The following is a 57671-nucleotide window of genomic DNA, read 5'->3' on the forward strand; positions in this document are numbered from 1 at the left end:
CTTACAACCGAGCAAATTAATGAAGATTTGGATAAACTGGATTTGGAAGCCAAGTCCTTAGTGATTTCAGGTGAAGATAACAAAATTGGCGTTATGCGTTTCGATGACGTTCTATCAAAAGATAAAATTGAAGATATTAAATCGTATTTCCTTGAAAAGTACAATAATGACCCAAATGTCAGTGTTGTATCCCCAATCGTAGGTGAAGAATTGGTGAAAAATGCGATCTATGCTGTCGCCATTGCTTCAATCTTCATGATTATTTATGTGACACTTAGATTCGAGATGTTCTTTGCAATAACAGCTTTAATTGCGCTATTGCATGATGCATTCTTTGTGCTGGTTGTGTTTAGTTTGACCCGAATTGAATTTGATGTCACCATTGTAGCGGCTGTCCTAACCATTGTCGGGTATTCCATAAACGATACCATTGTTACATTCGACCGGATTAGGGAAAACTTACGCAAGAAGAAACGTGTAAAAACGTTTGCCGAATTGGCACGTGTTGTAAATCGGAGTCTCGTACAGACATTTACTCGAAGTCTTAATACAACTGTGACGACAATGCTAGCGGTTCTTGCTTTCTTGATACTTGGTGCCCAATCGATCACTGGTTTTGCTCTTGCGCTAACAGTTGGTCTTTTGGTTGGTACCTACTCGTCACTCTTCCTTGCCTCCTTGCTATGGCTCGTATGGCGCGGGAAGAACATCAAAGAGAAACCTGTTGTATTCGAAAAGAAAAAACGCGTAGAAGGACCACAAGTTTAACCCATCACCCCTTGCTCTCTAACAAAAGCAAGGGGTGATTTTATTGAGCGTCCCCACAAAAACAATAAGCAATAGACAAAAACATCGAAGAGTAAAAACTTGATTCATATTTTGTTATGTAGAAAGAGATTACAGTTTTTGTCAGAGGGGTACAATAGATTATATGGAGGTGTGTATATTTGAAGAATCAATACGCGGTTATTATTGCCATCATCGTCGTTATACTGGTTGCTATTTTTGCTGTAATTAATGTTGATGCTGTTGAAGTAAACTATCTTTTTGGTACCGGACAGGCACCGCTTGTACTCGTGATTTTAATCTCTGTTCTAATGGGAGGCATATTGACAGCTTCAGCCGGGGCGATAAAAATGTATCAGCTCCAACGTGAAAATAAAAAGCTGAAAACGGAACTTGCACAATTAAAAGGAAAGAGCAATAAAGGTATCTCTGAGTCTAAAGCAAGCACAAATAAGCATCACAAAGAGACCAAAACCCAGCCGAAAAAATGACTCCTAGGAGGCTGGGCAATAACTACTCATTGCACCCCATGGCCGTCTTTTGTATAATAAATAGGTCAGGGGTGAATTTATGCTACAAAGAAAAGCAAAATGGGTGTTTTCAGGTGCTGAGGCAGATCATGTCCACCAGTCAACATCTGCAACTATATCGCCTATTATCACTGATTTACTGGCTCAACGTGGGATTACACAATTAGAAGATATGGAGGCCTTTTTGTCTCCAGATCTTTCAAAACTAAATTCCCCCGCTTTTCTACAAACAATGGAAAAAGCAGTGAACCGTGTACATGAAGCGATTGCCAATCATGAAAAAATATTGATATTCGGAGACTATGACGCGGATGGGGTCAGTTCTACCACCTTGATGCTTAATACTTTGAGTGAACTGGACGCAGTCTGTGATTATTACATACCTAATCGGTTTACAGAGGGATACGGTCCAAACGAACAGGCGTTTAAATGGGCCTATGAAAACGATGTGAAACTTATTATTACAGTTGACACAGGAATTGCAGCGGTCAACGAAATTAAATATGCCAATAGCCTTGGCATTGATGTCATTTTAACGGACCATCATGAAGTGCAGCACGAACTTCCGGATGCTTATGCAATTCTTCATCCCAAGTGTTCACCTGATTATCCCTTTAAAGAATTGGCTGGTGTTGGAGTTGCTTTTAAATTTGCAGAAGCATTACTTGGATATTTCCCAAAACACCTGCTTGATTTAGTTGCGCTTGGCACAATTGCAGATATGGTGCCGCTTATTGATGAAAATAGAATTCTTGCCTACAATGGCTTGAAACAGATACAAACAACAGCACGCCCAGGGTTGAATGCACTCAAAAAAGCATATCAAATTGAAGGCACTGTCAATGAAGAGTCAATAGGCTTCAAATTGGCCCCGGCATTGAATGCTGTTGGACGATTGCAGGAAGCTGACCTTGCAGTAGACCTGTTGTTGGCGCGAACGCAAGAAGAGGCAGAAGTTCTTGCTGAAGAGGTTAAAGGACTTAACGAACATCGGAAATCAATCGTAAAAAAGATTGTACAAGAAGCAGAGGCAAAAACAGACCCTGATGAAGAAGGAGTCATTGTTGTGGCACACCCCGGCTGGAACGCAGGGGTGCTTGGTATTGTTGCCTCAAGACTTGTTCGTAAGTTCAACAGACCGGCTGTTGTCCTGACGATTGCAGAAGATGGTCTGACCGCTAAGGGTTCAGCACGTAGCATTCCTGCATTCGACATATTTAAAAATGGGATGGAAGTCAGGGATCTGTTCACACATTTCGGCGGCCATTCTCAGGCAGCTGGTATGACACTTCCAGCTGAAAACGTCGCGTTGCTGCATGAAAAGTTGAACATTTTGATCAAAGAGCAATTAACAGAAGAAGATTTTAAACCTGTAATTAATGTGAGTTTGTCACTGGATATAGCTGATATTGATGAAAAGATGGTATCAGATATTGCTAAGCTTGCTCCATTTGGGATGCACAATCCAAAACCAATTTTTCGTGTTCAAGCAATTCCAAGTGAGATTCGGCAAATAGGGAGCAGTCAAGCCCATTTAAAAATGCAGTTTCAGAAAGACGGAAGAAGATTGGATGCAATTGGCTTTGGAATGGGTCCATTATATCATGCTATATCGCCTAAAACGGTGGTTTCAGTCGTAGGGGAACTTGGCATAAATGAATGGAACGGACACAAAAAAGTACAAATACTCATGCAGGATCTTGGGATCGATACATGGCAATTATTTGATCATCGTGGCAAACATTTTGAATCTGTGATTGATCAGCTTGAAGGTCGAGCTCAGATCGCAGTGGTTGGACATATTCCTGAGGGTGACCATAAACATATGATGCAGATTCAATATGACGAGGTTGTACCCTCGCACCAAAATATTGATATATTAGTCATTAAGGATCTGCCACCCAGGCTTGAAGCACTGGCACACATAATTAAAAAGACACAACCAAAACAAATCCATGCGACGTATCATGTGCAAGACAGTGCGTATTTAAAAGCATTTCCTTCACGTGAAGAATTTAAGTGGTTTTATGCCCTTATTCATAAACGGACGATTCTTGATTTACACCAGGAACTCAAACCGCTGATGGCGGCGAAATCTTGGTCCAAAGATCATATTATTTTTATGGCACAGGTATTCAGAGAACTTGAATTTGTCCATATTAATAAAGGTGTTATCAAGAAAAATCCGCAACCAATAAAAAAAGATCTGCAAGAATCAACCATTTATCAATCCCGATTGAATGAAAGCGAGATTGAAAAAGTACTGTACTATTCTCAAAATGAAGAACTGAAAGCGTGGTTTGCCGCCTGTATGGAAGACGGACAAACTGCGAGGGAGGCTGTAACAGATGGATTACAAACAACATATTAAAATTGTGGAAGACTGGCCTAAAGAAGGCATTAAATTTAAAGACATCACACCACTGATGCAAAATGGAGAAGCATACAAAAGCGCGGTTGATGAGATTGTGAAATATGCTCGTAATAAAGATGTAGACATAATCGTTGGTCCAGAAGCCAGAGGTTTTATCATCGGATGCCCAGTGTCTTACGCTTTGGAAATTGGGTTTGTTCCTGTCAGGAAAGAAGGTAAGTTACCTCGAGAAGTCATTAAAGTGGATTACGGTCTTGAGTATGGACAAAACGTTTTAACGATTCATGAAGACGCCATTAAACCTGGGCAACGCGTTTTGATCACAGACGATTTACTTGCAACTGGTGGTACAATAGAAGCAACGATTAAATTAGTTGAAGAGCTCGGTGGGGTAGTGGCAGGATGCGCATTTCTTGTAGAACTCTCTTACTTGAACGGGCATGAAAAGCTTCAAGATTACGATGTTCTTACGTTGACAACTTATTAAATAGGTGAGTTTCAGGTCTGACCAGATTGTCAGACCTATTCTTATAATGGTTATTCCTTTACATTGCGTCTGAAATTTTCGATACTGTATAACAACAAGATTTATGGAACTGGGATATGGGTGATGATATGGCAAAAGAAGAAATTCTAACAATCGATGATATATTGAAACAGGCACAGGCATATTTGCCGGCTGCTGATGTGGCTTTTTTGGGTCGGGCTTACGAATTTGCTGCACAGGCACATGATGGTCAGTTCAGAAAATCGGGTGAAGCTTACATCATTCACCCTGTTCAAGTTGCGGGCATTTTGGTTGAACTGGAACTGGATGCTGAAACAGTTGCCGGCGGTTTTCTTCACGATGTGGTTGAAGATACGAATGTAACTCTGGATGAAATTGAAACAGCTTTCTCCGCGGAAGTAGCACTTCTCGTGGACGGGGTTACAAAGCTTGGAAAGATCAAATATAAATCAAAAGAGGCTTTGCAGGCAGAAAATCATCGAAAAATGTTTGTTGCAATGGCGAAAGATATTCGCGTTATATTGATCAAGTTGGCAGATCGGCTGCATAATATGAGAACTCTAAAACATTTGCCGCCCGAAAAACAGCGACGCATTGCAAATGAAACATTGGAGATTTTTGCCCCCCTTGCACATAGACTTGGTATTTCTACGATCAAGTGGGAACTTGAAGATACTGCACTGCGTTATATGAATCCACAACAATACTATCGTATTGTTCATCTGATGAAACAGAAACGGAATGAGCGGGAGTCTTATATTGACGATGTGATCGATGAAGTCAATGAGCAGTTGAAAGAGGTTAATATAACTGCGGATTTATCCGGAAGACCGAAGCACCTTTACAGCATTTACAGGAAAATGACGAAACAGCATAAACAATTTAATGAGATTTATGATTTGCTTGCTGTCAGAATTATTGTGGACAGCATTAAAGATTGTTATGCCGTTCTCGGTATTATTCATACATGCTGGAAGCCGATGCCGGGCCGTTTTAAAGATTACATTGCTATGCCGAAACCTAACTTATATCAATCCCTTCATACAACGGTAATTGGACCAAAAGGCGATCCGTTGGAAGTCCAGATCAGAACAAAGGAAATGCATGAGATTGCAGAATACGGAATTGCTGCACACTGGGCTTATAAGGAAGGCAAACAGACAAAGAATACCAAACGTTCGTTTGAAGAAAAACTGACATGGTTCAGAGAAATTCTGGAGTGGCAAAATGACACCCATGATGCCGAAGAATTTATGGAATCCCTTAAAGTAGATCTGTTTTCTGACATGGTGTATGTGTTTACGCCCAAAGGTGATGTGATTGAACTTCCATCAGGATCAGTGCCGATCGATTTCGCTTACCGGATTCATACGGAAATAGGGAACCAAACAGTGGGTGCCAAAATAAATGGCAAGATGGAACCACTTGATTATGAACTCAAAAATGGAGACATTATTGAGGTGATGACGTCTAAACATTCATATGGACCATCACAGGATTGGCTGAAGATTACACAAACCTCTCAAGCCAAAAACAAAATCCGGCAATTTTTTAAGAAGCAGCGTAAAGAAGAGAACATTACCAAAGGAAAAGAATTAGTAGAAAAAGAAATTCGTGCCCTTGATGTCCAGCCTAAGACCGCATTAACATCGGAGAATCTGCGGAGAGTATGCGAAAAGTTTAATTTTGTGAGTGAAGATGATTTATATGCAGCCGTGGGCTATCAAGGTATTACAGCTGCTCTGGTTGCAACGCGTCTCACTGAGAAAATCCGTGCTTCCCGTAAAGAAGAACAGGACATTGAAAAAACGATAGAAGATGTGATCACGACAACAGATCGGAAATCTCATAGTAAAGGCGATTCAGGCGTACGGGTTGAAGGTGTCGACAACTTATTGATCCGTTTGTCCAAATGCTGCAATCCTGTTCCAGGGGACGAGATCCTTGGGTATATTACAAAAGGCAGAGGTGTTTCTGTACACAGGGCCGACTGCCCTAATGTTAAAACAAAAGAAGCGCAAGAGCGCAGGATAGAAGTTCATTGGGAGAAAGGTCAGCCTGAAAGAAAGCAATACCATGTTGATCTTGAAATATCCGGTTATGACCGTCATGGGCTTTTGAATGAAGTCCTTCAAGCTGTAAACGAAACGAAAACCCTTATCACCCATGTGACGGGGAGGGCTGATCGTAATAAAATGGCGATCATCAATATTACAATATTGATTCATAATACTGATCATCTGCGCAAAATAGTAGAACGTATTAAGCGGATTAAAGATGTTTATACCGTTACAAGAACTGTGCAATAGATAGGAGAGTTGAATATGAGGGCAGTCATACAACGCGCCCGCCAGGCTTCGGTAAAAGTCAGTGGTGAAACTGTTGGTGAAATTGAATCAGGTCTTGTTGTACTGATCGGAGTTACCCATGATGATACGATTGAAGACGTTCAATATCTGGTGAATAAAATTATTAATTTGCGAATTTTTGAAGACGAGAATGGGAAAATGAATATTTCACTCAAAGACGCAGGCGGAGATTTGTTGTCGATCTCACAGTTCACCTTATATGGTGACACAAGAAAAGGACGTCGACCAAGTTTTATAAATGCTGCCCATCCTGATCATGCCAATGAATTATATGAGAGGTTTAATGAGTTGATCAGAAATGAAGGTATTCATGTAGCCACCGGACGATTTGGAGAAATGATGGACGTCGGCTTCACAAACGTCGGTCCTGTCACCCTAATTCTAGACAGCCAAGACAAATAAAAGACCGGGGCAAACAAATGTCCCGGTCTTTTCTATTGGTTCTACAATATATCCAGACTGCCTGTAGCGGCCGTTGGGGGAAAACGCTGCTTTCCATATGCGCTGCTATCATTGTTTACGCTGATTATGGCATTTAGACTCCTTTAGTTATTGAGCGTTACGGAAGTATTTTTGGATACCCAATGTGATGCCTTTGACCAGCTTTTGTTGATATTGTTCGGTTGTGAGTAAGCCTTCGCTCTCAGGATTGGAGATAAAACCTAACTCGAGAAGAACTGCTGGCTTGAATGTTTGTCTGATAACGAAATAATTTTCTTTCAAAACACCTCTGTCTCTTGCTTCGGTTTTTTCAACCAGCCCTTGATGGATATACTCAGCCAAAGACTGATCCTGATCATGATAATAATAGCTGACAATACCTGATGCACTTGGATATTCAGGTGTACTGTTGTAATGAATACTAATGAAAGCATCTGTGTTGGCGTTATTAGCAAGTGCTGATCTGTTGGCTAAAGATTTAAACCGATCTTGTGACCGAGTCATAATGACATTTGCTCCCATATAGCGCAATTCTTTAGCGAGGGCCAGTGTCGTTTTGAGTGTAAAATCTTTCTCATACGAACCACCAGCCCCTATTGCGCCAACATCTCGTCCGCCATGTCCCGCATCAATAACGATTGTCTTGTTCTTGAGTATGCCATATCCAGATTGGTCATCTTTGGCGAGTAAGGCTTTATAAACAAAACCGTTTTTTTCATCGCTAACGATTTCCAGCCAACCCTCTGTTTCAGAGACCACATCAAACGTCTCTCCCTTATCAGCAAAGGCAGTAATGTCGTACTCAATTGAAGGGCCTTTACGGAGATGAACTTTTTCGTTTTGTATGGTAAGGGTCTTTAATGGCTCATTTTCTGATTTGCTTTTTTCTGGTTGATTCGAATTTGAATCCGGCTCATGTTCCGCTGTATCCTGTTTTACCGTTATGTACTCTGAACTGACCCAACCAGATTGCCCGTTATATTGGATCTGGACCCATTCCCCGTCTTCTTTTTCGATGGGAAAGGTGTCAGTCGTGTTAACTTGACCAATTTTTTCATAGTCTGTTCCTGGACCAGATCTAACGTTTAAGTGATCATACTCAACTACCGCTGTATCCGCAAATAAATGAATGGAACAGATAAGCATTATCCCAATAATGGTCGTAACACTCAGCCAGCCCAACTTTTTTCTCATCATCAAACCCCTGCTTTCAATTATATCTTCTGTATCTATTCTAATAAAAATTAGTCAAACTGGCAAAGCTAAACTCAAGTGAGGAGGCAAGATATGAGACACCATGATAAACAATGGCAAACAAATCGAAATCACGATCTATTTGGTGTGGATTTTCATTCTTTTATGGCACTTGAAAGTCAAACAAATTACATGGAGATTGCACAGGAATTCGGTATTTCCATTGGGCAAGTGAAGCAATTGAAGAAACAAATAACACGTACTTGACATTATGATACAATATGATTAATATAGACTACAATATATCGTACCGTTTGAGGAAGAGAGTAGCTGATCAGCGCCTGTTAAGAGAGAAAATGTCGTAGGCTGAGAACATTTTCACAGTGCATATTGGCGAAAGACACTTTCAAGGTTTCTATGCTGAATATAGTAGGCATGGACGTAGCGCAGGCGTTAACTGGTAAAGTCGGATGCGTATGTGAGCATCAATCAGGGTGGCAACGCGGGTAAACTCTCGTCCCTTCATTTTATTATGAATGGGATTGGGAGTTTTTTATGCGTCTAAAGCACCTTTAATTCTGGAACCATTGTATTACAAGAGCCATACATATTGACAAACATGAGGAGGGCCTTAAATGATGATCAAAGCGCCTAGGGGCACCATTGATTTATTACCTGAAGATACTGCTAAGTGGCAACACATTGAAGAGAAAATCAAAAAGATCTGTGACAAGTTTAACTACAAAGAAATCAGAACGCCTTTGTTCGAGCATACTGAACTTTTTCAGAGAGGTGTCGGTGACTCAACTGATATTGTACAAAAGGAAATGTACACATTTGAAGACAGGGGGGGAGGAGTTTGACGCTCCGCCCTGAAGGTACAGCACCTGTTGTAAGGGCATATGTCCAAAATAAAATTTACGGTGCGCCGATTCAACCTGCCAAATTGTTTTATTTCGGGCAAATGTTCAGGTATGAACGTCCTCAACAAGGCCGAATGCGCCAGCTGAATCAATTTGGCGTGGAAGTCTTGGGAAGCGCTGATCCTGCTGTGGATGCAGAAGTGATTGATCTCGCCATGTCCTGTTATCAGGAACTTGGATTAACGTCTCTTAAGCTCGTTATCAATTCTCTGGGTGATACAGAAAGCAGACAAGATTATCGAGAAGCACTAGTGGAGCACTTTAAGCCTCATGTGCATGAACTATGCAAAGATTGCCAGGTCCGGCTTGAGGATAACCCCATGCGCATATTGGATTGTAAAACAGACAGAGACCACCCGGCAATGCAGACGGCACCTTCCATCCTCGATTATTTAAATGAGACTTCAAAAACTTATTTTGAACAGGTTAAAGCTCATTTGGATTTAATGGAGATTCCTTACGTGGTTGATCAAAACCTGGTCAGGGGGCTTGATTATTATAATCACACAGCATTTGAAATAATGAGCGAGGCAGAGGGTTTCGGAGCGATTACAACCTTATCAGGCGGTGGCCGATACAACGGGCTCGTTGAAGATCTCGGAGGGCCCGCAACACCTGGAATGGGGTTTGCGATGGGGCTTGAACGACTGATCATGGCACTTGACGCTGAAAATAAATCAGTCGATCGGACAGAACATCTGGAGTGCCTGGTGGTTTCTGTAGGTGAGAAAGCGGATCAGGCAGGTGTAAAACTTGTCCATGACCTGAGAAAAGCTGGTGTACAAACCGATAAAGACTATCTTGGTCGCAAAATGAAGGGTCAATTTAAAGCTGCTAATCGATTAAATGCCAAATATGTTGTGATTCTTGGTGAAGAAGAAATTGAAAAGGAAATGGTACCTGTTAAGGATATGATAACAGGTGAACAGTCAGATGTGGCTTTGGAGAATGTAATCAAACATCTCAAGAAGATTGTAGGAGTGAGACATAATGGAGCGTAGAACAGAAGCAGGCTTAATAACAGATCAACAACTGGAGCAAACCGTATTACTGAAAGGATGGGTGCATAAGCGTCGTGATCTCGGAGGGCTGATTTTTATTGATCTTCGTGATCGTTCAGGTTTGGTTCAGGTCGTGTTCAATCCAGCAAATTCCGAAAAAGCCTTGAAAACAGCTGAAACGATACGGAGTGAATATGTTGTTCAAGTTAAAGGGAAAGTTGTTAAACGCAGCTCGGAAACAGTGAATCCGGCTATGGCAACTGGAGCTCTGGAAGTCATCGCTTCTGACGTTGTAATAATCAATTCTGCTAAAACACCGCCTTTTCTTATCCAAGATAAGGATGAAGTTTCCGAAGACCTGCGTTTGAAATACAGGTATATTGATTTACGCAGACAGCAGTTGCAGAACACTTTTAAAATGCGTCATCAGATCACACAGGCTTTTAGAGAATATCTAAATGGTGAGGGCTATTTGGAAATGGAGACACCAATTTTAACAAAAAGTACTCCGGAAGGCGCCCGGGATTACCTTGTGCCAAGCCGTGTTCATTCTGGAGAGTTTTATGCCCTGCCACAATCACCGCAACTGTTTAAACAACTTTTAATGATGGGTGGATTTGAGAGGTATTATCAAATTGCGAGATGTTTCCGTGATGAGGATCTGCGGGCAGACAGGCAGCCTGAATTTACACAGGTGGACATCGAGACTTCATTTATGACGAGCGAAGAAATTATGAATATGACTGAGGCAATGATGCAGCATGTCATGCAAACTGTTAAGGACCACGATCTACAGCTGCCGTTAAAAAGGCTCACGTATGATGAAGCAATGCAACGATTTGGCAGTGATAAACCAGATACACGTTTCGGGATGGAACTCATTAATGTATCTTCAACTGTAGCAGATTCTTCTTTTAAAGTATTTCAAAGCGCAGTTGCTTCTGGTGGTCAAGTGTCGCTATTAAATGTAAAAGGAGAAGCAGAGAACTACTCAAGAAAAGACATCGACAAACTTGAGTCGTTTGCCAAAGTGTATGGCGCAAAAGGACTTGCTTGGTTGAAAGTTGAAGGTGGAGCCATCAAGGGTCCGATTGCCAAGTTTCTGGATGGAGGAGAAATCGATCAGATTGTTAGCCAAGCTGAAGCAGAAGATGGGGATTTGCTGCTATTCTGTGCTGATAAATCTTCGGTCGTTTATCAAACACTTGGAGCGCTGCGGTTAAAACTTGGCAAGGAACTTGATCTGATTGATCAGGATCGCTTTGATTTTCTCTGGGTAACGGATTGGCCCCTCTTGGAGTATGATGATGAATCTGACCGTTATACGGCTGCCCACCATCCATTTACAATGCCATTTGAAGAAGATATGGATAAGCTTGAAACAGATCCAGCATCAGTTAGAGCTAACGCATATGATCTTGTTTTGAATGGTTTCGAACTGGGCGGAGGGTCTTTGCGTATATACAAGCGAGACCACCAGGAAACCATGTTCAAAGTGCTTGGCTTTACGAAGGAAGAAGCAGAAGACCAATTTGGATTCTTATTAAATGCTCTTGAATATGGCGCACCACCACATGGCGGAATTGCGCTTGGTCTGGATCGGATTGTCATGTTGCTTTCAGGTCGCACCAATTTACGGGATACCATTTTGTTTCCGAAGACGGCGTCTGCTTCTGACTTGCTTACGGACGCGCCGAGTGAAGTAGCAGAAGCTCAGCTGAAAGAATTGACATTGAAAGTGGATGATGATTCAAAAGCTTAAATGTACACAAAATGTAATATTTGTCATGCATTTTTTACATTCCCGGGTATTGAAAGGGATTCCGATGTGTGGTATTATGAATTTACAATCAAATCTCAATCCTGATGTGTACGTCAATTAAAGCAGTTTTGACCGAACATTTATAGAAAAGGGAGCTCGATGGTGTTTCTGCATTGCGTGCAGGCCTCGCAACTACAGAGGAAGCATAATAAATGCAGAACAGAGCACCCACCTGCCTGGAGCGGGTTCAAAACCATCTCATTGACGGCACTATTGGGATTGAGTTACATAACAAAATTGAGCACACCCTTATCGTGGGGCGTGCTCAATTTTGTTATTGGCTGGAGCTTTGTGCAATTTGTTCGAGATTGCCGTTTTTGTCCATTCTAAATGCAGGTGTTTTCATAGTGCCTTGGTCTTCAAAAACCGTCATTTTCCTGGCACGATCCATAATTTGCATAAACACTTGGTAATCATCTTTAACTGTTGTTAGTTCGTTTTCCGTTTGTTTAAGCTGTTGTGTTAAGTGATCGACTTGTTGCTGTAAATGTTCATTTTCATCTTGCAATCTCGAAATAGAAGCTTTCGATTGATTGGCAGCATTGTAGTCGTTTTTTAAATGCGTTAAAAATTCTATTACTGAATCTATTGTAAGTGGTTCGGACTCGGGTATCTGCCAAGCTGTTGCTTCGTTGGACGTGTCAATGTTATGGGAATCATTTTGTTCTTCCTGATCCTGATGACGCGTTGAGGTTAAAGCAACAGGCTGTGGCTGAGCAGTTGTTCTGTCTGCTTGTTCTTTCGCGAGTCTTCTTTTCTTTTCTTTACGTTGTCTTTTTGCAAGATCGATAGCACTAATATATTTATTTCTGACTTCAGCGTTCCAGCGAAAACCGCAAGCGGCTGATGTCCGATTCAGATGATCGCCAACCTCTTCAAATGCCTTTAGCTGTGTGCTGCCTTCTCTTATATGTCTTAATACCGTTTCTGCAAGCAGCAGATCGTCTTCATGGGACCATGCATCTTGTCTCACTTTTGCCACATGTGTCATCTCCTTTTTCTATCAAAAACTGATTCGCTATTTGTTTAAAATGGCATGTTTATATACAGTTTGGCCGATAGAAAAAGGTTTTATACGTTTAAGATCTTTGTTTCCGTTTTTGAGATTGTATATTGTCATAGACAGACTTCAGGCTTTGCTCAAATTTACCCGTCGTCTTTGGTTGATAATAGTTTTTATCCTTGATAGAGTCAGGTAAATATTGTTGATTGACCCAAGCCTGTTTGGCATTGTGCGGGTATTGGTAGTCAATGCCGCGTCCTAATGATTTAGCTCCCTTATAATGAGAATCTTTCAGATGAGCAGGGATGATACCTGCTTTGCCGCGACGTATATCTGAAAGTGCCATATCTAGGGCTTTATAGGCAGAATTGGATTTCGGAGATAGCGCAAGTTCAACAATCGCAACAGCAAGAGGAATCCGCGCCTCGGGAAATCCGATCCGTTCAGCTGCCTCCACCGCTGCGACAGCGCGAGGACCTGCCTGAGGATTGGCGAGTCCAATATCTTCATAAGCTGTTACAATCATACGCCTTGCAATACTGTCAAGATCCCCGGCTTCAATCAATCTGCCAAGATAGTGCAAAGCTGCGTCAGGATCGCTTCCTCTGATTGATTTTTGAAATGCTGAAAGCACATCGTAATGCGCATCACCGTCTTTATCATGGGAAAAACTTTTTTTCTGCATACACTCTTCGGCAATATCTAAAGTTATATGAATGGTGCCATCATCACTTTCTGGTGTCGAGGCCACGGCTAGATCAAGTCCGTTTAAAGCAGTTCGCATATCACCGTTTGAACGTTCGGCAAACAAGTCAAGGGCATCTGAATCAAGCTGTACGGATTTTGCTCCCAACCCATTGACATCATCGTGTACTGCTCGGTCAATGGCGACTTTTATGTCTTGCGATTCAAGTGGATGCAGTTCAAATAAATGACATCTGCTTCGAATCGCTGGATTAATGGAATGGAATGGGTTACTTGTTGTGCAGCCGATTAATGTAATTAAATTGCGTTCGAGGTGGGGGAGCAGAAAGTCTTGTTTCGCTTTATCAAGACGATGAACTTCATCAAGGACAAGAATGACATTTCCAGTCATTTTTGCTTCTTCTGCCACAATCTCCATGTCTTTCTTTTTGTCCACAACAGCATTCAGCATTTTCACCGGCAAGCCAAGGCTTTTACCGAATGCGACTGCCATTGAAGTTTTGCCTGTGCCGGGTGGGCCATAAAGGATCATGGATGAGAGCTGTTCTGCCTGAACCATACGGCTAAGAATCTTACCAGGTCCAACAAGATGCTCCTGGCCAATGATTTCATCAATGTGCTGAGGGCGCATGCGATAAGGTAAAGGTTGATAAGTCATATACATCGTTCCTTCTATTTAAAAATAAGTCCTTAAGGTCGTTTTCATATAAAATGTCACTATAAATTAATGCACAACATAAGTAAACTGCGAACTAAATAGGCGGTTTTTTGACCGCCATTAAGCACTCTATATGTTTAAACGAGCACCGTGATTTGCGCTGCGGGAAGTCGCTTTCCGCGGGCACGGCCTCAGTCTCCTCGCTCGCAAAGACCGCTCACTGTGGGGTCTTCGGACTCGTGCTGTTTCCGCAGGAGTCGACTTCCCTCCGCTCCAATCACTTTATGTTAATTGAATGCTTGGACGGTCCTGTTTAAGAAAACAAGTAAGAACGTGAACACTCTTAAACAGTTAGTACTAAGTCCATTTATACGTATTATTTCCAATTCAGAGGTAATCTCGGTTTACTTATGAGCATTTCTCCGCTCATGAGTGATTTTCAGCCCCGATATGCGCTTCATCGTTCAACCCAATAAAGCAAGAAGATGAATAACACTCACCCAGCTCGGGGAAAACACGGAGACTCCTGTGGGAGCAAAAGCCTAGATGAGACCCCGGAGCGCGCAGCGCGAGGAGGCTCATCAGCGCCCACTGGACGCGGAGTGTTTTCCCCGAGCGGTTGCCAGAAGCAGTCATAAAGTTTTTTCTAGTTCGCAGTTTGTGTCTACTATGTGCTAAGGGTATTAACGGCAGAAGCAACTATCTTTTAGAATAGAGTCTTGGTTTGGAATGATAAACTGTATAATTAAATCGTATTGGTGTTTATGATAAAATGCAAGAAGAAGCTTATTCATGCTATTATATATGAAGTTATGTTTAACAGAAAGGAACATTCATTATGAATTCTATATATTTGGATCATGCCGCTACAACGCCAATTGATCCCCAAGTTCTGAGTGTGATGAATACTGTGCAAGCGGATGTGTTTGGCAATCCGTCGAGCATTCATTCATTCGGACGACAAGCCCGATTTCATCTGGACGAGGCAAGGCATACTATGGCTCAGACCATCAACGCGCAGGATAAAGAAATTATTTTTACAAGTGGAGGTACAGAAGCTGATAATCTTGCTTTAATTGGCACGGCATTGGCTAACGAGCATAAAGGCCGTCATATTATAACAACTGCCATTGAACATCATGCAACACTTCATACAGCTGAATATCTCGAGAAAAACGGATTCGAAGTGACATATCTTCCGGTTGATGAGCAAGGTCTCGTTCATCTTGATGAAGTTGACAAAGCCCTCAGAGCTGATACAATTCTTGTCTCTGTGATGTATGTCAACAATGAAACAGGGGTTATCCAACCAGTTAAGGAAATAGCCTCAATGTTGGTAGATCATCAAGCTTTCTTTCATACAGATGCTGTACAGGCTTTTGGTTTGATCGATATTGATGTGAAAAAGGATGGCATCGATCTATTGAGTGTATCGGCACATAAAATTAACGGCCCTAAAGGCATCGGATTTTTATATGCCGGTGAAGATGTCCTCTTGGAAACACTTCAGCATGGCGGAGAACAGGAGCGTAAACATCGCGGTGGTACAGAAAACATGGGCGGTGTTGCTGGGTTTAAAACAGCTGTTGAGATTATGGGAAATACAAAACGTGCACGCTCGGATCTTTACGAAGGGTATAAAACGCTATTCTTGGAAGTGCTGGAAGAGGAGAACATTCCTTTTAGGCTGAACGGAAGCGTAAAAACAACAGTTCCGACGATATTGAATATCAGTTTTCCAGGTACTCAAGTGGAGTCGGTGCTTATTAATCTCGATCTTGAAGGTGTTGCAGCTTCAAGCGGAAGCGCATGTACGGCAGGATCCGTTGAGCCTTCACATGTACTCTCTGCCATGTATGGCTCAGACGATAGCCGTACTACAAATTCGATTCGTTTCAGTTTTGGCTTTGCCAATCACGAAAAAAATGTCGCTGACGCCGCCAGACGAACAGCCAAAGTCATGCATCGTTTAATGAAAAAAGGAGGTGCAGGATCATGACTAATCACCAAAACACACGTGTTGTTGTAGGTATGAGTGGGGGTGTTGATTCTTCAGTCACAGCCCTTTTATTAAAAGAGCAAGGATACGACGTTGTCGGTATTTTTATGAAGAACTGGGATGACACCGATGAATCAGGCGTATGCACTGCTACAGATGATTATAATGACGTAGCCCGGGTGTGCAATCAGATTGGTATTCCGTACTATGCTGTGAATTTCGAGAAAGAATACTGGGACAAGGTGTTCACCTATTTTCTAGATGAATATAAAGCAGGACGTACACCAAACCCTGATGTGATGTGCAACAAAGAAATTAAGTTCAAAGCCTTCCTGAACCATGCGCTGACATTGGGGGCAGATTATGTTGCAACAGGCCACTATGCTCGTGTTGAAGAAAAAGATGGGCATGTTCGGCTGTTGAGAGGTGTGGATAACAACAAAGATCAGACCTATTTTCTAAACCAGCTTGATGCTTCTGTGTTGAAGAAAGTAATGTTCCCGCTTGGGCACCTTGATAAAAAAGAAGTCAGAGAGATCGCGGCTAAAAACGATCTTGCTACCGCTCATAAAAAAGACAGCACCGGTATTTGCTTTATTGGTGAGCGCGATTTCAAATCGTTTTTAAGTGACTATCTCCCTGCTCAACCTGGAGACATGCAGACATTGCAAGGAGACGTGATGGGTCGTCATGATGGGCTCATGTACTATACGATTGGACAAAGACAAGGGCTGGGAATTGGAGGAGCCGGTGAACCGTGGTTTGTAGTGGGAAAAAATCTTGAGGCGAACATTTTATATGTGGAACAAGGTTTTGACAATGACAGACTTCAGTCTGATGCTTTGATCGCGACTGATGTCAACTGGATTAACCCGGATCTGCTGCCTGGAGAACAATTTGAATGCACTGCGAAATTCCGCTATAGACAAAAAGACAGTCACGTGACAGTGACCATGAAGAATGCGAACGAAGCCCGGGTTGAGTTTCATAAAACCCAGCGTGCAATAACACCAGGCCAGGCGGTCGTTTTTTATGACGGAGATATTTGCCTCGGCGGGGGAACGATTAACGATGTAATTAGGCAGGAACAAAAATTGGATTATGTCGGGTAATCTGAAAGGTGAAAGATATGAATAAAACGGAAACAGCTATTCAATATATGCAAGTAAAAGATTATGAAAAAGCAGCACAAGTCTTTGGCGAGATCATCCAGGAACATCCGGATGATCCCGTCGGTTATATTAACTTCGGGAATCTGTTGACACATATCAAAGAGTATCAACGGGCTGGTCAATTTTTTGAAGAAGCGATCAGACTTGATCCTCAGGCTGGTGCGGCTTATTATGGTTTTGGCACTATTTTGTTTGAGCAGGAGCAGTATGCAGAAGCAAGAAAGCAATTTCAACAAGCTTTATCTTGTGGACTAGAAGAAGGGGATGTGCATTATTCCCTTGGGATGACATTCTACAAAGAAAATCAGTCGCGTTTGGCAATCCCCTATCTGATGCGAGCATCAGAGCTGTTGCCTGATGACATGGATGTTGCCTTTCAATACGCCCTTGCGCTTGCTCAAAACCAATTTATTGAAGAAGCAAAAGAAGTTTTTGAACGGGTTTTGTCTTTTGACGAAGCACACAGCGATGCGCATTATAATCTCGGGGTAATCGCCATGTACCATGATCAGGTGAAGGCCGCTTATAACCATTTTCAGGCAGCACTAACCAGCCAGCCGGACCATGCTTTAGCATCCAATGGTTTAAAGCAGGCAAAATTGCATTTAAGGCATGACAATGAACAATAAAGCGGGGTAGTCATAATGGATGTGGGAGAGAGGTCTGATCAGGGCTATATCAAGGGTGAGTTGTTACATACAATTTTTATGAATGACAGCAATCAATTTTCTATCGTCAAATTAAAAATCCATGAAACAAATGAATCGTATCCCGATAAGGAGATTGTAGCAAAAGGCTATCTGCCAAGACTGAATGAAGGAACATTATATTATTTTTATGGGGCATTGGAGCAACATGCCAAATTTGGGATGCAATATAATGTGACATCCTACAGAACGTTCATCCCTGACACCAAAACCGGGCTCGTAGCTTACTTGTCGAGTGATTTATTTCACGGAATTGGCAAACGCACGGCTGAGAAAATCGTGGATGCACTTGGCGAACAAGCGATTACTGCCATCATGAATGATCGTAATTCACTGAACAACGTTCCTGGAATGAAGACTGATCAAGCGGATAAACTGTTCTCTGCGTTACAGGAAAATCAGGGATTTGAGCATATTGCCGTCAGCCTGGCTACATATGGCATAGGCATGAAAATGGCACAAAAAATCTACAAACATTATAAAGACACAGCCATGGAAGTTCTGACGGACGACCCTTATCAGTATGTCTATGATATCGAAGGGTTTGGTTTCCAGACTGCTGATGCCATCGCCCGCAAAAACGGGCTTTCAGCTACACACCCGAACCGGATTGGAGCGGGATGTATCTATGTCTTACAAGAACATGTTCAAAGTGGACATGTTTATTTGCCAATGGATATATGTGTCCGCGAAATCAAAAAACTGCTAACCACACCCGAATTGACAGAAGATATGATTATCGATGTTCTGAAGGATTTAAACACTAAAAAAACGGTGATCGTGCAACAAGGAAATGTTTATCTCCCATCACTTTATTATGCAGAAGATGGTTTTGCGGCTAATGTAAAACGGCTGCAGGAACAACAAATAGAAACAGATACGACGATGGCGGAATTATTGAAGATCACTGGAGAAGTTGAAGATGAAGAAATTCTCAGTTATGGGGAAGATCAATTTGAAGCGATTCAAAAAGCTTTGCACTCCAAAATTATGATCTTAACTGGGGGCCCTGGAACAGGGAAAACGACTGTTATCAAGGGCATTCTCCATGCCTATGCAAACATACATAATCTTTCTTTGGACAGAGATGATTACGACCGTAAAGCAGACTATCCTTTTGTTTTAACAGCACCAACTGGACGTGCAGCCAAAAGGCTTAATGAATCAACTGGCTTAAGAGCAGTCACGATTCATCGATTGCTTGGCTGGGATGGGCAGGACAGCTTTGAGAAGGATGACCATGAGCAGTTGGATGGACAGTTTTTAATCGTGGACGAATTTTCCATGGTGGATATTTGGCTTGCCAATCAATTGTTCAAAGCTATTCCGGATAACATGCAAGTCCTGCTCGTTGGTGATGAAGATCAGCTTCCTTCCGTAGGCCCAGGGCAAGTTTTGTCAGACCTCTTAAAAAGCGGTCTGATCCCATCTGTGCAGCTGAATGAAGTCTACCGTCAAAAAGAAGGCTCAAAAATTATCAAGCTCGCTCACCAAATTAAAAACGATACATGTACTGAAGCGGATCTGCATAACGACTATGATTTTAGTTTCATCCCTTGTCACGGGCCACAGATCATTGATGTATTAACAGGGGTTTTTAAGAAAGCTATAGAAAAAGGCATTGAGATCTCAGATATCCAGGTTCTTGCACCGATGTACCGGACACAGGCAGGTATTCATACCATCAACCGTCATTTACAGGCTCTTATTAACCCGAAAACACGTCAAAAGCGAGAGATTCGTGTGTATGATGTTGCTTACAGAGTCGGGGATCGAATGATCCAGCTTGTTAATCAGCCGGAAGACGGGGTATACAATGGTGACATCGGTGAGATTGTAGCGATTTTCAGAGAAGAAGAGAATACAGAAAACGAAGAACAAGTTGTTTTGTCATTTGATGGAAAAGAAGTTGTGTACAGCAAGAAAGATTATGGGAACATCATGCATGCGTATTGCATTTCGATTCATAAAGCGCAAGGAAGCGAATTTCCGATAGTTGTGTTACCGGTAGTTCATGGATACAGTCGAATGCTGCGTAAGAATCTCTTGTATACTGCTATTACACGAAGTAAACAGTCCTTAATTCTTACTGGTGAAAAACCCGCATTCTTAAAAGGTATTGCAACACCAGATACAAATAGGCGCTATACCACACTGATCAATCAACTTACAAACCGTTTAAACACTGAAAAACAAGACGAGACGACTGAAGATATCGATGATAACCATGAGGAAGAAGAAATTAGTCCGTATGATTTCATGTAATGCATGTATAAATAAAACCAATCAAGGATAGCATAGTGTCAGAATCAATGTTGTAAAGGAGTTTTAGACACTATGCAATGCCCGAACTGTCAGGAGAAAAACATAGGAAAAATAGGAGAAAAACAATTTTATTGCTGGAATTGTTTTATTGAAATGACGGTTGTTAATAATGTGCTTGCTGTACACCAAGTAGAGTCAGACGGTTCATTAAGTCCACTCAATGATCTGTTTTCCGAGGAAGAATTGTTAATTGAATAATCACGCTGCTGCATCCAATGTCATTATAAACAATTGGGGTGTTGACTAATGCGTGATCAGAAAACGTCGCTCATACGTTTGATTTATTGGGGAATTGGCATGATCATTTTTTTGGTCGTGTTATTTTTCTTTGTTAAACTCACACCGGTCTACGGGGCTGTATTCTCCTTTTTGCTAAAGTTGCTTTCTCCGTTTGTGGCGTCATGCCTGATCGCTTATTTGCTTTACCCGATTATTGAGAAACTGAGTGACTGGCATATACCTAAATGGCTAGCCATTCTTTTAATTTATTTATTGTTTTTTGGCAGTGTATCATACCTGATCTATCTAGGTTATCCGATGATGGTCACTCAACTGCGTGAACTGAATGAGCAGCTGCCGGATATGGTCGACTCATATAGTGTGTTTATCTATGACCTTTATGAATCAACGTCTTTCTTGCCAGAGACGGTTCATGATCAGATCGATCAAGTGATATCCAATTTAGAAGCATATATTGAGGGGATAGTCACTGCGGTCTTTGATCTATTTACAAAAGTGTTTGACATCATCATTTTTCTAACAGTCATTCCTGTGCTCGTTTTTTATTTATTAAAAGACTATCAAATGATTAAGGCTTACGGTATTTCTAAAATTCCTGGCAAATACAGGGAATCTGCTCGAATCGTTTTAAAGGGAATTGATCAGAGCCTTGGGAATTACATACGTGGGCTGTTTTTTGTCAGTTTGTTTGTCAGCCTTACATCATATATTGTTTTTCGGCTTTTGGATCTCCAATTTGCGCTGTTGCTTGCAATCATCTTGGGTCTAACGAATATCATTCCGTATTTCGGACCAATTATTGGTGCAGTGCCAGTTGTTGCTATTGCTGCAACGATGTCTGGTAAGGTTGTCTTAATCGTATTAATTGCATTGTTTTTGATTCAACTCGTGGAAAGTAACCTTGTTTCTCCGTACGTGATGGGCAAAAGCGTGCGCCTTCATCCAATAGCCATCATCTTTGCACTGCTTTTAGGAGGACAGCTCGGTGGAATCTTAGGCATGATTGTCTTCGTTCCTGTTGTGACGATATTGAGAGAAGTCATTCCTCCTTTACTCAAGCTAAGAGAGATTGATTGACTTTTTGTGCATTGTTTTTTATAATAACGCTAAAGTAGGATATGAATGAACACGTTGAAGGTTCCGAGTACATGGTGCTTACTTCCCCAGAGAAGGGTTTCCCGGCTGAAAAAACCCTGCTGATGAGTCATGGAACGCTAGACCTGAGTGCGGTAAACCCCGCCGGTGACCAGACCGTTATCCTGGTTTAAGTGATGGATGCTCAATGTGTCCATAATTTAGGGTGGTACCGCGATCATATCTCGTCCCTGCATAGGCAGTGACGGGTTTTTTTATATTTCAAAATGAAAATATATGTGGAGGCAACTGCTATGAAGCAATTAAATTCAAGCGATGTTAGAAATATGTTTCTGGAGTTTTTTAAAGAAAAAGGACATGCCGTTGAACCAAGTGCGTCTCTTGTTCCACAAGATGATGCATCGTTATTGTGGATCAACAGTGGTGTTGCAACACTCAAAAAGTATTTTGATGGCCGCGTCGCCCCAGACAACCCGCGCATCGTTAACGCACAAAAAGCCATTCGGACAAATGACATTGAGAATGTAGGCTACACTGCCAGACACCACACGTTTTTTGAGATGCTCGGCAACTTCTCTATCGGGGATTATTTTAAAAAAGAAGCCATTGCCTGGGCTTGGGAGTTTTTAACAAGTGAAAAATGGATCGGTTTTGATCCGGAACGTTTGTCAGTTACGGTCCATCCAGAAGATGATGAAGCGTATGATCTTTGGCTGAATGAAATTAAACTGCCTAAAGAGAGAATTATACGCCTTGAAGAGAATTTCTGGGATATTGGTGAAGGACCAAGCGGGCCAAATACTGAAATATTTTATGACCGGGGAGAGAAATATGGCAACGACCCGGGAGATCCCGAACTTTATCCGGGCGGTGAAAATGCCAGATATCTGGAAATCTGGAACCTTGTCTTTTCACAGTTTAACCATAATCCGGACGACACGTATACCCCACTTCCAAATAAGAACATTGATACAGGCCTTGGGCTTGAGCGCATGGTAAGTGTGATTCAAGACGTTCCCACCAATTATGAAACAGATTTGTTCATGCCCATTATCCATAAAACTGAGGCTATTTCAGGGGTTAAGTACGGGGAATCGCCTGAACATGACACAGCATTTAAAGTAATTGCTGATCATATTAGAACAGTATCTTTTGCACTTGGAGATCATGCTTTGCCGTCAAATGAGGGTAGAGGATATGTTTTGCGCAGACTTTTGCGTCGCGCTGTCCGTTTTGCCAAGCAAATTAATATTAACGAACCGTTTATGTATAAGCTTGTTCCGGTTGTCGGCGACATTATGCGGGACTTCTATCCTGAAGTAGTTGAACAAAACGATTATATAGCTAGAATTGTTCAAACAGAAGAAGAACGCTTTCATGCCACATTGCAGGATGGTTTGGATATACTTGAGAAAATTATTGCTAAGGAAAAAGCAAAAGGAAGCAATGTCTTTCCTGGTGAAGATGTATTCCGCTTGTCTGATACGTATGGATTTCCGAAAGAGCTGACAGAAGAGTACGTGCAAGAAGAAGGTTTTACGATCGACCACGCTGGATTCGAAAAAGAAATGGAGAAGCAGCGGGAACGTGCTCGTCAGGCAAGAGGTAAAGTTGCCTCTATGCAAATTCAGAATGAAGCCTTATCAGAAACTGATATTGAAAGTACGTTCAGCGGGTACGATCATTTGGTAACAGAAACTCTCATAACAGGTTTATTTGATGGCGAGACTTTTTTCGAAGCGGCTGAAGCAGGAGAAGAGGTCTATGTCTTCCTGAAAAACACCCCCTTTTATGCAGAGAGCGGCGGACAAGTTGCAGACCATGGATGGATTCATTCAAATGAAGCTACAGGAAGAGTCATTGACGTTAAGAAAGCACCGAAAGGCCAGCATATTCATAAAGTATATGTGGAAGAGGGCAGGCTATTAACCGGTGAACCTGTTAAGGCAACCGTAGAATATGAATTTCGCAATGACGTCATTAAAAATCATACTGCAACACACCTGCTTCATAAAGCGCTGAAAGAAGTGCTTGGTGAACATGTTAACCAAGCAGGTTCACTTGTGACACCTGAGAGGCTTAGATTTGACTTCTCACATTTTAATGCAGTAACGGAAGACGAAATGATTCAAATCGAAAAACGTGTAAATGAACAGGTCTGGAATGCGATCCCTGTTCAGATAGAGTCGATGCAAATTGATGAAGCCAAGCAAAAAGGGGCAATGGCATTATTCGGTGAAAAATATGGTGACGTTGTCCGAGTTGTAGAGGTCGGAGATTACAGTATTGAGTTATGCGGGGGCTGCCATGTCACGAACACCTCTGAAATAGGGATATTCAAGCTGGTAACAGAAACTGGAATTGGAGCCGGCACGAGACGTATCGAAGCTGTGACAAGCAAGTATGCCTATAAATGGGTGAATGAAAAATTGGCACTCTTGCATGAATCTGCCGACCTGTTAAAAACAAGGGAAGAAAAAATCCCGGAACGTGTCCAAGGCCTATTCAGCGATCTGAAACACTTGGAAAATGAAGTGGAATCCCTCAGCAGTAAACTGTCACATATGGAAGCTCAGTCACTTTTGGATCAGACGCAAACCATCGCTGGTGTTGAATTGTTGGCACGTAAGGTCAACGTAAAGAATATGAACCAGCTGCGTAATATGCTGGATGAGCTTAAACAAAATCTTTCAAGCGGTGTTATATTGCTGGCCGCGGAAAATGACGGTAAAGTTCAACTGGCAGCTGGTGTATCAAAAGATTTGATTGAACAGGGACTGCACGCCGGTCATTTGATCAAACAAGCGGCTACCATATGCGGCGGCGGTGGCGGCGGAAGACCTGACATGGCCCAGGCAGGCGGAAAGCAACCCGAAAAAATTGCTGAGGCCCTCGAGTCAGCGGGCTCTTATATTGAAAATCATCTAAAGGTATAATCAATTGTATGTAACTGTCACATAAACGTATAATAAACTGTGGAAACATGTTAAAATGAAACAATATAGGAAATACATGTGAATGAGGTGTTTGGATGAGTTCCATCGATAAGACGATGAAGTTTAATTTTTCGGACGAGCCTTTTGACCAAAATGTTGAGCATATTATGTTTACCGTTCATGAGGCTTTAAAGGAAAAAGGATACAATCCGATTAATCAAATTGTAGGTTACCTGCTTTCCGGTGATCCCGCCTATATTCCGAGATATAAAGATGCAAGAAACTTAATTCGAAAAATTGAACGGGATGAGGTCATCGAAGAATTGGTGACTTTCTATCTCAAGCAAAAACAGAAGGAAAACTGATGGCCATCCTTGGACTTGATGTAGGCAGTAAAACAATCGGAGTAGCCGTCAGTGATGAGTTGGGTTTCACTGCACAAGGACTGACAACCATCAAATGGGATGAAAACAATCTTCCTTCTGCAGACCAAGAGCTTAAAGCCATTATAAATGAACGTTCTATTACAAAGGCAGTGATCGGTTATCCCAAAAACATGAATGGTTCCGTTGGTCCTCGAGGGGAGGCGTCTGAACGGTATGCCAAATATTTTGAGAAAACTCATGGGATCTCGGCTGTGCTTTTAGACGAACGGCTCACCACAATGGCTGCTGAACGCATCTTGCTAGAAGCAGATGTCAGCAGAAAGAAACGCAAGAAGGTTATAGATAAAATGGCTGCAGCGTTAATACTGCAAACATATCTTGACCAACACTAAAACTTGGGAGTGATTTCAGATATGGCACTTGAAGAAAAAGAACGGATCATCATACCCGATGAAAATGGAGAAGAACATCTATTTGAAGTGCTCTTCACATTTGATGTAGATGAGACAGAACAGTCTTACATTGCGGTTGTTCCGGCAGAGCAAGTAAACGAAGATGAAGTTGAGGTGTATGCCTTCAGATACCAAGAGCAGGATGAGGAAAATGATCTGTCCTTATTTCCAATTGAGTCAGATGAGGAATGGCAGATTGTAGAAGAAATGCTGAATACCTTAGCTGAGGAAGAGGAAGGCGAACAATAAAAGAATGAATGAATAGTTGATGCCGTAATGCATCAACTATTCTCTTTTCTTGTAGAACGTCCTCTTTCAGCCGCCAACATACGCAGAGTCGGGAGTCATGAAAAGTGCGCTTATTTCTTTTCGGGAATATATGTGGCATGTCCTGACTTTTTTTAGTATAATGTAGCGGATGAAAGGGGAAATATGATGAGCAAACAAAAAGATGATTGGAAAAAAGCCTATAAAGAGAAAATGAAAACCCGAAGCGAAGAGGCGAGCGTCGTGAGGAAAATCGTTTCAATTGTTATTATTTCTTTAACGCTTATTTTCGTCATTGGCGCTTTTACAGGGTATTTATATATAAAATCCGCACTTGAACCTGTCGACCCGGATACTGAAGAAAACATCGATGTAAATATTCCGCTCGGCTCGTCAACCTCATCAATTGCTAAAATCCTGGAAGAACACAATATTATTAAAGATGCACGAGTGTTTCGTTTTTACACCAAATTCAAGAATAAATCCGATTTCCAGGCTGGCGATTATGTGTTTAGTGCTTCCATGACGATTGATGAAATTATTGATTCGCTTCAGGAAGGCATCATTCTGGCCCCGCCTATTTACAAAGTAACAATTCCTGAAGGGAAAACGGTTGAGGAAATTGCTCAAATTTACTCTGAAAAACTGCCATTCACAAAAGAAGCGTTTGTTGATAAGGCAAACGACAATAAATATGTGAAACAGTTGATTAAGCAGTACCCTGGTATCTTGTCTGATACAGTCCTTGATGAACAAATCAAATCCCCATTAGAGGGTTATTTGTTTGCTGCAACTTACAGTTTTTACGAAGAAAACCCGACGGTAGATTCCACCATTCAAAAGATGCTTGAAAAAACCCGCTCTGTGGCTGGACAATACTTTGATGATATGACCAAAAATGAGTTTTCGGTTCATGAAGCGTTGACACTAGCTTCAATTGTAGAGAAGGAATCAAAGAACGAAGAACAAAGGAAAATGATTTCAGGGATATTCCATAACCGCCTTGAAAAAGGAATGCCTCTTCAAACAGACCCTACTGTGCTGTATGCGCTTGGGGAACATAAAGCAAAAGTAAATTATAAGGATCTTGAAAAGGAATCTCCTTATAATACGTACCAGATTGAAACATTGCCGATCGGGCCCATATCGAACTTTTCCAAGAGTTCGCTTGAGGCTGCCCTTAAACCCGAAGAATCGGATTACGAATATTTCCTTCATGATCAAGAAGGGAACATCCATTATGCTGAAGAGCTTGAGGAGCATAACAAGAACAAAAGTAAATATATAGACTAAGCAGTTTTCCAAGGTGTGCGCAAAAAAACATAACAGGCAAAAAAGGAAACGGTCAGACTGTTTCCCATTTTTGCCATGCTTAACTGGATAGGGTGTTAATCATGAGTGAAGAACTTAAACAATATTTGTGTCAGTTTAGGAGTACTGACCCGAAATGGATGCAGGATCTTCAAGAACAAGCGAAAAATCAGCGTGTCCCCATAATGGAAAAAGACAGTCTGACATTTATGCTGCATTTACTCCGCATTCATAAACCAAAACGGATACTTGAAATCGGTACAGCAATCGGGTATTCTGCTCTCTGTATGGCTGACACCTGCCCTCAGGCTGAGATTGTAACGATTGAAAAAGACAGCCAAAGATACAAAGAAGCGGTGTTAAATATCCAGAAGTTAAGCATGTCGGACAAAATTGAGATTGTATATGGAGATGCTCGCGAAGTATTACCAGGGTTATCAGATACGGCACCTTTTGACTTTGTTTTTATTGATGCTGCCAAAGGACAGTATCAAAACTATTTTGGTCAAGCTGTCCGTTTATTGACACAAACAGGTGTAATCGTATCTGATAATGTCTTGTTCAGAGGATTTGTGTACGGAAAAGTGGATATTCCAACACGTTATCAATCAATGGTCACGAAGATCAGGCATTACAATGAATGGCTCATGCAACACCCCGATTTCCATACAACCATCGTCCCGCTCGGTGATGGCTTGGCCATAAGCAGCAAAAAGAAATAAGGAGCACATAATATGACAAACAAACCAGTTGTAATAGGGGTCGCAGGAGGCAGCGGCAGCGGCAAGACTTCTGTTACCAAATCCATCTGTCGCCGGTTTTCAGATACTACGATTCTTGTAATTGAGCAGGATTATTATTATAAAGATCAGAGTCATCTGCCGTATGAAGAAAGGCTACAGACAAATTATGACCATCCTTTGGCATTTGATAACGATCTGCTTATTGATCATATGTTTAAGCTTTTAAACCATGACCCGATTGAGAAACCTGTCTATGATTATAAGCGTCATACAAGATCAGAAGATGTGATTCATGTAGAACCGAAAGAAGTTATTATTTTGGAAGGCATTCTGATACTTGAAGATCCGCGGCTTCTTGACTTGATGGATATCAAAGTATATGTTGATACAGATCCAGATATCCGTATTATTCGCAGGCTGATGCGCGATATTAAAGAGCGTGGCAGAACGCTTGACTCAGTTATTGATCAGTATGTCAACAATGTCAGACCCAGTCATTTGCAGTTTGTGGAACCGACAAAACGCTATGCTGATATTATTATTCCTGAGGGCGGACAGAACCATGTGGCGATTGATATCATGGCCACTAAAATTCAGCATATATTATCCGCTAAATAAAAATGAAAGTTCATTAAAGAATTGAAGATTTTAATAAAATCTGAGATAGTAGTCATAATTCCTTTCTTAAAGGATACATTTTATGACAACCAATTGTTTACCGATAGATAAAAAGGAGTGTTAAGAATGGCTGCAGAAAAAAGCTATTATATGACTAAAGAGGGAAAAGAGAAACTCGAACAGGAATTACATTATATGAAGACGGATAAAAGACAAGAAGTGGTTGAGCGGATTAAAGTTGCACGAGACTTCGGTGATTTGTCCGAGAACTCAGAGTATGATTCAGCCAAAGAGGAGCAGGCTTTTGTCGAATCAAGAATAGCACAACTGGAAAACATGATTCGTCACGCAGTCATTATTGAAAATGATGAAGCCAATTCTGATGTGGTGGCACTCGGTAAAACGGTTACTTTCCAGGAACTCCCTGATGGAGATGAAGAAACCTATACGATTGTTGGTAGTGCTGAAGCTGATCCATTTGAAGGTAAAATTTCAAATGATTCACCAATGGCCAAGAGTCTTTTGGGTCACGAAATAGGAAGTGAGGTCACTGCTGTTACACCAGGCGGGGATATTCACGTAAAGATTATCAAAGTAGATTAAGGTTTAACTTAGCGGACACATCTCTGTTTATACAGTGGTGTTCCGCTTTTTAACATCGAATACTTGACTCAGAGGTGGATGGAAATGAGTGATTTTAATGAGCAGTCACGGATCAACCGGCATGAAAAAAGGCGGAAGAACACAAAATTAATTTCAATTCTACTCATTGCAGGAACGATTTTGGTTATCGTTTTAATTGGTTTTGCGCTCTTTGGAGACGGCGGAGCTGAAGAGAATGACAGTCCAGATAACGATAAGCAAGCAACTGAAAATAACACACAAGATAAAAATGCAGAAGCGGACGAGCATACAAATCAGTCAAACGACACCTCTCAAAATGATGAGGAGCAATCTGAGGATGGTTCAAATCAACAGAATGATCAAGAAAACAGCGAAACAAATGACGACCACGAAAAAGCTGAACAACTTGAATCTGATGATGACAATGTGATAGAAGCCTTCACAAGACATTGGGAACCTATTGGTACAGAGCAATCAGGTCCGCACACTGTAACATACAGTGATGGCTCACAAGACCGGATTGAAATGGAAAAAGCCATGCGCCTTGCAGCAAATGTCGATGAAGAAGATGTTCTTTATTTATGGCTTGAAAACAACGGAGACCAAAAGGTGCGTGCCACTTTCTCAAACCGTGAACAAAACCAGCATTACCGTGTTTACTTAACCTGGGTGGATCAGGAGGGGTGGAAGCCTACACGGGTTGAAATTCTTAAAGAAAATGACCAAAAATATCGTTTTCAAAATTAGCAGCTTGGGAGTGTAACATATGACGATTGGCATTATTGGTGCAATGGATGAAGAAATTGCTCTCATAAAACAAGAAATGACACAATTGAAGGAGACTGTTGTTGCCAACACCTTGTTTGTTGAAGGCATGCTAAAGGGGAAAAGAGTAGTCCTGTTAAAATCGGGTATCGGAAAAGTAAATGCAGCAATGGCAACTACAATTATGCATGAACAATACAGGCCTGCTTGTGTAATAAATACTGGCTCTGCAGGTGGTGTCGCTTCTAATCTAGAAGTTGGGGATATCGTCATCTCCACCTCTGTCATCCACCACGATGTAGATGCTACAGCTTTTAACTATGTATATGGACAAGTACCGCAAATGCCCTTTAAGTTTCATACTGACAATGAATTAGCGGCACTGACAAGAGCAGCCGCCAATTCATTTAACATCCGCACTGGTGAAGGTGTCATTGCAACGGGGGATTCATTCATATCAGATCCGGTCAGAGTCAGAGAAATACAGAATCGCCATTCAGATGTTCTGGCAGTAGAAATGGAAGCAGCTGCGATTGCCCAGGTCTGCTATCAGTATGATGTGCCTTTTATTGTGATCAGGGCTTTATCCGACATCGCCGGCAAAGAATCTCCTGTTTCGTTTGACACATTTTTGGAAACTGCTGCTCAAAATGCGAGTGCGTTAATCTTTGAAACTGTTCCGCATATTGAATAGCAAAACAGTCATAGGGAATATCAGAGTCATAAGCAGTGAAAATGGAGCTGTTTCGATTCTGTTATTCTCTTTTTTGTCTTTCATCACGATAATACTCATGAAATACTTTCATCAGTGCTCGCTTTTCAATTCTGGATACGTAACTTCTTGATATATCCAATTTCGCTGCGATTTCTTTCTGAGTCATTTCTTTTTGTCCGTTTAGCCCGTAGCGATAGATGATCACCTCACGTTCTCGTTGGTCCAGTATAGATAAATATTCTTGCATCTTTTCAATTTCCATATTTAACTGAATGTATTCAATAATATCCTGGTTTTCCGCCTCCAGAATATCAATAAGACTGATCTCATTCCCTTCTTTGTCCTCACCGATGGGATCGTGCAGAGAAATGTCTTTTTTCACTTTTCGTAGTGCTCTCAGGTGCATAAGAATCTCATTTTCTATGCATCTGGCAGCATATGTGGCGAGCTTTGTTCCCTTGTCTGGGGAATAGCTCTCAACCCCTTTTATTAACCCGATTGTCCCGATTGAAATTAAGTCCTCGGTATCTTCACCAGTGTTATCAAATTTCTTAACAATATGAGCGACCAGACGTAAATTGTGTTCGATAAGTTTATTGCGTGCATCATGATCGCCTGCTTGCATTTTTTTAATGCAGTCAGCTTCTTCTTCAGGGGGCAGAGGTTGAGGGAAAACATGATTTTTAACATAAGAAACAAAAAACATCGTTTCTTTAATAATCATTGCCAGAACACTTAGGATTCCGGACAAAATAACACCTCCAATATTTCTGTTGGGCTTATGCCTATATCTTATCTGTATGTGGGAGGGGCTTGGTCTGTGTCTGTCCATAAAAAGAAACGTGCCTCCAAAGTGGAAACACGTTTTTAAAAATGGGTATTAATAATTTTCCTGTTTTTGCATGTCATCTTCGTAAGCATCACTGCGATTTGGTGCAATAGGCTTAACACCGCTTCGATGTGCCGCCCTTGAAATCATATGTCCTGAAACAGGTGCTGTGAGCAATATGAATATAATGGCCAGAAGCAATTTGCCACTGACAATGTCATGTTCAGCATAAAGAAATATAAACGTACCGATTAACATGGCGGAGATCCCAAGTGTTGAAGCTTTTGTTGCGGCATGCAACCTCGTGTACAGATCCGGAAATCTTACAATACCCAGCGAGCTTGATAATACGAAAAAGGTACCGATTAAGAGAAACAGTGCCACACTCACGTTCAATAAAATTTCAGTTCCGGTCTCGATCAATGATGACACCTGCCTCTAAGTATTTTGCAACGGCTAATGTACCCAGGAAGGACAAAATCCCTATGAGCAGCACGACATCGTTCAGTTTGGAGGAGATCAGAACGATTGAAACAAGTGCTGCTACTCCCATCAGATTAATACCGATCGCATCAAGCGCCACAGCTCGATCAGGATTAGTCGGTCCTTTAATAATCCTATACAGCAGCAACACGAGAGAAAGTGAGATGCCTATTATGCTCAATAAAACTGCAATATCCAGAAAACGAGCAGATAGTGATAATAAATCGTTCATCGTGTCACCTCCATGATGGCTTTTTCAAACGTATCTTTAATAGACTGAATGGATTCATCCATATCATCTATATCCATGGCGTGAATATAGATATGTGAGTTATCATCAGACACGGCTACTGAGAGCGTTCCGGGTGTCAGCGTTATTAAGTTGGCCAATAATGTAATCTCCCAATTACTTGTTAAATCAAGCGGCAATTTAAATATGCCAGGTTCAAACTCAGGATTTCGTTTATATACAAGCTTAACAATCTCTATGTTCGACAACAGCAGTTCTTTTACGAACAGGAGAAGGAGTTTAATGACCTTACCGACACGCCGCATATAAAATGAATCTGGGATAAAACGATTGAGCAATAGCAATAGTAGGATGCCCCATAGATACCCTGACACAAAACTGGCAAAGGTATAGGATTCCTTTAAAAACATCCACATGCAAGCGATGATGAGGTTAATGACAATTTGAAAAGCCATAATGTCTACTCCTTTAATACTGAATCAATGTAAAGATCTGGATTCAGCAAATACGTTGAAATGGATTCAATGGACGGATATACATACTCTGCACCTACACCGAGAAAAACTGAAAAGGCGAGTAAAAAGGTGATCGGAACCACAAATCCGGCGGTGGATTTCTTTTCGCCTTCTAACGGTTTCTTCTCACCCCAGAAGCCATTGATAAATATTTTAATGATGGAATAGAGAATCAACAAACTTGTGATTAAAGCAATGATTACAATGATAATCTCATCTTTTGCAACCGCACCTTCAAGGAGCAGCAGTTTCCCGATAAAACCACTGAATGGTGGAATTCCTGCAAGCACGAACGCAGATAGGAAGAGCAGCCATCCTAGTACAGGGTAATGATGCAGCAAACCGCCCATCTTCTTAAGATCAGAGGTACCAGCAACATATGCGACCGCACCTGCAATTAGAAACAGCGCGGTTTTAATAATCATATCATGAACGAGGTAGTAGACGGACCCACTCATAGACGAGTCGTTAAAAACGCCGATTCCCATCATGATAAAACCTATGGCCGGGATAATGTTATAGGCTATGATCAATTTGATGTTATTGGTTGATAATGCTCCAATAACCCCAAAAATCATGGACAAAGCAGCAATCCAAATGAAAAGTTCATGTGTTAACTCGAGTTTGTGGATGAATATAAGCGAAAAAACCCTTAAGATTGAATAGATCCCGACTTTGGTAAGCAACGCCCCAAACAGAGCAGAAACAACAGGATTTGGAACAATATATGATTTTGGAAGCCAGTAATAAAGCGGGAATAACGCCGCCTTTGTGGCAAACACAAACAAAAGCAAAATCGCAATTGTGGTCAGGGCTCCACTCTGTTCCACTTCGCCAACACGCTCTGCAATCTGTGCCATATTAACTGTTCCGACAATCCCGTACAGAAATGCAATGGCTGTTACAAATAGAATTGAAGAGAACAAGTTAATTAATACATATTTTATGGACTCCCTCAATTGGACTTTATCGCCACCAAGTACAATTAAAGCATAGGAAGCCATCAGCAGCACTTCAAAAAATACGAACAAGTTAAATAGATCACCTGTCAGAAATGCACCACTCACACCTGAGATTAAAAAGAAATAAAACGCGTAAAAGAAATGCTTTTCCTTTTTAACCGTCAGTGCATAAGGGGCATAAAAAACACAGGCCAGCGCCACGATGTTAGTGGTGAGCACAAGGATGGCTGACAGTGGGTCTGCAACAATGACAATGCCATATGGTGCCACCCACCCTCCAGTCTCAAGAACAACTGATCCATCAGTAAATACAACCCATGCAAGGTAGGCTGCAACACTAGCGTTAACTAAAGTAAATGCGGCAGCTAGAGTCCGGGAAAGCATGACCTTCTTGCTGAAGAATGCCACAATAATACCCGAGAGTAATGGTAGAATAATTGGTAGTACGGCTAGGTTACTCATTTGTTTTTCCCCTTAATTCTTCCATGTTATCTGTTTCATTTTCTGTTGCGGTACGATAAGCAAGTACGAGCAGGAGGCTGGTAATCCCGAAGCTGATGACAATGGAAGTCAATATGAGCGCTTGAGGCAGCGGATCTGTATATTTAGAGATACCATCCTGCAGAATAGGCGGCTGCCCACGTTTAAGCTTTCCCATTGTTAAAATAAGCAAATGGGCACCGTGGGACAGAAGAACTGTTCCGATGACGATTCTGAGCAACTGTTTTTGCAGCAAGTTGTATACTGCGGTTGCAACAAGAATACCTGCTAAAATCGAAATAATAATTTCCATGTTATTCAGCCTCCTTATCGTTCCGGAGTTTAATCAAACTAACAATGGCCAAAGCGGCAATGCCTAGTACTGCAATCTCAAACAACGTATCAAGCCCACGCATATCAACCAATATGACGTTAACAACGTTGTCACCGCCACCCAGTTTGTGTGACGTTTCAATAAAGTAATCGGATATGGAAGAAAACCCGTTCGTGCTATGAGCGGAGATTCCGACCATCGCGACTAATATCCCGAACCCGGTTGAGATTACGGCATTAATAACTCTGTGCCCAACAGGTTCATCTCGTTTCTTAAGTTTTGGCAGGTGATAGAAAGCAAGCAGAAACAGTGCAACAGATACCGTTTCAATAACAAGTTGCGTGAGTGCCAGATCAGGCGCTCGATAAATGACAAACAGTATCGCAACCCCATAGCCAACAACACCGGTAATTAGAATTGCCGCTACTTTATGGTTAGTAAACACTGTCCATACAGCTGCAATCACCATCACAACGGCAACGACAATCTCCAGAATAGAAACATCAGCCAGGTTATCGAATTTGATTACAAACCCGTCTGTCAAGATCATAAATGCGGTCGTCACAATTAATATGGAACCAATGATCAGTAACATATATAATCTGAGTGAGCCTGTCATGTACGTATTTGTCACACGCATGGATAGGGTGTCCACCTTGCTTATAATGGCATCATAAGCTTTATTAAAACTCAGTTTTCCAGGCAAAATCGTGTAGACTTTCTGCCATTTTTTTCTCGTTAGGACTAGAAAAGTTCCAACGATCACAATCACCAATGTTAACTTGAATGGCGTATTAAATCCATGCCAGAATTTAACGTGTTCAACCTCAACAGGAAAATTGGCAACGGCGGTTTGTACATGATGAAGAAACGAGCCATTGACCAAATTTGGGAATAAGCCGATGAGCACCACGCCCGCAACCATGATTATGGGAGAAAGCAGCATGCCAAAAGGCGCTTCATGAGCTTTCTTAGGCAGTTGTTCTTTTTGTGTTTTCCTGTAAAGATACCAAACAAGAAATACATGGAGTATACAAATGTAAATATACTTCCTAAGACAACAAGATAAGGGATCGCTGCAGTTAAAATACCTGCAAGTCCAGCCATGCTTCCATCAAGGTGTAAAGCAGAATCAATAAATAACTCTTTACTATAAAAGCCATTTAGGAAAGGCAAAGGGATCCCTGCCATGGAAAAAGTTCCAAGCAGAGTCAAGGTTGCTGCGATCGGCATGATCGTTGCGAGACCTCCAAGTTTCCGAATGTCGCGTGTTCCTGTTTCATGATCAATGATTCCCGCTACCATAAACAGGCTTCCTTTGAATGTGGCATGGTTCAGAATATGAAACACTGCTGCAAAGATCGCAAGTTCAGTTCCAAAACCAAACATACCCATGATCATCCCCAGCTGACTGATCGTTGAAAACGCCAGAATAGCTTTTAAATCGGTCTGTCGCACTGCCATGTACGAAGCCCAGCACATTGTTATGATTCCAACAGAGGTAACGATGATGTAAAACCATTCATAAGCAGAGAGCAGCGGAGAAAAACGCGCAATCAAGAACAAGCCTGCTTTAACCATTGTGGCAGAGTGTAAGTATGCGCTGACTGGTGTGGGTGCCTCCATCGCATCCGGCAGCCAGATATGAAAAGGAAATTGAGCTGACTTTGTAAATGCCCCCAAAAGAATCAGCACTAATATAAGCGGCAAGTATGAACTCGATAATACCGTATCACTCTGAGCAATCATACTCTGAATGCTCGTTGTGCCGCTAATAACATATAACAAAATAAAGGCACCAAACATGCTTAATCCGCCAAAAATGGTGATAAGCATAGATTTAAGCGCTCCATATCGAGAACGCTCTTTAAAATGCCAGTACCCGATTAACAGGAAAGAAGAAATTGAAGTCAATTCCCAGAAAGTATAAAGCACAAAAATGTTATCTGATAACACGACGCCGAGCATCGCTGTCATAAACATCAACAAATAAACATAAAATTGGTCCAGACGTTCTGAGCGATCGAGGTAATAAATTGAATAAAGCACAACCAGACTTCCAATACCGGAAATCAAAAGTACAAATAAAAGACTTAAACCATCCAAGTAAAATGAAAAGTTAATGTCTAGGGATGGGATCCATTTGGTGAGCTCCAATTGGGGCGAAAAACCTCGGCCGATAAATGTGACAAAATAAGTAAAAATGATCAATGGAACAGGTAACACGAAAAAACCAGTATGTATGGTGTGTTTGTATTTACTGACGAGTGGTATGAAAATAGCCGCTAAAAGCGGTGCAAGTACAGCGATGATCATGTGATAGGTCTTCCTCCTCAATTTCCTGATAGGTTTGCCCGCTGAAATTGCGGACAATGATGATAAATGGTTTTGTGCTCATTACTGCTGTATACGTCTTTAAGGCAAAGAAGTTTCCAAGAAATAGCTTAACACAAAATGTATTGCATAAAAATAAAAACCCCTCTCTTTTAGTAAAGAGATGGGGTTGATTATGTGGAATGGGACTGTTCAATGGGAAGCGTTAACTGTCGTTTCTCTATTTCCTTTTCAATGAGCGCCACAAAATCCGGGCTTAAATGTAATTCTCGTGCTTTGAAATAGGATTCGATCAGCAGGTCATCCGATAAATTTTTCATATTAATAGCCCTCCTCTGGGACGTTTAAGGATGAGTTTATTATAGACTACCCATAATCTACCACGAATAAACCGTGATAACAAGAAAGCACTTATCAACAACTTGCGGGGGATAGAATGTGCATAACGTTGACAGAAATCGCGTATTTTGGCGGAAAAAACCTGTGGAATTCGTGGGTAATGTTATCCACAACTCGAATTTTGCCGTCATTTGTCGAACGATTTCCGGAATCATATTCCCTCAATATATCGGGAACTGTAAAAAAATGATGGTTGTCACTTCAAAAATGCTGGAAGTTCATATACGATATGTATAGAATAGCGATAGGTAAACGTCGATAAAGAGGTGTGTATGATTGTTTAAGTATTTTTTGCCCAATGAACATGTAAAAACTGTATTTGATATACAACCTGAACAGCTAATTGAGCAAGGTATAAAAGGAATTATTACTGATCTTGATAATACACTCGTTCCATGGGATGTCAAGAATGCTACTGATGAGGTAATAGCCTGGCTTCACCAGATGGAAGCAGCAGGCATTAAAGTAACGATTCTTTCCAATAATAAACTTGAGCGTGTTAAAGTATTTTCAGAGCCGTTGGGAACACCTTATGTATTCAGTGCTCGCAAACCTTTGAAACGTGCATTTAAACAAGTTGCTCGGAAAATGGAATTAAGGAAAGAGGAAATTGTTGTAATAGGTGACCAGCTTTTGACAGATGTTCTTGGAGGCAACATGGCAGGGCTTTATACCATACTGGTCGTCCCTATAGTTAAAACAGATGGATTCTTTACACGATTTAACCGTAAAGTTGAACGTCGTATTCTGGCATACATGCGCAAAAAAGGTAAAATCACCTGGGAGGAATAAGAATGGACGAACTGATATGTCAGGGGTGTGGTGTTACACTGCAGACAACTGATAAAAACAAAGCGGGTTATACACCTGCCTCAGCACTGGAAAGAGAAATCGTCTTATGCCAGCGTTGTTTTAGACTGAAACATTATAATGAATCTCAAGAGGTATCTGTCTCAGACGATGACTTTCTTCAAATGGTCAGTTCAATCCGAAATGCTAATGGACTGGTCGTGCATCTGATTGACCTTTTTGACGTAGAAGGGTCACTTCTGAAAAATCTTCATCGTATAGTGGGCAACAGTCCTGTTGTGCTTGTGGCCAATAAAGTAGATCTTTTGCCAAAATCAATTAATGTCTATAAACTGGAAAAATGGTTGCGTTCTTCCGCTAAGAATGTCGGTGTGCGCGTCAAGGACGTCTTTTTGATTTCAGCTAAGAAGGGTCACGGGGTTGTTGAACTCGCGCAGGCTATTGAAAACGAACGTAATACAGAAGACGTATATATTGTAGGAACAACCAATGTAGGAAAATCGACGTTTATTAACCGTTTGATTAAACATTCAACTGGGGAAGGGGATGTGATTACAACTTCCTATTTCCCAGGTACAACGCTCGGGTTCATAGAAATTCCACTTGACGAAACAAGTGTATTAATTGATACTCCGGGAATTGTAAATAAACAACAGCTTGTGCACTATGTATCAGATAAAGACTTGAAAATTATCACGCCCGATAAAGAAATCAAGCCAAGGGTATATCAATTAAATCCCGAACAAACCTTATTTATTGGAGGTTTGGCCAGAGTGGACTTTATTAAAGGTGAGCGTCAATCATTCGTTTGCTATTTTGCTAATGACCTGGCCATTCACCGGACGAAACTTGAAAAAGCAGAGGCTTTATTTGAAGAACATTTAGGGGGGCTTTTGTCACCTCCTGATGCTGAAACACTGGCCATTTTGCCTGAATTTAAATCACATGATTACAGGCTGCCTGAAGAAAAAACGGATATTGTACTGCCGGGATTGGGCTGGATCAGCGTTCCGAGCACAGGGGCCTCTGTCAGAGTTCATATTCCCGAGGAAGCGACTGTAACATTGCGACAATCATTATTATAGGGGTGCAGTAATGACTTTTAAACTTGCGTTGATTGGCCATCCTGTAAAACATTCCGCTTCACCCGGAATCCACAAACAATTCCTGGGTCAGACAGGACTTAAGGGCTCTTATAACTTATTAGAAATCCCTCCTGAACAATTCGAAACTGAAACGCTGACTCAGTTAAAGAACGAACAATGGAATGGTTTCAATGTAACCGTGCCATATAAACAGAAAATATTGCCTTATTTAGATCATATAGATGCTGCAGCTGAGCGGATTGGAGCTGTTAATACAATTGTCCAGTTAAATGGTAAGTGGACAGGGTATAATACTGATGGAGAAGGCTTTATCGAGGCTTTAAATCACAGTTTTCCTGTTCAAATGGCTAACCGGGATTTGCAAATTCTGCTTATAGGTGCAGGTGGTGCCACAAGAGCAATTTATGATACTCTTGTACAAAATGGGTACAGATTTATAGACGTGGCCAACAGGACCACAGAAACTGCAAAATCTCTGGTCAATCAATTGAGCAAGCCGCATACAGAAACTGTATGTAAAACTCTGCAAGAAGCTGAGTCGGTTCTTGATCACTATGATGTCATTGTTCAAACGACATCAGTTGGTATGAAACCCGCATCAGACCGTGCAGTCATATCACTTGAACGGATAAAGCCATCCGCGATTGTCAGCGATATTGTATATCAGCCGATTGAGACAAGCCTGTTAAGGCAAGCAAGATTACACGGAGCCAATGTTCATTATGGTCACCAGATGTTGCTTTATCAGGCCAAGCATGCATTTAAGTTGTGGACGGGGCAAACGCCGGAAGTTACGGACTTGGCCCAAAAAATGTATTTGGAATTGGAAGGTGGATAAGATGTTGACAGGGAAACAAAAACGTTATTTGCGTAGTCATGCCAATCAAATTAAACCAATCTTTCAAGTTGGTAAAACAGGCGTTAACGATAATATGCTTACGCAAATTTCCGAAGCTCTTGAAAAGAGAGAACTACTGAAAGTCAGTGTCCTTAATAATTGTCTTGAAGATAAAGATGTTGTTGCTGAACAACTCTCAAAAGGCACTGGTGCAGAAATTGTGCAAATCATCGGTAATAATATTGTGCTTTACAAAGAGTCTAAGGAAAATAAACAATTGGAGCTGCCTTAAATAACAAATGATGAAAAAATTGGACTACTAGGTGGTACTTTTGACCCGCCGCACACAGGACATTTATTGATTGCAGAAGGCGTGCGTGATGCATTGCAACTAGATGAGGTATGGTTTATTCCAACCTATGAAGCGCCGCACAAACAAAGCTCTGGGACGGGTGTTGACAGCCGTCTTCAAATGCTTAAACAGGCCATTAAAACAAATCAAAATTTCTATATTAATGATATTGAAATAGAACGAAAAGGTGTGTCATATACTGTTGACACAGTGACATTATTACGAGAAAAGCACCATGACGTACAATTTCATTTTATAATTGGTGCTGATATAGTTGAATATTTGCCCCATTGGCATGAGATTGAAAGATTATTGGATCTTGTAAAGTTTATTGGTGTTGGACGTCCAGGATATAAAATGAAGACAGATTATCCGATCATCGAGGCAGATGTGCCGCTGATGGATATTTCATCCACCGATGTGAGACGTCGTGTTAAAGAAGGCCAGACGATTAAGTATCTGGTGCCGGAATGTGTTGAAACTTATATTTACAAGAGGCGATTATATGAACAGAAATGACGCCATTAATATTGTTAAACCTGTACTTACTGAAGTCCGTTATGAGCATACATTACGTGTAGCTGATACAGCTGTTATGCTTGCAGAAGCGCATCAGGGCTCAATCAGACAAGCAGAACTTGCTGGTCTCTTGCATGATTATGCCAAATATCATTCGAAACAGGAGATGGTGCGGTGGATTAAATCCACGACATTGCCAAAAGACCTTCTTGATTACCATCATGAATTATGGCATGCACCTGTTGGAGCGAAGATGTTGCGATTAATCCATGGGGTGACAGACAGGGCTGTTTTGGATGCTATTTATTATCATACAACCGGTCGTGCCCATATGACGCAATTGGATATGATTGTATTTGTAGCAGATTATACAGAACCAGGACGGGATTTCCCTGGTGTTGATCAGGTACGGGAGGCTTCTCGGAATGACTTGGTATATGCAAGTTGGCTTGCACTTAAAAACACTGTCATATACCTTGCTGGCAATGAATCAGGCATTTATCCCGATACGCTTCATGCTTATAACGACTTAACTAAATATGTAAAGGGTGGTCAATAATTGAGTAAAGAACAAGATATGGTGCAGCTTGCGGCTCAGGCCTGTGATGAAAAACGCGGTGAAGATATTGTTGCTCTTGACATGAAAGACGTCTCGCTCGTTGCTGACTATTTTTTAATTTGTCATGGCAATAGTGAACGACAGGTCCAGGCAATCGCTAAAGGCATAAAAGATACGTTGGAAGAAAACGGAGCTCATGTTAAGCGGCTGGAAGGCTATGAACAGGCCCGTTGGGTGTTGGTCGATACTGGTGACGTTGTCTGTCATGTTTTCCATAAAGATGACCGTACTTATTACAACCTCGAGCGTTTGTGGGGCGATGCAGATCATGTGCATTTGAATTTAGACCGGAATGACACCTATGGCATATGAGCAAATGGCTTCAGTCTATGACACGCTTATGGAAGAAGCCCCATATGGCAATTGGGTGGCGTTTACGAAAGCACTATTCAGTCATGAAACCTCGGAAGTGAAAAATGTAATTGATCTTGGGTGCGGCACAGGGAAAATAACTACTGGACTCGCTGCTTCAGGATACAATATGACGGGTGTTGATTTTTCTTCAGCGATGTTAAGCCAGGCTGATCAGCATGCACAAATGGCAAATGTAAATATCAACTGGATTTGTCAGGATCTCCGTGAATTGAATATAGGTTTTGAAATGGATGCAGCTGTCAGCTATTGTGATGTGATGAATTATATTACGACAGAAAAAGAACTGTTGCACGTTTTTCAGAACACATCAGAAATATTAAAACCAGGTGGCTTATTTGTATTTGATGTGCACTCATTATTCCATGTTGAACAACATTGTATTAATCAAACGTTTGCGGACGTTACGGATTCCGCCAGTTATATATGGTTTTGTCTGGAAGGTGAAGAAGCCGGGGAGATGTATCATGACTTAACGTTCTTTAAAAAGTCAGGAGATGTGTACAAAAAATTTACGGAATTACACCACCAGCGGACGTTTCCAGTCAAAGTATACAAAAATTTATTAAAACAATCAGGGTTCCATTTTTGTCATTTATATGGTGATTTTTCTTTGAAATCCAATAATGTGACAGATGAAACAGAAAGATTCTTCATAGTTGCACGTAAACAGGCCGGAAAATAAGATTTTCCGGCCTGTTTTTCAGTTTGCCAACCGAGCTTAAACGTCCTATAATACGAATAACCACGTAATGAATGCCTTCTATTTCTCTGTAAAGGACGTGCCCCCATGATTCCCGTGTTGAAAAAACACTTTTTTCTTCTTATTGTTGCCGTGGTCGGAATTCTGGTTTTGGTATTGCCGCGTGATGTGGATCAAGGTGTGATTCCAGAAGACGATACGGTGACTGCTGCCTCCGATCATTCTTCCACCGATACGCCTCTTAAGAATGAACAATCCTTCATCATGGTTGATGTTAAAGGTGAAGTGCGAGCACCAGGTGTGTATGAAGCAGAGCCGGGAATGAGAGTTCATGACTTAATTGATCAAGCTGGGGGTTCACAGAGAAGGCAAATGAAGCAGCTGTCAATCTTGCCCAAAAAGTTCAAGATGAAATGGTGATTCTTATTCCGCATCAGGAAGACAATGCCATGGATGCAGTAGGTGTATCTGCATCTTCCCAAGCAGATAAAGTGCGTATCAACTATGCCGACAAGGCAGAGGTTGAAACACTGCCAGGTATTGGTCCCTCAAAAGCAGCTGCGATCATTGCTCACCGTGAAGAACATGGCCTTTTCCGTACAGTGGAGGATTTACTCGAGGTGAGTGGCATCGGTGAAAAAACATTAGACAATATTAAAGATGCTCTCCAAGTTCCTTAAGGGATTGACGAGCAGACCATTCCACCTTAAACTGGAAAAGATCATGAATTTATTTAAGATGGAGGATTACCAATGGAACGAATCTCCTGGGATCAATATTTTATGGCTCAAAGCCATTTACTCGCTTTACGAAGCACGTGTACGCGGCTAATGGTCGGTGCCACAATCGTAAGAGATAAAAGAATTATTGCTGGAGGATACAACGGCAGCGTTTCAGGTGGTGTACACTGTATTGACGATGACTGCTATGTGATCGATGGGCATTGTGTCAGAACCGTGCATGCTGAAGCCAATGCATTGCTCCAGTGTGCAAAATTTGGAGTGCCGACTGAGAATGCAGAAATATACGTCACCCATTTTCCGTGCCTCCAATGTTCTAAGCAAATCATTCAAAGCGGCATTAAAGCCGTGTATTATGCCGAAGATTATCGTAACCATCCGTATGCTGTAGAGTTGTTTCGTGAAGCCGGTGTTAAAACAGAAAAAGTCGTCTTAAACGACCTGATGGTTGATCAGGATTTTCGTAAGAAGCAAACCTATGTTCATAAACTGCTTCAAACCTTGGAACCATTTGTTGATGAGAGTTCGTTTCATACATATAAGCAGGAAGCAGAGCAGCTGTTTAAGCCTTAACAGCTGACCCAAGTAGGGGGAGTGGTATGATTCATGCAATTTCATCCACTCCCTGTTCTATAAAAGGAGGAAGAAAGTGACGGGTTATTGGCATATCACTGCAATCATTATGACATGCACGGTGGTGATTACTTATATTTTACAGCAAACTTGGCTTCTGTTTGCCCTTTTAATTTGGATGGGGATTCTATATTATCAGAAGCGCATCAATCCTATTGTGATGATTGTTTCAATGCTCTTGATGATTTATGTCCTTTTTTTAATGCCCCATCCGAAACCTCTTCAAGATGAGAGCCCTCTGACAGCCCCACTTACTGGCAAAATCACCTCACAAGTTAAATACACTTCCAAAAAAACCGAGTTTACTTTCCGAACAAACCACACGAATACCTTGATTCAGGTCGTTTACTTTCCAGCAGATAATGAACAGCCTCATACCCTCTTTCCTGATCTTAAGCATGGCGCGGTTTGTAATGTTCACGCAAATTCTGAACGCCCTTCTACCAGCACCAACCCCGCTGAATTTAATTACAGAGAATATTTAGCTAAGCAAAACATCCATCACCAGATTATTCTTCAATCTCCTCATGATATAGCATGCACCAGCGAATCATATCTGAACAAAGTTTTTGAAATAAGTCATTTCTTTCAAGGACTTATCGATTCAACTTATCATTCCGAGACGAGTGCCTGGGTGAAAGGGCTTGTTTTTGGAGATGATTCTGGAATTGACAAAGAGCATCTTGAGTTATTCAGGCGATGGAGTCTATCGCATCTGCTGGCAATTTCAGGCCTTCATGTTGGTCTAGTCATGGCTTTGATTTATTTCCTTTTGGTCCGCTTAGGCCTTTTTACTAAAGAAAAAGCAGGGTGGGTAATGCTAACATTTCTGCCACTCTATGCTTTAATGGCAGGGGGAGCACCTTCTGTTTGGCGGGCAGCCCTGATGGCTGGGCTGTTTATTTTAATGCAGAAGTGGAAGCTAGTGGGAAGTTTAACGGATGTTCTGAGTGTTATATTAATTATTGTAGTTGGTTTTAATCCATTTATTATTTATCATATCGGGTTTCAGTTTTCTTTTCTTGTTACATTCGGTCTCTTGTTATCCAGAAGCTGGTTGTCTGAAACATCAAATTCCCCGTTCTATACATTGTTGAAAATCGGCTTTATATCTCAAATGATGATTCTGCCGTTGCAAATTATATATTTCTATACATTTAACCCCTTATCCATTTTGCTCAATGTGTTGGTCGTTCCCTATTTCACCTTCTTTGTAATTCCTTTTATGTTTATCCTACTCGCTTTTGCACCGATAACAGTTCTTGCTCATAAGCTTGAAATGTTGTTCGTGATTGTTCATCAGCAAATTTTGAATGTATTGTACTGGGTCGATGCACATATGTATGCGCCATTTACTGTGGGCACAATACCGATTTTTTCGGCTGTGATCTATTATGTGTTTCTATTATGGATGATGCATGAATTAGAAGGGAAGCATTATTTCAAAGCCTTTGCCCGGGGAAGTGCACTTGTGTTGTTATTAGTCGTGCTCACTTTAAGACCATATGTGTCTCAGACAGGCACTGTTACGATGCTTGATATTGGTCAAGGTGATGCACTGGTGATCGAACTCCCTTATAGGAAAGGTGTTATTGTCATTGATGCAGGAGCCCAGGTTAGCTTTGGGAACATTGATAAGTCTGACAAGGTATACAACCAAATTATTAAACCATTTTTATTATCAAAGGGAATTGATCACGTTGATGCTGTTTTCCTAACACATCGCGATTGGGATCATATTGGAAGTGTGGATGCTCTTGTGGGAGAGTTTTCAGTAGGAACAATTTATATAAGCGATTATTATGAAATCCAATCTGATTCTTTCAAAATATGGGCGGAGCACGCCGGAAATGTCAAGCGTGTCAGACAAGGTATGAGCCTTCAAATTGGAAGCCAGCCCTTTACAATTTTATCGCCTGGGCGGGATTGGGGCTCGCCAAATGAGAATTCACTCGTACTCCTGACAGAATTAGGCAACTCAACATGGTTGTTTACAGGAGATGCAGGGGAAAAAGTGGAGAACGACATTGTTACTGCATTTCCGGATTTGAAAATTGATGTTCTCAAGATCGGACATCATGGGAGTCGAACATCGACTAAATCACGATTTATTCAAGAAGTTCAACCTGGTTATGGCCTGATCTCAGCAGGACGAAACAATCGTTATGGTCATCCTGCACCTGAAGTCCTGGAGGTGCTCGACACATATGGTGTACATGTTCTAAGAACAGATAAAGACGGCGCAGTGATATTTCAATACCAAGATGATGGGGGACGTTTTCTTAAGTATGTTCGTTGAGCAGCAGTATATACGCACACAAAAAGAGACTGCGTAATTCAGTCTCTTTGAAGGCAGAAATCATATCATATTTTGCTTAGGAATAAATAACGCTAATGACAACGCCTATAGTGAAAATCAGGACAAAAAATACAAACGAGAATCCAAATCCTTTAATGGAGTCAACGACATCATTATTTTTCGATTGGCTATCTTGTTCAAATTCGTTCATACTGATCCCTCCCATTCAATCATTAGTATAAAACAAATTCTGTTAAAAATCCACTCATCCATGCAAAATCATCCAATAGATGTCCTTCCTGCAATAGAAAGACTTAACAGCTATAGTTTATCTTTTTCTGCTCAACCTAAGAGCAATATCGTTTGGCATCGATTTGCCCGGGAAATTGACTGCCAGGCGTTCATATAGATTAAAGAGGGAGTTCATACTGGCCGGATCTCCCTCTTTTTATGCTTGCTAAAAAATACGCTTCAATTTAGGATAGAAGTATCTACAAACAAGTGAGTGATCCTATGGCATCTTTTACCGAAACAATCAGTGATATAAAAAAAGGCAAGGTTGCAAATGTTTATTTGTTTTATGGAACTGAAGCTTATTTTATGCAGCGTTTAAAAAACCAATTAATAAAAAAAGTTATTCAACCGGGCGAGGAAGAAAACATGGCTGCATATAATCTTGAGGAAACGCCGGTTCAGGAAATGATAGCAGATGCTGAAACGTATCCGTTTTTTGGCGAGAAAAAGTTAATTATTGCTAATCAGCCGTCTTTTTTACAGGCAAAACCAAAGCAGCTGTCTTTTCAGCATGATGTTGATTTGCTTGATCAATATGTTAAAAACCCTGCGCCATACACAGTAGTCGTTCTGCTTGCAGATTATGAAAAAATTGACAAGCGTAAGAAAATCAATAAAGCTTTGCAAAAACACGGGGTCACGGTATCGTGTGAACCGATTAAGCCGTATGAAGCAAAAAAATGGCTCCAGCACATGGCAGGTCGTGTGAATGTGTCAATCGATCAAGATGCAGCTGAATTGCTTGAAGCTGAATTATCGACTAATTTATTCATGATGCAAAATGAAATAGAGAAGCTTGCTTTTTATGCAGGAGATAGCGGCACCATAACGAAGGAAATGGCGGAAACACTACTGGCTCAATCAATGGAGCAGACTTCATTACAATTGGTTGAAGCGGTTATTAACGGCGATTTGGAGCAAGCCATCTCTATTCACAATCATTTATTGGATATGAAAGAAGAGCCGATTGCGATGGTGGCTTTGCTCGGCTATCAGTTCCGCACGATTTTGCAGATTAAACGGCTGAAAGAAAAAGGATACAGCCAAGGCCATATGCAAAAGCAATTAGGCGTTCATCCATATGTTATTAAAATCAATGCCCAAAGAGAAGGACGTTTCACCGATGATCAATTACGAAATATACTGATACAGCTCACACAAACAGATGCTGTACTTAAACAAGGGAAAATGGATAAGAGGCTGGCTTTTGAGCTGTTGCTTTATGCATTGGTACAGGCCAGACTACAGCCAAATTAATATTATAAAACACACAAAAAACGATCCATACCAAGGATCGTTTTTTTCTGTGGTCTTATGCGTTTTGAACAAGTTTTGCCAACCGTGATTTTTGACGGTTACCTGTATTGCTGTGGATCACACCTTTACCAACAGCTTTATCAATCTTACGCGTGGTGCTTACCAATTCTTTTTTTGCACCTTCAACATCATTGGCAGCAACAAGCTTCTCAACACGTTTGATATGTGTGCGCATATCTGATTTATAATTCTGATTGAGATCATGCTTCTTTCTGTTTGTATCAACACGTTTAATGGCAGATTTAATATTGGCCATATTGTCACCTCCTGACAGACGTATCATCAAGCAAAAAATATTGTATCAAACAGGAGCCGTTTTTTCAATAGAAAGTATGAGACAACTGAGTGATGCTTGTATGTTTTTGGCGAAAAAGTCCATTCTATGTACTAAACGTCTTCACTTTGAAAGGTTGTGATGAATTGAAGGAAGAACAAGATTTTAGTGTCAGAACAGACTTGGCCGTAGAAGCAAAAGACATGTATGTGGAATCTAAAGAAGATAAGGACACCGAGTTGTCAGGTGTAACGGTTAAAGATCGACAACAGGATGATGTGAATATCACATATGTCGAAGTTTCTTCAGAAGGCGGCAAACTTATCGATAAAAAGCCTGGTACGTATGTAACGATCTATGCCGATGGTGTTAAAAAACAAGATACTAAGAAGCAAAAAGAGGCAGCGGGAATCTTGGCTAAGGAACTGGAAGCACTGCTTGAGCACAACCAAGTTCCGAAAGACGCCACTGGGCTTATTGTTGGACTTGGCAATTGGCAAGTAACACCGGATGCGCTTGGTCCGATGACCACTGAAAAAATTCTAGTTACAAGTCATTTGTTTGAGCTTGATTTTGAAACCGTTGCCGAGGGATACAGGTCTGTTGCTGCTATAACACCAGGGGTGATGGGCGTTACGGGGATTGAAACAAGTGACACTATTTTTGGGATTGTTGAACAGTTTAAACCTGATTTTATTATAGCCGTAGATGCCTTGGCTTCCAGGTCTGTGGAGCGAATCAATGAAACGATCCAGCTTTCAGACTCGGGCATACATCCAGGTTCGGGTGTGGGCAACAAAAGAAAAGAATTAAGTAAAGAAACGCTGGGGTCCCCGTTATTGCCATCGGGGTGCCGACTGTAGTTGACGCTGTTACAATCACGAGTGATACGATTGATTATATGCTTAAGCATTTGGGCAGAGAAACTGAAAATGAAGGAAGACCTGGAAATGCCCTCGCACCCTCTGGTTTTTCATTTGGAAGTCGCACTTTAACCGATGAAGATCTACCTGATGAACAACAACGACATACATTTATGGGGCTTGTGGGTACGTTGTCAGAAGATGAAAAACGCGCGCTGATCAAAGATGTGCTTACCCCCATTGGACGCAATTTTATTGTGACTCCCAAAGAGGTAGACGGTTTTATGAGGGATATGGCTCACGTTGTCGCCTCAGGTATCAATGCTGCATTACATGACACAGTCGACCTTGAAAACTTTGGATCCTATACAAGATAATAGCATTTCAAATAGAAACTATTTGCTCATCCAGTGTTGCTATTTATTAAGGCACAAAATCCATAAACTGCGAACTGACTTATGACTGCCTAACACTGCCGACCGGGGGACTCATATATCGGAAAATCAAGAATTTATTATTAGAGACGCAACCAAAACTTCTCAGTAACCTTTTAGAAAAGAGTCTTAACATAAGACCGGTTTCTAATTCTATATAGAATTAGAAACCGGTCTTTTTGGTTGTTTAATCTGCCTGGTTCTATTTCTGATATAGCGTTCATAGAGATATACAAGAGTCATGGAAAGGGGTGGGCAGATGAAGCCAAATTACTTAAAAAAGAAACAAACCGATAAAAAGGGGATAGGTTTTTTTAAAAATAGCGGGATATATATTGCTTGTATCATGATTTTGTTTGTCAGCATCGGACTGTTAACTTCATTAAGTCCGGCATATCGGCTCTCGTCTGCTGCAATTGAAAGATGGACAAGCGAAATCGAGAGTACAACCTACTTAAAGCTGCTCGGACTTGAAAATAGAGCATTTCGGGAGGCTCTTCCCGAAGATGAATCAATGCCAAATATTACGGCTTCCTTGTTTCAGTTGGCAACAAATATGCGGCCTAATGACCCGCGCAGCCTGCTGGGTCAGGAAATTCCAGGCATTGCAACTTTTGAAAATAAAATTATTGTAGCTGGGGAAGGGACGGGGTATTCTGATTTATCTTTCGAATCCTCACCACCACTTGAAGATGTTCTTGAAGAGCGAGAAGCTACTTTTGAAGAAGAGAAACAAGAAAAACCACAACAGCCTGACCATGAGCAAACAACAGGTGACAGAGATGTTGTGTTTATTTATAACACCCATAACCGGGAGTCTTTCTTACCGCATTTGCCTGATGTGGATAATCCGAATCTTGCTTATCATAAAGAGGTTAACATTACAAAGGTAAGTAAGCGCCTTGCAGAGGGGTTGAAAAATAGGGGCATCGGGTCTGTCGTGGATCAAACAGACATCGCCACCAAATTACAGGAACGGGGTTGGAAACATTGGCAATCATATGACGCTTCAAGGGATGTTGTGAAAGCAGCAGTTTCCGGTAATAAAGATCTGCAATATGTCATTGATGTTCACCGTGACAGCTTGCCGCGGAATAAAACGACAATTGATATTAACGGAAAACCTCATGCGAATATTTTGTTTGTGGTCGGAGCAGAACATCCTGATTTTGAAAGAAACGTCCTTGTTGCTAGGGAGTTACACAAAATGCTTGAAAAGAAATATCCCGGTCTGAGTAAGGCTGTTATAACAAAAGAAGGTCCAAATGTTGATGGTGTTTACAACCAGGATTTATCAGACAGGTCGCTTTTGATCGAATTAGGCGGCGTGGATAACACACTTGATGAACTGTATCGAACTGCAGATATTTTTGCAGAAGTGTTTGGAGAATTTTATTGGGATGCTGAAAAAGTGAGCGGGGAAGAGGAGTGAGGTAAATGCGTTTTATTACTGTGGTGTTATTGATGGCCGTATTCTTTTTGCTGGGGATTGTTTATGCGAACAATCCTTCCGGTGAAATGTTTGGTGGGTGGAAAGAAGCGCTGGAGCAAAATCATGAGGCAGAGGACATTCCACCAGTTCAGAAGGAGCCCAAAACCGAACCGACATCCGTATTAGAACCTGTTGACGTGGAACAATCCCCCACTTCACGCAAAAAATGGCATCGTCCCTTGAAACAGTCGTAAAAGGCTTCTATGACGGCGTTGTCGACGTACTATATACATTCACAGAAGCATTCTTTTAGAATACCTGACTACAAATCATTTTAATCACAGTAGACACAAACTGCGAACTAATGAATCCTTAAATTTATTCATGGGAAGAGATATTCTGGCTGTTAATCGAAAAGGCAAATCAATGTGCGTGATAAGTGTAAGGTGATTTCCGCTACGGACAGTTCGCTTTAACTTTATCACAGCTCAAGTGCGACATCTGTTCAAGAAAATCACTTTCACAGTGTCTTCTAGCCGCGGGCACGGCCTCAGCCTCCTTGCCCCGGCAAGGGGTATGTCGACGTTGTCCGCAAAGGACGGTTTTAGTCGACCCTCCCTAATGTAACGCTGTGGGGTCTTCGACTCGTGCTATTCCCGCAGGAGTCGACTGTCCTTCGCTCCAATCACCCTATTTTATTAAGTAGCTTGGACGGCTATGCTCAAGAATTATGACACGTTTTTTTAACGTTTGGTTTGGCTACAAAATGCCCGATACATGCATAGTTGCAATAAGATTTATGAGCAATTTTGCATTCCGGAGTAATTATATCTTAAAATGTGCGATTTCCCGGTTTTGATCATTCTCTTCATAAAAGCGAAAGAATGAAATTGTTCTTCACAAAGCTCGGGGAAAACACGGAGACTCCTGTGGGATGCAAAGCCTCGGTGAGACCCCGGAGGTCGTCAGAGGGGAAGGAAGGCTAAAACCGCGACGTCCTGTCGCAACGCCTTCATGACCCACATCCTGTGGGCCCGAGGCTCAGCAGCGCCCACGGAACGCGAAGTGTTTTCCCCGAGCTGGAGCCAGAAGCAGTCCCAAACATGCTTAGTTAGGTCCACCACTTACGTCGCAGTTTATGGATATGGTATTTTAGTGGGATCTGTTCGAAAATAGGGTTGGTTTTTGGTTTGATGATTGATTGTCTATGGTTCACTTGCTATAATCAATGCAGCAAGCAACAATTCAATCGTGATTGTCATGTGGCAAGTTATGCATGATACGTGTATTGACCATGTAGGAGTGAACATCGTTTATGGTGAGAAAACAACAAAACGTCCGTAACTTTTCTATCATTGCTCATATCGACCATGGCAAGTCGACGCTCGCTGACAGGATATTGGAAAACACCAAAGCCCTTACCCAGCGGGAAATGAAAGAGCAGTATCTGGATGCCATGGATCTTGAACGTGAGCGTGGAATTACAATTAAACTAAATGCCGTACAGCTTCATTATTCGAGCAAGACAAATGAGGAGTATATTTTTCATTTAATCGACACCCCAGGTCATGTCGACTTTACATATGAGGTCTCAAGAAGTCTCGCGGCGTGTGAAGGTGTCATTTTGGTGGTGGATGCAGCTCAAGGCATCGAGGCTCAGACGCTCGCAAATGTGTACTTAGCACTTGATAATGACCTTGAGATTATCCCTGTCATTAATAAGATTGATTTACCGAACGCGGATACAGACCGTGTGGCTCAGGAATTGGAAGATGTGGTTGGAATTGATAAAAATGAAGTCATTCTGGCCTCTGCCAAGGATAACATTGGAATTGATGAAATCTTGGAGCGAATCGTTTCGGATATCCCGGCCCCGGCAGGTTCTTCAGAAGCACCGCTTAAGGCACTGATTTTCGATTCTTTATATGACTCATATCGTGGTGTCATTGCCTACGTTTCCATAAAAGAAGGCGCGCTAAAAAAAGGCGATCATATTAAAATGATGGCTACGGGCAAGACGTACGAGGTCAATGACCTAGGCGTGTTTACACCAGCACCTGTCAGTCAGGATGAATTATATGTCGGTGACGTCGGGTTTCTGACTGCCTCCATTAAAAACGTTGGAGACACACGCGTCGGGGATACGATTACCCTTGCGAACTATGAAGCCGAAGAGCCTTTGCCAGGCTATAAGCCACTAAACCCTATGGTGTTTTGTGGGTTATATCCGATAGACTCCAATAAATACAATGACTTAAGAGAAGCGCTTGAACGTCTGGAATTAAATGATTCTGCTTTGCAATATGAGGCAGAAACCTCTCAGGCACTTGGGTTTGGCTTTCGTTGCGGATTCCTCGGACTCCTGCACATGGAGATTATACAGGAGCGTATTGAGAGAGAATTTAAGATTGATTTGATAACTACCGCTCCAAGTGTTATCTATGAAGTCGAGACAACGAGCGAAGAATTGTTGGAAGTGGACAATCCCTCAATGATGCCAGACGCTCAACAAGTTGAAAACATAAAAGAACCTTATGTTGAGGCTACAGTTATGGTGCCCAACGATTATGTGGGAGCAGTAATGGAACTTTGTCAGAAAAAGCGTGGACAATTTAGAGATATGCAATACTTGGACGATGTTCGTGTGAATATTGTTTATCATATACCGTTATCTGAGATTGTTTATGACTTTTTTGATCAACTGAAATCCCAGACAAAAGGTTATGCCTCGTTTGATTATGAAATAATTGGCTATCACACATCAAAGCTAGTTAAAATGGACATCCTGCTTAATGGCGAAACAGTTGATGCGCTGTCTTTCATTGTGCATCGTGATTTTGCATACGAACGTGGAAAGCATATTGTAGAGAAATTAAAAAACCTTATTCCCAGACAACAGTTTGAGGTCCCTGTTCAGGCCGCCATCGGAAATAAAATTGTCGCCCGCTCCACGATTAAAGCCATGCGTAAAAACGTCTTATCGAAGTGTTACGGAGGGGACATCTCCCGAAAGCGGAAATTGCTGGAAAAACAAAAAGAAGGTAAGAAACGGATGAAAATGGTTGGTTCAGTGGAAATTCCACAAGAAGCATTTATGTCTGTACTGCAGATGGATGACGATTAATTCAGAGGAGAAACTTTGGATATTCCAAAGTTTCCCTTTTTCGTTATTCGTGCATATAAAGGAGAGGTTATACAATGCCGGACTCGGTATATATTCATATCCCATTTTGTGAACACATCTGCCATTATTGTGACTTCACAAAGTTTTTTTATAAAGAAAATCAAACTGATGCCTATTTGGAGGCTTTGGCTAATGAAATTGGTATTAATGTTGCAGAACCCAAAAAATATGTTAAAACAATCTATATTGGTGGTGGCACACCAACTGTTTTGACATTGGCTCAATTAGAGAAACTTATGTCCATGATCAATGAGGCATTTGATGTCACGCACGCTGAGGAATTTACCATCGAAGCAAATCCTGGTGATATTGACACTGAAAAAATTAAGTTGCTGAAAGAGTGGGGGGTTAACAGGGTCTCACTCGGTGTACAGGTGTTTGATAATGATATGCTTAAAGAATTGGGGCGGGCACATAAAGTAAAGGATGTTTACACGACCGTGAGTCGTCTTCAGCAAAATGGTATAGAAAACATCAGTATTGATCTGATTTATGCTTTGCCTAACCAGACTCCTAATCATTTTCGGAAAACCGTTGAAGAAGCAGTGGCATTTGACTTGCCACATTACTCAACCTATTCTCTGCAAATTGAACCCAAAACTGTATTTTACCAACGCCATAAAAAAGGTATTTTAAATAAGCCGCCTGAAGAGGAAGAGGTGGAAATGTTTCATATCCTTAAAGATACCATGGCTCAAAACAGATTGAACAGATATGAGGTCAGCAATTTCTCAAAGCCCGGTTTTGAAAGCAAACACAATCTGACATATTGGAATAATGACTATTATTATGGATTCGGAGCAGGAGCGAGCGGGTATTTACCAGGACGTCGAACTAATAACTTAAAACCGCTCCCAGCTTACATTAAACAAGCCAATTTGGATGGGAAACCCCTTCTTCAAGCAGAGGAGATCGGTCTTAAAGAGGCTGTTGAGGAAGAGTTTTTCCTTGGACTCCGTAAAATGGAAGGGGTCAATAAAGCACAGTTCAAAGAACGTTATGGCTTTTCCCACGACCTTGTCTATTCCAATGCGATTGATGTTTTAAAGCAAAAAGGCTGGCTTGCGGAAGATGAAGCATGGATCAGGTTGACGGAGGAAGGTCTGCTATTCGGAAACAGCGTATTTGCCCACTTTTTGATTGAAGAAGCAGATCTCAAACATGTTCGTTGACAAAAAAAGCATCTTTTGATAATTTATTTATAGAATTAGCACTCAACACAAACGAGTGCTAACAGAGGTGATCATCATGTTGACAGAGCGACAAATGTTGATATTGCAAGTCTTGATTGATGATTTCATTGAATCTGCCCAGCCGGTGGGCTCACGCAGATTGTCACAAAAGAAAAATGTTGATTTCAGTCCGGCAACCATTCGAAATGTGATGGCTGACCTTGAGGATATGGGGTATATTGAGAAACCACATACTTCTTCTGGTCGTATTCCGTCTGAGCAAGGCTATCGGTTTTATGTAGATCATTTAATTCCTTATCCAAGTGCAGACCAGGGTATACATTTCATTGAACAGGTTGTGCAAGATGAATTTATGGAATTCGAACAAATCGTTCAGAAGTCTGCAGAAATTCTGTCCGATATTACGAATTACACCACGATCATCCTAGGTCCGGAAATATTTGAGACAACATTAAAACAGCTTCAGATTGTGACGCTTACTGAACACACAGCTGTAACCATCCTGATAACAAATACAGGGCATGTTGAACATCGTTCATTTACAATACCAGCTCATATTAGTTCATCTGATCTGGAAAAAATCGTTAACATACTAAATAACCGGCTACATGGTGTACCGCTTATCCACTTGCCACAGAGGGTAAATGTTGAACTTCATTCAATGCTCAGACAGTATGTTGATGATTATGAAACAGTATATGAATATGTGAAGTCCGCTATAGTTGGTGATTATCCAATTAAACTGTACATTGGCGGCAAAACGAATATTCTTATGCAGCCTGAATTTAATAACATTGAGAAGGTCCGTTCGTTTTATACAATGATGGAAAATGAAGATGAAATCACACAATTGTTTAAAGGTACACCGAACGGTATTGAGGTCAGGATCGGTAACGAAAACAAAATGGAAGCTGTTAAGGATTTAAGTGTTATCACATCTTCTTATCATTTAGGGGATGGTAATGCTGGCATGATCGGTCTTCTCGGTCCAACCCGCATGGAATACAGAAAAGTGATCAGTCTGTTGCAAGCTTTTTCAAACGAAATGTCTGATGCTTTATATGTGTGGTTTAAACAAAATGAATAAAGTGAAAGATGTTCATGTTACGTCTTTGCGTATCGGTTTATTTCGAGAACCGTTCATGATATAGTCTATCATGGCAAATGCTCATCAAGGAGGTGGCTTTAATGGAATCTGAACACACAAATGCTACAGAAAAAAATGAATCTGTTGAAAAGGATTCAGAAATACTTGAAGCAGAAGAAGTGGAACAAAATGAGGTTGAAGACGAACAAGTGGAAGCTCTGAAGTCTGAGCTGGTTTCGTTAAAAAACGAAAAGGATCAGCTGCAAGAACGGCTTCTTCGGGTTCAGGCTGAATTTGACAATTTTAAAAAACGTTCCCAGAAAGAAAAAGAAGCTGAACGTATGTATAAATCACAGGACTTGGCCCAAGAAATATTGCCGGTTCTTGACAATTTCAACCGTGCACTTGCGGTAGAGACAAACGAAGAAAACAAAAGCTTTTTAGAAGGCATGAACATGATCAACAATCAACTGGTTAATGCTTTGGAATCTGCAGGAGTTAAAGGCATTGATGCAGTGGGTGAACCATTTGACCCTAATCTCCATCATGCTGTCATGCAGGTGGAAGATGATCAGTACGAAGCGAACACAGTTGTGGAAGAACTGCAAAAAGGCTATATGCTAAAGGATCGCGTTATTAGACCTGCAATGGTCAAAGTTAATAATTAAATGAGTGTGGAGTCAAGGAGGAAATCATTATGAGCAAAATTATCGGAATTGATTTAGGTACTACAAACTCTTGTGTATCCGTCATGGAAGGCGGGGAGTCAGTTGTTATACCAAACCCGGAAGGTAATCGGACAACCCCTTCTGTAGTGGCATTTAAAAACGGAGAACGCCAGGTTGGCGAAGTTGCCAAGCGTCAGGCGATTACAAATCCAAACACAATACAGTCCATTAAGCGTCATATGGGGTCGGATTACAAAGTTGAAATAGAAGATAAAGAATATACCCCCAAGAAATTTCTGCTATTATTCTGCAGCATATCAAATCTTATGCCGAAGATTATATCGGTCAGACTGTGGAAAAAGCTGTTATCACAGTTCCAGCTTATTTTAACGATGCACAGCGTCAAGCAACAAAAGATGCGGGTAAAATTGCTGGTCTTGAAGTAGAACGGATTATCAACGAGCCAACAGCCGCAGCACTTGCATATGGCATTGATAAAGAAGATGAGGATCAAACCATCCTTGTTTACGACCTTGGTGGCGGTACATTTGACGTATCTATTCTGGATATCGGCGATGGTACCTTTGAAGTTGTTGCAACTGCCGGACAAAATGACCTTGGTGGTGACGATTTTGACAACGTCATTATCGACCATATGGTAGCAGAATTCAAAAAAGAA

At 41.3% G+C, this 57671-nt stretch carries 56 protein-coding genes, 1 other RNA gene, 4 pseudogenes and 1 other annotated feature (2 of these 62 only partly in view); of the genes and pseudogenes, 48 read left to right on the top strand and 13 right to left on the bottom strand.

What is annotated here, in order from left to right:
* From secDF to dtd, 6 genes are all read left to right on the top strand, one after another.
* A protein-coding gene (gene secDF, locus JNUCC1_RS15720; protein ID WP_156646392.1) for a protein translocase subunit SecDF crosses the window boundary here: on the top strand, window positions 1–768 show its 3' end. Its footprint begins 1488 nt before the window's first position; 768 of the gene's 2256 nt are visible here — the last part of the coding sequence; its start codon lies off the left edge, out of view; it ends in the stop codon at window positions 766–768.
* A 179-nt stretch (window positions 769–947) separates the two neighbouring features.
* The gene (locus JNUCC1_RS15725; protein ID WP_156646394.1) at window positions 948–1277 is read left to right on the top strand and encodes a LapA family protein; all 330 of its coding nucleotides are present in this window, start codon (window positions 948–950) and stop codon (window positions 1275–1277) included.
* Window positions 1278–1356: 79 nt separating this feature from the next.
* Window positions 1357–3687, top strand: coding sequence for a single-stranded-DNA-specific exonuclease RecJ (recJ, locus tag JNUCC1_RS15730; RefSeq protein ID WP_156646396.1), 2331 nt, complete (start codon window positions 1357–1359; stop codon window positions 3685–3687).
* On the top strand, window positions 3665–4177 hold the full coding sequence (locus JNUCC1_RS15735) for an adenine phosphoribosyltransferase (protein ID WP_156646398.1): 513 nt from the start codon (window positions 3665–3667) through the stop codon (window positions 4175–4177). Before recJ ends, JNUCC1_RS15735 begins: the two co-directional genes overlap by 23 nt.
* A 128-nt stretch (window positions 4178–4305) precedes the next feature.
* The gene (locus tag JNUCC1_RS15740; protein ID WP_156646400.1) at window positions 4306–6507 is read left to right on the top strand and encodes a RelA/SpoT family protein; all 2202 of its coding nucleotides are present in this window, start codon (window positions 4306–4308) and stop codon (window positions 6505–6507) included.
* Between the two features lie 15 nt (window positions 6508–6522).
* Window positions 6523–6969: a D-aminoacyl-tRNA deacylase gene (gene dtd, locus JNUCC1_RS15745; RefSeq protein WP_156646402.1), complete on the top strand. Its 447-nt coding sequence runs from the start codon at window positions 6523–6525 to the stop codon at window positions 6967–6969.
* A gap of 147 nt (window positions 6970–7116) precedes the next feature.
* On the opposite strand, the gene JNUCC1_RS15750 is transcribed toward dtd, so the two are convergent.
* Entirely contained in the window at window positions 7117–8205 is a 1089-nt protein-coding gene (locus tag JNUCC1_RS15750) for an N-acetylmuramoyl-L-alanine amidase (RefSeq protein ID WP_156646404.1), read from the bottom strand.
* 90 nt (window positions 8206–8295) lie between these two features.
* Here JNUCC1_RS15750 and JNUCC1_RS18350 point away from each other — a divergent pair, with 90 nt between their 5' ends.
* From JNUCC1_RS18350 to ssrS, 4 genes and pseudogenes are all read left to right on the top strand, one after another.
* Complete coding sequence (locus tag JNUCC1_RS18350) at window positions 8296–8469, top strand: hypothetical protein (RefSeq protein WP_197431769.1); 174 nt, start codon at window positions 8296–8298, stop codon at window positions 8467–8469.
* 37 nt (window positions 8470–8506) lie between these two features.
* Window positions 8507–8727 (top strand) — a binding site (T-box leader).
* A gap of 110 nt (window positions 8728–8837) precedes the next feature.
* A pseudogene (gene hisS, locus JNUCC1_RS15755) lies at window positions 8838–10126 on the top strand (histidine--tRNA ligase).
* On the top strand, window positions 10116–11888 hold the full coding sequence (aspS, locus tag JNUCC1_RS15760; protein WP_156646406.1) for an aspartate--tRNA ligase: 1773 nt from the start codon (window positions 10116–10118) through the stop codon (window positions 11886–11888). Before hisS ends, aspS begins: the two are co-directional and overlap by 11 nt.
* 95 nt (window positions 11889–11983) lie before the next feature.
* A non-coding RNA gene (gene ssrS, locus JNUCC1_RS15765) (6S RNA) lies at window positions 11984–12172 on the top strand.
* A 50-nt stretch (window positions 12173–12222) separates the two neighbouring features.
* Here ssrS and JNUCC1_RS15770 read toward each other — a convergent pair.
* Entirely contained in the window at window positions 12223–12930 is a 708-nt protein-coding gene (locus JNUCC1_RS15770) for an RsfA family transcriptional regulator (protein WP_331713826.1), read from the bottom strand.
* A 97-nt stretch (window positions 12931–13027) separates the two neighbouring features.
* Window positions 13028–14314, bottom strand: a complete 1287-nt coding sequence (locus JNUCC1_RS15775) for a replication-associated recombination protein A (RefSeq protein WP_156646410.1) — start codon at window positions 14312–14314, stop codon at window positions 13028–13030.
* A gap of 838 nt (window positions 14315–15152) precedes the next feature.
* On the opposite strand from JNUCC1_RS15775, the gene JNUCC1_RS15780 reads away from it, so the two are divergent.
* The 17 genes from JNUCC1_RS15780 to JNUCC1_RS15855 all read left to right on the top strand — a co-directional run bounded on the left by JNUCC1_RS15780 (window position 15153) and on the right by JNUCC1_RS15855 (window position 30648).
* Entirely contained in the window at window positions 15153–16313 is a 1161-nt protein-coding gene (locus tag JNUCC1_RS15780) for a cysteine desulfurase family protein (RefSeq protein WP_156646412.1), read from the top strand.
* Window positions 16310–17425 carry a tRNA 2-thiouridine(34) synthase MnmA gene (mnmA, locus tag JNUCC1_RS15785; RefSeq protein ID WP_156646414.1) on the top strand — a complete coding sequence of 372 codons (1116 nt, stop codon included), beginning with the start codon at window positions 16310–16312 and terminating at the stop codon, window positions 17423–17425. Before JNUCC1_RS15780 ends, mnmA begins: the two co-directional genes overlap by 4 nt.
* A 17-nt stretch (window positions 17426–17442) precedes the next feature.
* A complete protein-coding gene (locus JNUCC1_RS15790) occupies window positions 17443–18114 on the top strand; it encodes a tetratricopeptide repeat protein (protein ID WP_156646416.1) in 672 nt (223 codons plus the stop codon).
* Window positions 18115–18129: 15 nt separating this feature from the next.
* Window positions 18130–20457: an SF1B family DNA helicase RecD2 gene (gene recD2, locus JNUCC1_RS15795; RefSeq protein WP_156646418.1), complete on the top strand. Its 2328-nt coding sequence runs from the start codon at window positions 18130–18132 to the stop codon at window positions 20455–20457.
* A gap of 72 nt (window positions 20458–20529) precedes the next feature.
* The gene (locus JNUCC1_RS15800) at window positions 20530–20715 is read left to right on the top strand and encodes a hypothetical protein (RefSeq protein ID WP_156646420.1); all 186 of its coding nucleotides are present in this window, start codon (window positions 20530–20532) and stop codon (window positions 20713–20715) included.
* Window positions 20716–20763: 48 nt separating this feature from the next.
* The gene (locus JNUCC1_RS15805; RefSeq protein ID WP_156646423.1) at window positions 20764–21834 is read left to right on the top strand and encodes an AI-2E family transporter; all 1071 of its coding nucleotides are present in this window, start codon (window positions 20764–20766) and stop codon (window positions 21832–21834) included.
* A gap of 41 nt (window positions 21835–21875) precedes the next feature.
* Entirely contained in the window at window positions 21876–22025 is a 150-nt protein-coding gene (locus tag JNUCC1_RS18355) for a hypothetical protein (protein ID WP_197431770.1), read from the top strand.
* Window positions 22026–22145: 120 nt separating this feature from the next.
* Window positions 22146–24788, top strand: coding sequence for an alanine--tRNA ligase (gene alaS / locus JNUCC1_RS15810; protein WP_156646425.1), 2643 nt, complete (start codon window positions 22146–22148; stop codon window positions 24786–24788).
* 95 nt (window positions 24789–24883) lie between these two features.
* On the top strand, window positions 24884–25153 hold the full coding sequence (locus tag JNUCC1_RS15815; protein ID WP_156646428.1) for an IreB family regulatory phosphoprotein: 270 nt from the start codon (window positions 24884–24886) through the stop codon (window positions 25151–25153).
* Window positions 25153–25566: a Holliday junction resolvase RuvX gene (gene ruvX / locus JNUCC1_RS15820; protein WP_156646430.1), complete on the top strand. Its 414-nt coding sequence runs from the start codon at window positions 25153–25155 to the stop codon at window positions 25564–25566. The genes JNUCC1_RS15815 and ruvX overlap by 1 nt, the downstream gene beginning before the upstream one ends.
* A 21-nt stretch (window positions 25567–25587) precedes the next feature.
* On the top strand, window positions 25588–25875 hold the full coding sequence (locus JNUCC1_RS15825; protein WP_156646432.1) for a DUF1292 domain-containing protein: 288 nt from the start codon (window positions 25588–25590) through the stop codon (window positions 25873–25875).
* A gap of 183 nt (window positions 25876–26058) precedes the next feature.
* On the top strand, window positions 26059–27186 hold the full coding sequence (gene mltG / locus JNUCC1_RS15830) for an endolytic transglycosylase MltG (protein ID WP_156646434.1): 1128 nt from the start codon (window positions 26059–26061) through the stop codon (window positions 27184–27186).
* A gap of 101 nt (window positions 27187–27287) precedes the next feature.
* Window positions 27288–27926: an O-methyltransferase gene (locus JNUCC1_RS15835; RefSeq protein ID WP_156646436.1), complete on the top strand. Its 639-nt coding sequence runs from the start codon at window positions 27288–27290 to the stop codon at window positions 27924–27926.
* Between the two features lie 12 nt (window positions 27927–27938).
* Window positions 27939–28565 (top strand): uridine kinase, encoded by a 627-nt coding sequence (udk, locus tag JNUCC1_RS15840; RefSeq protein WP_156646438.1) that lies wholly within the window; start codon window positions 27939–27941, stop codon window positions 28563–28565.
* A 126-nt stretch (window positions 28566–28691) separates the two neighbouring features.
* Complete coding sequence (gene greA / locus JNUCC1_RS15845) at window positions 28692–29168, top strand: transcription elongation factor GreA (protein WP_156646440.1); 477 nt, start codon at window positions 28692–28694, stop codon at window positions 29166–29168.
* Between the two features lie 84 nt (window positions 29169–29252).
* Window positions 29253–29936: a YrrS family protein gene (locus JNUCC1_RS15850; RefSeq protein ID WP_197431771.1), complete on the top strand. Its 684-nt coding sequence runs from the start codon at window positions 29253–29255 to the stop codon at window positions 29934–29936.
* 19 nt (window positions 29937–29955) lie between these two features.
* Entirely contained in the window at window positions 29956–30648 is a 693-nt protein-coding gene (locus tag JNUCC1_RS15855; protein ID WP_156646444.1) for a 5'-methylthioadenosine/adenosylhomocysteine nucleosidase, read from the top strand.
* A 61-nt stretch (window positions 30649–30709) separates the two neighbouring features.
* Here the strand turns inward: JNUCC1_RS15855 and sigK are convergent, their stop codons facing one another.
* From sigK to JNUCC1_RS15895, 8 genes and pseudogenes are all read right to left on the bottom strand, one after another.
* Window positions 30710–31420, bottom strand: a complete 711-nt coding sequence (gene sigK / locus JNUCC1_RS15860; RefSeq protein WP_156646446.1) for an RNA polymerase sporulation sigma factor SigK — start codon at window positions 31418–31420, stop codon at window positions 30710–30712.
* Between the two features lie 129 nt (window positions 31421–31549).
* Window positions 31550–31921: a monovalent cation/H(+) antiporter subunit G gene (gene mnhG / locus JNUCC1_RS15865; RefSeq protein WP_156646448.1), complete on the bottom strand. Its 372-nt coding sequence runs from the start codon at window positions 31919–31921 to the stop codon at window positions 31550–31552.
* Entirely contained in the window at window positions 31902–32213 is a 312-nt protein-coding gene (locus tag JNUCC1_RS15870) for a Na(+)/H(+) antiporter subunit F1 (protein WP_156646450.1), read from the bottom strand. The genes mnhG and JNUCC1_RS15870 overlap by 20 nt, the downstream gene beginning before the upstream one ends.
* On the bottom strand, window positions 32210–32686 hold the full coding sequence (locus JNUCC1_RS15875) for a Na+/H+ antiporter subunit E (protein WP_156646451.1): 477 nt from the start codon (window positions 32684–32686) through the stop codon (window positions 32210–32212). Before JNUCC1_RS15875 ends, JNUCC1_RS15870 begins: the two co-directional genes overlap by 4 nt.
* A 5-nt stretch (window positions 32687–32691) precedes the next feature.
* Window positions 32692–34170 (bottom strand): Na+/H+ antiporter subunit D, encoded by a 1479-nt coding sequence (locus JNUCC1_RS15880; protein WP_156646453.1) that lies wholly within the window; start codon window positions 34168–34170, stop codon window positions 32692–32694.
* Window positions 34163–34501 carry a Na(+)/H(+) antiporter subunit C gene (locus JNUCC1_RS15885; RefSeq protein ID WP_156646455.1) on the bottom strand — a complete coding sequence of 113 codons (339 nt, stop codon included), beginning with the start codon at window positions 34499–34501 and terminating at the stop codon, window positions 34163–34165. The genes JNUCC1_RS15880 and JNUCC1_RS15885 overlap by 8 nt, the downstream gene beginning before the upstream one ends.
* Window position 34502: 1 nt before the next feature.
* Window positions 34503–36838, bottom strand: a pseudogene (locus tag JNUCC1_RS15890) (Na+/H+ antiporter subunit A).
* 191 nt (window positions 36839–37029) lie between these two features.
* Window positions 37030–37176, bottom strand: coding sequence for a sporulation histidine kinase inhibitor Sda (locus tag JNUCC1_RS15895; RefSeq protein ID WP_156646458.1), 147 nt, complete (start codon window positions 37174–37176; stop codon window positions 37030–37032).
* A 355-nt stretch (window positions 37177–37531) separates the two neighbouring features.
* Here JNUCC1_RS15895 and JNUCC1_RS15900 point away from each other — a divergent pair, with 355 nt between their 5' ends.
* From JNUCC1_RS15900 to JNUCC1_RS15950, 12 genes are all read left to right on the top strand, one after another.
* Window positions 37532–38047: a YqeG family HAD IIIA-type phosphatase gene (locus tag JNUCC1_RS15900; protein WP_156646460.1), complete on the top strand. Its 516-nt coding sequence runs from the start codon at window positions 37532–37534 to the stop codon at window positions 38045–38047.
* Window positions 38048–38049: 2 nt separating this feature from the next.
* Window positions 38050–39150 (top strand): ribosome biogenesis GTPase YqeH, encoded by a 1101-nt coding sequence (gene yqeH, locus JNUCC1_RS15905; RefSeq protein ID WP_156646461.1) that lies wholly within the window; start codon window positions 38050–38052, stop codon window positions 39148–39150.
* 10 nt (window positions 39151–39160) lie between these two features.
* Window positions 39161–40009, top strand: coding sequence for a shikimate dehydrogenase (gene aroE / locus JNUCC1_RS15910; protein WP_156646463.1), 849 nt, complete (start codon window positions 39161–39163; stop codon window positions 40007–40009).
* 1 nt (window position 40010) lies between these two features.
* The gene (yhbY, locus tag JNUCC1_RS15915; RefSeq protein WP_156646465.1) at window positions 40011–40301 is read left to right on the top strand and encodes a ribosome assembly RNA-binding protein YhbY; all 291 of its coding nucleotides are present in this window, start codon (window positions 40011–40013) and stop codon (window positions 40299–40301) included.
* Complete coding sequence (locus JNUCC1_RS15920; RefSeq protein WP_331713894.1) at window positions 40302–40880, top strand: nicotinate-nucleotide adenylyltransferase; 579 nt, start codon at window positions 40302–40304, stop codon at window positions 40878–40880.
* The gene (yqeK, locus tag JNUCC1_RS15925; protein ID WP_156646467.1) at window positions 40867–41439 is read left to right on the top strand and encodes a bis(5'-nucleosyl)-tetraphosphatase (symmetrical) YqeK; all 573 of its coding nucleotides are present in this window, start codon (window positions 40867–40869) and stop codon (window positions 41437–41439) included. The genes JNUCC1_RS15920 and yqeK overlap by 14 nt, the downstream gene beginning before the upstream one ends.
* Before the next feature lie 18 nt (window positions 41440–41457).
* Window positions 41458–41811, top strand: a complete 354-nt coding sequence (rsfS, locus tag JNUCC1_RS15930) for a ribosome silencing factor (RefSeq protein ID WP_156647158.1) — start codon at window positions 41458–41460, stop codon at window positions 41809–41811.
* Window positions 41792–42556: a class I SAM-dependent DNA methyltransferase gene (locus JNUCC1_RS15935; RefSeq protein ID WP_231784250.1), complete on the top strand. Its 765-nt coding sequence runs from the start codon at window positions 41792–41794 to the stop codon at window positions 42554–42556. The genes rsfS and JNUCC1_RS15935 overlap by 20 nt, the downstream gene beginning before the upstream one ends.
* 105 nt (window positions 42557–42661) lie before the next feature.
* Complete coding sequence (locus tag JNUCC1_RS18840; RefSeq protein ID WP_231784251.1) at window positions 42662–42994, top strand: SLBB domain-containing protein; 333 nt, start codon at window positions 42662–42664, stop codon at window positions 42992–42994.
* The gene (locus tag JNUCC1_RS18845) at window positions 42988–43254 is read left to right on the top strand and encodes a ComEA family DNA-binding protein (RefSeq protein WP_231784252.1); all 267 of its coding nucleotides are present in this window, start codon (window positions 42988–42990) and stop codon (window positions 43252–43254) included. The genes JNUCC1_RS18840 and JNUCC1_RS18845 overlap by 7 nt, the downstream gene beginning before the upstream one ends.
* Window positions 43255–43326: 72 nt before the next feature.
* Entirely contained in the window at window positions 43327–43887 is a 561-nt protein-coding gene (locus JNUCC1_RS15945) for a ComE operon protein 2 (protein ID WP_156646472.1), read from the top strand.
* A gap of 76 nt (window positions 43888–43963) precedes the next feature.
* Window positions 43964–46246: a DNA internalization-related competence protein ComEC/Rec2 gene (locus JNUCC1_RS15950; RefSeq protein WP_156646473.1), complete on the top strand. Its 2283-nt coding sequence runs from the start codon at window positions 43964–43966 to the stop codon at window positions 46244–46246.
* A gap of 76 nt (window positions 46247–46322) precedes the next feature.
* Here the strand turns inward: JNUCC1_RS15950 and JNUCC1_RS15955 are convergent, their stop codons facing one another.
* Complete coding sequence (locus JNUCC1_RS15955; RefSeq protein ID WP_156646475.1) at window positions 46323–46457, bottom strand: YqzM family protein; 135 nt, start codon at window positions 46455–46457, stop codon at window positions 46323–46325.
* 302 nt (window positions 46458–46759) lie between these two features.
* Between JNUCC1_RS15955 and holA the strand changes: the two genes are divergently transcribed.
* Window positions 46760–47797 (top strand): DNA polymerase III subunit delta, encoded by a 1038-nt coding sequence (gene holA, locus JNUCC1_RS15960; RefSeq protein ID WP_156646477.1) that lies wholly within the window; start codon window positions 46760–46762, stop codon window positions 47795–47797.
* A gap of 55 nt (window positions 47798–47852) precedes the next feature.
* Here holA and rpsT read toward each other — a convergent pair whose 3' ends face one another.
* Entirely contained in the window at window positions 47853–48113 is a 261-nt protein-coding gene (gene rpsT, locus JNUCC1_RS15965) for a 30S ribosomal protein S20 (RefSeq protein ID WP_156646480.1), read from the bottom strand.
* Window positions 48114–48277: 164 nt separating this feature from the next.
* Between rpsT and gpr the strand changes: the two are divergent.
* From gpr to dnaK, 8 genes and pseudogenes are all read left to right on the top strand, one after another.
* Window positions 48278–49371 (top strand): annotated as a pseudogene (gene gpr, locus JNUCC1_RS15970) (GPR endopeptidase).
* 316 nt (window positions 49372–49687) lie between these two features.
* Window positions 49688–50860: a stage II sporulation protein P gene (spoIIP, locus tag JNUCC1_RS15975; protein ID WP_156646482.1), complete on the top strand. Its 1173-nt coding sequence runs from the start codon at window positions 49688–49690 to the stop codon at window positions 50858–50860.
* A gap of 5 nt (window positions 50861–50865) precedes the next feature.
* A complete protein-coding gene (locus JNUCC1_RS15980; protein WP_156646484.1) occupies window positions 50866–51114 on the top strand; it encodes a hypothetical protein in 249 nt (82 codons plus the stop codon).
* A 1061-nt stretch (window positions 51115–52175) separates the two neighbouring features.
* Entirely contained in the window at window positions 52176–53984 is a 1809-nt protein-coding gene (gene lepA / locus JNUCC1_RS15985) for a translation elongation factor 4 (protein WP_156646486.1), read from the top strand.
* Between the two features lie 74 nt (window positions 53985–54058).
* Complete coding sequence (gene hemW / locus JNUCC1_RS15990) at window positions 54059–55216, top strand: radical SAM family heme chaperone HemW (RefSeq protein WP_156646488.1); 1158 nt, start codon at window positions 54059–54061, stop codon at window positions 55214–55216.
* Window positions 55217–55292: 76 nt separating this feature from the next.
* Window positions 55293–56324 carry a heat-inducible transcriptional repressor HrcA gene (hrcA, locus tag JNUCC1_RS15995; RefSeq protein ID WP_156646489.1) on the top strand — a complete coding sequence of 344 codons (1032 nt, stop codon included), beginning with the start codon at window positions 55293–55295 and terminating at the stop codon, window positions 56322–56324.
* Between the two features lie 101 nt (window positions 56325–56425).
* A complete protein-coding gene (gene grpE / locus JNUCC1_RS16000; RefSeq protein WP_156646491.1) occupies window positions 56426–56992 on the top strand; it encodes a nucleotide exchange factor GrpE in 567 nt (188 codons plus the stop codon).
* A gap of 29 nt (window positions 56993–57021) precedes the next feature.
* Window positions 57022–57671, top strand: a pseudogene (gene dnaK, locus JNUCC1_RS16005) (molecular chaperone DnaK); it runs 1182 nt beyond the window's last position.

The sequence above is a fragment of the Lentibacillus sp. JNUCC-1 genome (assembly GCF_009741735.1).
Taxonomy (GTDB): domain Bacteria; phylum Bacillota; class Bacilli; order Bacillales; family Amphibacillaceae; genus Lentibacillus_B.

What these genes read in the sequence shown, in the direction of transcription:
- aspS (WP_156646406.1), top strand. Translation starts at nt 10,116, where the DNA reads ATGGAGCGTAGAACAGAAGCAGGCTTAATAACAGATCAACAACTGGAG.
- JNUCC1_RS15815 (WP_156646428.1), top strand. Translation starts at nt 24,884, where the DNA reads ATGAGTTCCATCGATAAGACGATGAAGTTTAATTTTTCGGACGAGCCT.
- yqeH (WP_156646461.1), top strand. Translation starts at nt 38,050, where the DNA reads ATGGACGAACTGATATGTCAGGGGTGTGGTGTTACACTGCAGACAACT.
- JNUCC1_RS15855 (WP_156646444.1), top strand. Translation starts at nt 29,956, where the DNA reads ATGACGATTGGCATTATTGGTGCAATGGATGAAGAAATTGCTCTCATA.
- hrcA (WP_156646489.1), top strand. Translation starts at nt 55,293, where the DNA reads ATGTTGACAGAGCGACAAATGTTGATATTGCAAGTCTTGATTGATGAT.
- JNUCC1_RS15945 (WP_156646472.1), top strand. Translation starts at nt 43,327, where the DNA reads ATGGAACGAATCTCCTGGGATCAATATTTTATGGCTCAAAGCCATTTA.
- dtd (WP_156646402.1), top strand. Translation starts at nt 6,523, where the DNA reads ATGAGGGCAGTCATACAACGCGCCCGCCAGGCTTCGGTAAAAGTCAGT.
- holA (WP_156646477.1), top strand. Translation starts at nt 46,760, where the DNA reads ATGGCATCTTTTACCGAAACAATCAGTGATATAAAAAAAGGCAAGGTT.
- JNUCC1_RS15980 (WP_156646484.1), top strand. Translation starts at nt 50,866, where the DNA reads ATGCGTTTTATTACTGTGGTGTTATTGATGGCCGTATTCTTTTTGCTG.
- mltG (WP_156646434.1), top strand. Translation starts at nt 26,059, where the DNA reads ATGATGAGCAAACAAAAAGATGATTGGAAAAAAGCCTATAAAGAGAAA.
- JNUCC1_RS15800 (WP_156646420.1), top strand. Translation starts at nt 20,530, where the DNA reads ATGCAATGCCCGAACTGTCAGGAGAAAAACATAGGAAAAATAGGAGAA.
- rsfS (WP_156647158.1), top strand. Translation starts at nt 41,458, where the DNA reads ATGGTGCAGCTTGCGGCTCAGGCCTGTGATGAAAAACGCGGTGAAGAT.
- JNUCC1_RS15850 (WP_197431771.1), top strand. Translation starts at nt 29,253, where the DNA reads ATGAGTGATTTTAATGAGCAGTCACGGATCAACCGGCATGAAAAAAGG.
- hemW (WP_156646488.1), top strand. Translation starts at nt 54,059, where the DNA reads ATGCCGGACTCGGTATATATTCATATCCCATTTTGTGAACACATCTGC.
- udk (WP_156646438.1), top strand. Translation starts at nt 27,939, where the DNA reads ATGACAAACAAACCAGTTGTAATAGGGGTCGCAGGAGGCAGCGGCAGC.
- JNUCC1_RS15895 (WP_156646458.1), bottom strand. Translation starts at nt 37,176, where the DNA reads ATGAAAAATTTATCGGATGACCTGCTGATCGAATCCTATTTCAAAGCA.
- yhbY (WP_156646465.1), top strand. Translation starts at nt 40,011, where the DNA reads ATGTTGACAGGGAAACAAAAACGTTATTTGCGTAGTCATGCCAATCAA.
- JNUCC1_RS15740 (WP_156646400.1), top strand. Translation starts at nt 4,306, where the DNA reads ATGGCAAAAGAAGAAATTCTAACAATCGATGATATATTGAAACAGGCA.
- recJ (WP_156646396.1), top strand. Translation starts at nt 1,357, where the DNA reads ATGCTACAAAGAAAAGCAAAATGGGTGTTTTCAGGTGCTGAGGCAGAT.
- JNUCC1_RS15880 (WP_156646453.1), bottom strand. Translation starts at nt 34,170, where the DNA reads ATGAGTAACCTAGCCGTACTACCAATTATTCTACCATTACTCTCGGGT.
- aroE (WP_156646463.1), top strand. Translation starts at nt 39,161, where the DNA reads ATGACTTTTAAACTTGCGTTGATTGGCCATCCTGTAAAACATTCCGCT.
- JNUCC1_RS15870 (WP_156646450.1), bottom strand. Translation starts at nt 32,213, where the DNA reads ATGAACGATTTATTATCACTATCTGCTCGTTTTCTGGATATTGCAGTT.
- JNUCC1_RS15885 (WP_156646455.1), bottom strand. Translation starts at nt 34,501, where the DNA reads ATGGAAATTATTATTTCGATTTTAGCAGGTATTCTTGTTGCAACCGCA.
- spoIIP (WP_156646482.1), top strand. Translation starts at nt 49,688, where the DNA reads ATGAAGCCAAATTACTTAAAAAAGAAACAAACCGATAAAAAGGGGATA.
- greA (WP_156646440.1), top strand. Translation starts at nt 28,692, where the DNA reads ATGGCTGCAGAAAAAAGCTATTATATGACTAAAGAGGGAAAAGAGAAA.
- JNUCC1_RS18840 (WP_231784251.1), top strand. Translation starts at nt 42,662, where the DNA reads ATGATTCCCGTGTTGAAAAAACACTTTTTTCTTCTTATTGTTGCCGTG.
- recD2 (WP_156646418.1), top strand. Translation starts at nt 18,130, where the DNA reads ATGGATGTGGGAGAGAGGTCTGATCAGGGCTATATCAAGGGTGAGTTG.
- JNUCC1_RS15825 (WP_156646432.1), top strand. Translation starts at nt 25,588, where the DNA reads ATGGCACTTGAAGAAAAAGAACGGATCATCATACCCGATGAAAATGGA.
- mnmA (WP_156646414.1), top strand. Translation starts at nt 16,310, where the DNA reads ATGACTAATCACCAAAACACACGTGTTGTTGTAGGTATGAGTGGGGGT.
- grpE (WP_156646491.1), top strand. Translation starts at nt 56,426, where the DNA reads ATGGAATCTGAACACACAAATGCTACAGAAAAAAATGAATCTGTTGAA.
- JNUCC1_RS15790 (WP_156646416.1), top strand. Translation starts at nt 17,443, where the DNA reads ATGAATAAAACGGAAACAGCTATTCAATATATGCAAGTAAAAGATTAT.
- JNUCC1_RS15735 (WP_156646398.1), top strand. Translation starts at nt 3,665, where the DNA reads ATGGATTACAAACAACATATTAAAATTGTGGAAGACTGGCCTAAAGAA.
- JNUCC1_RS18845 (WP_231784252.1), top strand. Translation starts at nt 42,988, where the DNA reads ATGGTGATTCTTATTCCGCATCAGGAAGACAATGCCATGGATGCAGTA.
- JNUCC1_RS15875 (WP_156646451.1), bottom strand. Translation starts at nt 32,686, where the DNA reads ATGGCTTTTCAAATTGTCATTAACCTCATCATCGCTTGCATGTGGATG.
- rpsT (WP_156646480.1), bottom strand. Translation starts at nt 48,113, where the DNA reads ATGGCCAATATTAAATCTGCCATTAAACGTGTTGATACAAACAGAAAG.
- JNUCC1_RS15805 (WP_156646423.1), top strand. Translation starts at nt 20,764, where the DNA reads ATGCGTGATCAGAAAACGTCGCTCATACGTTTGATTTATTGGGGAATT.
- JNUCC1_RS18355 (WP_197431770.1), top strand. Translation starts at nt 21,876, where the DNA reads ATGAATGAACACGTTGAAGGTTCCGAGTACATGGTGCTTACTTCCCCA.
- JNUCC1_RS15780 (WP_156646412.1), top strand. Translation starts at nt 15,153, where the DNA reads ATGAATTCTATATATTTGGATCATGCCGCTACAACGCCAATTGATCCC.
- alaS (WP_156646425.1), top strand. Translation starts at nt 22,146, where the DNA reads ATGAAGCAATTAAATTCAAGCGATGTTAGAAATATGTTTCTGGAGTTT.
- JNUCC1_RS15955 (WP_156646475.1), bottom strand. Translation starts at nt 46,457, where the DNA reads ATGAACGAATTTGAACAAGATAGCCAATCGAAAAATAATGATGTCGTT.
- yqeK (WP_156646467.1), top strand. Translation starts at nt 40,867, where the DNA reads ATGAACAGAAATGACGCCATTAATATTGTTAAACCTGTACTTACTGAA.
- lepA (WP_156646486.1), top strand. Translation starts at nt 52,176, where the DNA reads ATGGTGAGAAAACAACAAAACGTCCGTAACTTTTCTATCATTGCTCAT.
- ruvX (WP_156646430.1), top strand. Translation starts at nt 25,153, where the DNA reads ATGGCCATCCTTGGACTTGATGTAGGCAGTAAAACAATCGGAGTAGCC.
- JNUCC1_RS15750 (WP_156646404.1), bottom strand. Translation starts at nt 8,205, where the DNA reads ATGATGAGAAAAAAGTTGGGCTGGCTGAGTGTTACGACCATTATTGGG.
- JNUCC1_RS15935 (WP_231784250.1), top strand. Translation starts at nt 41,792, where the DNA reads ATGACACCTATGGCATATGAGCAAATGGCTTCAGTCTATGACACGCTT.
- JNUCC1_RS15775 (WP_156646410.1), bottom strand. Translation starts at nt 14,314, where the DNA reads ATGACTTATCAACCTTTACCTTATCGCATGCGCCCTCAGCACATTGAT.
- JNUCC1_RS18350 (WP_197431769.1), top strand. Translation starts at nt 8,296, where the DNA reads ATGAGACACCATGATAAACAATGGCAAACAAATCGAAATCACGATCTA.
- JNUCC1_RS15835 (WP_156646436.1), top strand. Translation starts at nt 27,288, where the DNA reads ATGAGTGAAGAACTTAAACAATATTTGTGTCAGTTTAGGAGTACTGAC.